Source organism: Pseudomonas sp. NFPP28 (assembly GCF_900115535.1).
GTDB classification, from domain to species: Bacteria; Pseudomonadota; Gammaproteobacteria; order Pseudomonadales; family Pseudomonadaceae; genus Aquipseudomonas; species Aquipseudomonas extremorientalis.
Window position 1 is genome coordinate 114139 of sequence record NZ_FOWT01000007.1, and the last position, 57671, is coordinate 171809.

The 57671-nt window shown below is 62.9% G+C and carries 43 protein-coding genes (2 of these 43 only partly in view); 15 read left to right on the top strand and 28 right to left on the bottom strand.

From position 1 onward, the window contains the following. Together BM110_RS18980 and BM110_RS18985 are read right to left on the bottom strand one after the other, a co-directional pair. On the bottom strand, positions 1–38 hold the beginning of the coding sequence (locus BM110_RS18980) for an ATP-binding protein (protein ID WP_093513988.1). Its footprint begins 1285 nt before the window's first position; 38 of the gene's 1323 nt are visible here — the first part of the coding sequence; its start codon is at positions 36–38; its stop codon lies beyond the left edge, outside the window. Then, on the bottom strand, positions 35–715 hold the full coding sequence (locus BM110_RS18985) for a response regulator (RefSeq protein ID WP_028617287.1): 681 nt from the start codon (positions 713–715) through the stop codon (positions 35–37). The genes BM110_RS18980 and BM110_RS18985 overlap by 4 nt, the downstream gene beginning before the upstream one ends. 161 nt (positions 716–876) lie before the next feature. Here BM110_RS18985 and dsbD point away from each other — a divergent pair, with 161 nt between their 5' ends. The 3 genes from dsbD to dsbG are packed head-to-tail and all read left to right on the top strand — an operon-like array spanning position 877 to position 4186. Next, positions 877–2604: a protein-disulfide reductase DsbD gene (gene dsbD / locus BM110_RS18990; protein WP_093513989.1), complete on the top strand. Its 1728-nt coding sequence runs from the start codon at positions 877–879 to the stop codon at positions 2602–2604. Next, positions 2604–3449: a TlpA disulfide reductase family protein gene (locus BM110_RS18995; RefSeq protein ID WP_093513990.1), complete on the top strand. Its 846-nt coding sequence runs from the start codon at positions 2604–2606 to the stop codon at positions 3447–3449. The genes dsbD and BM110_RS18995 overlap by 1 nt, the downstream gene beginning before the upstream one ends. Beyond that, complete coding sequence (gene dsbG, locus BM110_RS19000; protein WP_093513991.1) at positions 3425–4186, top strand: thiol:disulfide interchange protein DsbG; 762 nt, start codon at positions 3425–3427, stop codon at positions 4184–4186. The genes BM110_RS18995 and dsbG overlap by 25 nt, the downstream gene beginning before the upstream one ends. Before the next feature lie 109 nt (positions 4187–4295). On the opposite strand, the gene BM110_RS19005 is transcribed toward dsbG, so the two are convergent. Both BM110_RS19005 and BM110_RS19010 read right to left on the bottom strand, forming a co-directional pair. Then, positions 4296–17174, bottom strand: a complete 12879-nt coding sequence (locus tag BM110_RS19005) for a non-ribosomal peptide synthetase (protein ID WP_093513992.1) — start codon at positions 17172–17174, stop codon at positions 4296–4298. Between the two features lie 53 nt (positions 17175–17227). After that, complete coding sequence (locus BM110_RS19010; protein ID WP_093513993.1) at positions 17228–17980, bottom strand: thioesterase II family protein; 753 nt, start codon at positions 17978–17980, stop codon at positions 17228–17230. A 289-nt stretch (positions 17981–18269) separates the two neighbouring features. Here BM110_RS19010 and BM110_RS19015 point away from each other — a divergent pair, with 289 nt between their 5' ends. Then, complete coding sequence (locus tag BM110_RS19015) at positions 18270–18821, top strand: RNA polymerase factor sigma-70 (RefSeq protein WP_005789991.1); 552 nt, start codon at positions 18270–18272, stop codon at positions 18819–18821. An 18-nt stretch (positions 18822–18839) separates the two neighbouring features. On the opposite strand, the gene BM110_RS19020 is transcribed toward BM110_RS19015, so the two are convergent. Both BM110_RS19020 and BM110_RS19025 read right to left on the bottom strand, forming a co-directional pair. Beyond that, on the bottom strand, positions 18840–19628 hold the full coding sequence (locus tag BM110_RS19020; protein WP_071489789.1) for a substrate-binding periplasmic protein: 789 nt from the start codon (positions 19626–19628) through the stop codon (positions 18840–18842). A gap of 94 nt (positions 19629–19722) precedes the next feature. Further along, positions 19723–20346, bottom strand: a complete 624-nt coding sequence (locus tag BM110_RS19025; RefSeq protein ID WP_071489790.1) for a TetR/AcrR family transcriptional regulator — start codon at positions 20344–20346, stop codon at positions 19723–19725. 153 nt (positions 20347–20499) lie between these two features. On the opposite strand from BM110_RS19025, the gene BM110_RS19030 reads away from it, so the two are divergent. The 8 genes from BM110_RS19030 (at position 20500) to BM110_RS19065 (ending at position 29658) form a co-directional block, all read left to right on the top strand. Next, positions 20500–22278, top strand: a complete 1779-nt coding sequence (locus BM110_RS19030; RefSeq protein ID WP_093513994.1) for an acyclic terpene utilization AtuA family protein — start codon at positions 20500–20502, stop codon at positions 22276–22278. Between the two features lie 13 nt (positions 22279–22291). Further along, entirely contained in the window at positions 22292–23164 is an 873-nt protein-coding gene (locus BM110_RS19035; RefSeq protein ID WP_071489792.1) for an SDR family oxidoreductase, read from the top strand. A 3-nt stretch (positions 23165–23167) separates the two neighbouring features. After that, positions 23168–24784 carry a geranyl-CoA carboxylase subunit beta gene (atuC, locus tag BM110_RS19040; RefSeq protein WP_092243097.1) on the top strand — a complete coding sequence of 539 codons (1617 nt, stop codon included), beginning with the start codon at positions 23168–23170 and terminating at the stop codon, positions 24782–24784. Between the two features lie 17 nt (positions 24785–24801). After that, positions 24802–25959, top strand: a complete 1158-nt coding sequence (atuD, locus tag BM110_RS19045; protein ID WP_092243094.1) for a citronellyl-CoA dehydrogenase — start codon at positions 24802–24804, stop codon at positions 25957–25959. After that, a complete protein-coding gene (locus BM110_RS19050; protein WP_092243091.1) occupies positions 25956–26717 on the top strand; it encodes an enoyl-CoA hydratase/isomerase family protein in 762 nt (253 codons plus the stop codon). The genes atuD and BM110_RS19050 overlap by 4 nt, the downstream gene beginning before the upstream one ends. 93 nt (positions 26718–26810) lie before the next feature. Further along, positions 26811–28694, top strand: a complete 1884-nt coding sequence (locus BM110_RS19055; protein WP_093513995.1) for an acetyl-CoA carboxylase biotin carboxylase subunit — start codon at positions 26811–26813, stop codon at positions 28692–28694. 73 nt (positions 28695–28767) lie between these two features. Continuing rightward, on the top strand, positions 28768–29310 hold the full coding sequence (locus tag BM110_RS19060) for a 3'-5' exonuclease (RefSeq protein ID WP_071492722.1): 543 nt from the start codon (positions 28768–28770) through the stop codon (positions 29308–29310). 63 nt (positions 29311–29373) lie between these two features. Further along, positions 29374–29658, top strand: a complete 285-nt coding sequence (locus tag BM110_RS19065; protein WP_058424671.1) for a pyrimidine/purine nucleoside phosphorylase — start codon at positions 29374–29376, stop codon at positions 29656–29658. 64 nt (positions 29659–29722) lie between these two features. Here the strand turns inward: BM110_RS19065 and BM110_RS19070 are convergent, their stop codons facing one another. Beyond that, positions 29723–30529 (bottom strand): MOSC domain-containing protein, encoded by an 807-nt coding sequence (locus BM110_RS19070; RefSeq protein ID WP_092243085.1) that lies wholly within the window; start codon positions 30527–30529, stop codon positions 29723–29725. A 39-nt stretch (positions 30530–30568) separates the two neighbouring features. Continuing rightward, positions 30569–31504: a chemotaxis protein CheV gene (locus BM110_RS19075; RefSeq protein ID WP_092243082.1), complete on the bottom strand. Its 936-nt coding sequence runs from the start codon at positions 31502–31504 to the stop codon at positions 30569–30571. A 541-nt stretch (positions 31505–32045) separates the two neighbouring features. Between BM110_RS19075 and BM110_RS19080 the strand changes: the two genes are divergently transcribed. The 3 genes from BM110_RS19080 (at position 32046) to BM110_RS19090 (ending at position 34413) form a co-directional block, all read left to right on the top strand. Next, positions 32046–32495 (top strand): hypothetical protein, encoded by a 450-nt coding sequence (locus tag BM110_RS19080; protein WP_175538855.1) that lies wholly within the window; start codon positions 32046–32048, stop codon positions 32493–32495. A gap of 368 nt (positions 32496–32863) precedes the next feature. Next, on the top strand, positions 32864–33757 hold the full coding sequence (locus tag BM110_RS19085) for a sensor histidine kinase (protein ID WP_092243079.1): 894 nt from the start codon (positions 32864–32866) through the stop codon (positions 33755–33757). Next, complete coding sequence (locus BM110_RS19090) at positions 33754–34413, top strand: response regulator transcription factor (protein ID WP_071489801.1); 660 nt, start codon at positions 33754–33756, stop codon at positions 34411–34413. Before BM110_RS19085 ends, BM110_RS19090 begins: the two co-directional genes overlap by 4 nt. Here BM110_RS19090 and yegS read toward each other — a convergent pair. The 20 genes from yegS to flhF all read right to left on the bottom strand — a co-directional run. Further along, positions 34372–35292 (bottom strand): lipid kinase YegS, encoded by a 921-nt coding sequence (gene yegS, locus BM110_RS19095; protein ID WP_071489802.1) that lies wholly within the window; start codon positions 35290–35292, stop codon positions 34372–34374. The two genes, BM110_RS19090 and yegS, sit on opposite strands and share 42 nt — an antisense overlap. A gap of 93 nt (positions 35293–35385) precedes the next feature. Further along, the gene (locus BM110_RS19100; RefSeq protein WP_092243076.1) at positions 35386–35928 is read right to left on the bottom strand and encodes a hypothetical protein; all 543 of its coding nucleotides are present in this window, start codon (positions 35926–35928) and stop codon (positions 35386–35388) included. Positions 35929–35954: 26 nt separating this feature from the next. Further along, positions 35955–36281: a hypothetical protein gene (locus BM110_RS19105; protein ID WP_092243073.1), complete on the bottom strand. Its 327-nt coding sequence runs from the start codon at positions 36279–36281 to the stop codon at positions 35955–35957. A gap of 24 nt (positions 36282–36305) precedes the next feature. Then, a complete protein-coding gene (locus BM110_RS19110) occupies positions 36306–36617 on the bottom strand; it encodes a hypothetical protein (protein WP_092243070.1) in 312 nt (103 codons plus the stop codon). 11 nt (positions 36618–36628) lie between these two features. Then, entirely contained in the window at positions 36629–44404 is a 7776-nt protein-coding gene (locus tag BM110_RS19115) for a hemagglutinin repeat-containing protein (RefSeq protein ID WP_093513996.1), read from the bottom strand. A 24-nt stretch (positions 44405–44428) separates the two neighbouring features. Next, entirely contained in the window at positions 44429–44950 is a 522-nt protein-coding gene (locus BM110_RS19120) for a toxin-activating lysine-acyltransferase (RefSeq protein WP_092243060.1), read from the bottom strand. 11 nt (positions 44951–44961) lie between these two features. After that, positions 44962–46707 carry a ShlB/FhaC/HecB family hemolysin secretion/activation protein gene (locus BM110_RS19125; protein WP_256575443.1) on the bottom strand — a complete coding sequence of 582 codons (1746 nt, stop codon included), beginning with the start codon at positions 46705–46707 and terminating at the stop codon, positions 44962–44964. 254 nt (positions 46708–46961) lie between these two features. Continuing rightward, positions 46962–47354, bottom strand: coding sequence for a DUF2802 domain-containing protein (locus tag BM110_RS19130; RefSeq protein WP_071489809.1), 393 nt, complete (start codon positions 47352–47354; stop codon positions 46962–46964). After that, entirely contained in the window at positions 47355–47837 is a 483-nt protein-coding gene (locus BM110_RS19135; RefSeq protein ID WP_010564003.1) for a chemotaxis protein CheW, read from the bottom strand. Between the two features lie 53 nt (positions 47838–47890). Further along, positions 47891–48667, bottom strand: coding sequence for a CheW domain-containing protein (locus tag BM110_RS19140; RefSeq protein WP_092243057.1), 777 nt, complete (start codon positions 48665–48667; stop codon positions 47891–47893). Beyond that, positions 48667–49455, bottom strand: a complete 789-nt coding sequence (locus BM110_RS19145; RefSeq protein WP_016976611.1) for a ParA family protein — start codon at positions 49453–49455, stop codon at positions 48667–48669. The genes BM110_RS19140 and BM110_RS19145 overlap by 1 nt, the downstream gene beginning before the upstream one ends. A 51-nt stretch (positions 49456–49506) precedes the next feature. Next, positions 49507–50394 (bottom strand): flagellar motor protein MotD, encoded by an 888-nt coding sequence (motD, locus tag BM110_RS19150; protein ID WP_092243055.1) that lies wholly within the window; start codon positions 50392–50394, stop codon positions 49507–49509. A gap of 15 nt (positions 50395–50409) precedes the next feature. Then, on the bottom strand, positions 50410–51150 hold the full coding sequence (locus BM110_RS19155) for a flagellar motor protein (RefSeq protein ID WP_033900785.1): 741 nt from the start codon (positions 51148–51150) through the stop codon (positions 50410–50412). Continuing rightward, positions 51150–52280: a protein-glutamate methylesterase/protein-glutamine glutaminase gene (locus BM110_RS19160; RefSeq protein ID WP_071489813.1), complete on the bottom strand. Its 1131-nt coding sequence runs from the start codon at positions 52278–52280 to the stop codon at positions 51150–51152. The genes BM110_RS19155 and BM110_RS19160 overlap by 1 nt, the downstream gene beginning before the upstream one ends. A 48-nt stretch (positions 52281–52328) precedes the next feature. Next, positions 52329–54530 carry a chemotaxis protein CheA gene (locus BM110_RS19165; protein WP_071489814.1) on the bottom strand — a complete coding sequence of 734 codons (2202 nt, stop codon included), beginning with the start codon at positions 54528–54530 and terminating at the stop codon, positions 52329–52331. Between the two features lie 11 nt (positions 54531–54541). After that, positions 54542–55330 carry a protein phosphatase CheZ gene (locus BM110_RS19170; protein WP_058427225.1) on the bottom strand — a complete coding sequence of 263 codons (789 nt, stop codon included), beginning with the start codon at positions 55328–55330 and terminating at the stop codon, positions 54542–54544. 18 nt (positions 55331–55348) lie between these two features. Continuing rightward, positions 55349–55723 carry a chemotaxis response regulator CheY gene (locus tag BM110_RS19175; protein WP_015885173.1) on the bottom strand — a complete coding sequence of 125 codons (375 nt, stop codon included), beginning with the start codon at positions 55721–55723 and terminating at the stop codon, positions 55349–55351. Positions 55724–55892: 169 nt separating this feature from the next. Continuing rightward, positions 55893–56633: an RNA polymerase sigma factor FliA gene (gene fliA, locus BM110_RS19180; protein ID WP_016976604.1), complete on the bottom strand. Its 741-nt coding sequence runs from the start codon at positions 56631–56633 to the stop codon at positions 55893–55895. Next, on the bottom strand, positions 56630–57463 hold the full coding sequence (gene fleN, locus BM110_RS19185; RefSeq protein ID WP_003192912.1) for a flagellar synthesis regulator FleN: 834 nt from the start codon (positions 57461–57463) through the stop codon (positions 56630–56632). The genes fliA and fleN overlap by 4 nt, the downstream gene beginning before the upstream one ends. A gap of 106 nt (positions 57464–57569) precedes the next feature. Beyond that, positions 57570–57671 carry the 3' portion of a flagellar biosynthesis GTPase FlhF gene (flhF, locus tag BM110_RS19190; protein ID WP_071489815.1) on the bottom strand. The gene runs 1215 nt beyond the window's last position, so only the last 102 of its 1317 coding nucleotides appear in the window; its start codon lies off the right edge, out of view — the gene reads right to left on this strand; the stop codon is at positions 57570–57572.

Sequence of the window (57671 nt, forward strand, 5' to 3'; positions counted from 1 at the left end):
CCGAGCTTGAACGTCAGGCGCAGGCGCAGGCTTTTCACGATGCGTCCTCGCCCCCATCGGCTGGGCCCAGGCGGTAGCCGAGGCCGCGCACGGTCTCGACAATGCCGTTGCCCAACTTGCGCCGCAGGTGGTGGATATGCACGTTGAGCGCGTTGCTTTCCAGTTCGTCGTTGAAGCCGTAGACGCTGTCCTTGAGCTGTTCGCTGGACAGCACCCGGCCTTTGTTGTGCAGCAGGGCTTGCAACAGCGCCTGCTCGCGACGCGACAGGTCAACCGGCTCGCCGCCCAGGAAGGTTTCGCGGCTGCTGGGGTCGTAGGCCAGGCGGCCATGCTCGATCAGGTTGACACTGCGCCCTGCCACCCGTCGCAGCAGGGTTTGCAGGCGCGCGGCGAGTTCGCGCAGGTCGAAGGGTTTGAGCAGGTAGTCATCGGCGCCGGCTTGCAGGCCGTCGACGCGATTGGTCACCGAGTCCCGCGCGGTGAGGATCAGCACCGGAATCTCCAGGCCCTGGCTGCGCTGTTGCTGCAACAACTTGAGCCCGTCTTCGTCCGGCAGGCCCAGGTCGAGCACCATGATGTCGAACGTCGCCGCCTTGAGCATCGCGCGTGCGGCGCCCGCCGTGGCCACGTGTTCAACGGTGAAACCCTGGGCGGTGAGGCCGGCCACAATGCCGCTGGCGATCAGTTTGTCGTCTTCACAGACCAGTACGTGCATGGTGAACCCTTCATGAAAGATGGGGAGATTAAAGGGGCAGCGGATTAAGCGCAGATTATGCCGCTAATCACCCCACACTCAATCTAGAATAGCCGTGGTTAATCATCGGTTAATCAACGCCACACATTGTGTGCCTACTTGCATCGAACTAAGGCTTGACCATGCGGCATCTGTTTACCTTTCTGCTGGTGTTGTTCGCGGGGCTGGCCCAGGCCGCGCCGGGCAACCCGTTTGAGACCAAACCCGATTTCCTCCCGGTGGGCAAGGCCTTCACCTTTACCTCCGAACGTCTTGAAAGTGGCGAGATGCAGCTGTATTGGCAGATTGCCGACGGTTACTACCTGTACAAGCAGCGCATGAAGTTCGACGGCCTGGCCGAAAAACCCGTGCTGCCCAAAGGCGAGGATCACAGCGATGAGTTCTTCGGCGACCAGGAGGTCTATCGCCAAGGCCTGGAAGTGAAGATTCCCGCCGGCGCCACCGGCCAGGTCAAGCTGGGCTGGCAGGGCTGTGCGGATGCGGGTCTGTGCTACCCGCCGCAGTCGATCACCGTGGACCTGGGTGGCAACCCGGCCGTCGCCGCCACCGCACAAGCCCAGGACCAGAGCCTGGCCAGCGGTTTGCAACAACGCAGCCTGGGTTGGAGCCTGTTGATATTCTTTGGCTTGGGACTGCTGTTGGCCTTTGCACCGTGTTCATTGCCGATGCTGCCGATTCTCGCCGGCCTGGTGGTGGGCAGTGGTGCCAGCCCGCGTCGCGGGTTTGCCCTGGCCAGCAGCTATGTGGTGTGCATGGCGCTGGTGTATGCCGCGCTCGGCGTATTGGCTGCCTTGCTTGGCGCCAACCTCGCCGCGCTCCTGCAAACCCCATGGATCCTCGGCAGCTTCGCTGCGCTGTTCGTGATCCTCGCCTTGCCGATGTTCGGCTTCTTTGAACTGCAATTGCCGGCGTTCCTGCGCGACCGCCTGGACAACGTCAGCCGCCAGCAAAGCGGCGGCAGCCTGGTGGGTGCAGGGATTCTCGGTGCGCTGTCCGGCCTGCTGGTGGGCCCGTGCATGACCGCGCCCCTGGCCGGCGCCCTGCTGTACATCGCCCAGAGCGGCAATGCGCTGCACGGCGGCCTGATCCTGTTCGCCATGGGCATCGGCATCGGCATTCCGCTGTTGCTGCTGGTGACCGTGGGCAACCGCTTCCTGCCCAAGCCAGGCACCTGGATGAACGTGCTCAAGGGCGTCTTCGGCTTCCTGTTCCTCGGCACCGCCGTGCTGATGATTCGCCCGGTGGTCGGCGAAAACCTGTGGATCGGCCTGTGGGGCGTACTCGCGCTGGTCATGGCCTACTGTGGCTGGACCCTGGCCCGCGAATACGGCCTGGCCGCCAAGGTATTTGGCGCGGGCTCTCTGGTACTGGGCTTGTGGGGCGCGGTGCTGGTGGTGGGCGCAGCGGGCGGCAGCGACGACCTGTGGCAACCGTTGAAGGTCTACAGCGGCTCACGAGGCGCCGGCGCGGCATCCGCCCACGACGCCTTCATGACCATCAGCGACCCGGCCGTGCTGCAAAGCCAGCTCGACAGCGCCAAGGCCCAAGGCCAATGGGTGTTGGTCGACTATTACGCCGACTGGTGCGTGTCGTGCAAGATCATGGAAAAACAGGTGTTCGGCAAACCCGAAGTCATGCAGGCGCTCAAAGACGTACGCCTGCTGCGCCTGGACGTCACCGCCGACAACGCCGCCAGCCGCGCGCTGCTCGGTCGCTACAAAGTGCCTGGCCCACCGAGCTTCGTGTGGATCGGCCCGGACGGTGAAGAGCGCCGTGCCCAACGCATCACCGGCGAAGTGGATGCCGCCGCTTTCCTGCAACGCTGGACGCAAACCCGAGATGCACTCTGATGCTGACCCTGACCATCGGCACCTTCGCCATCGCCCTGAATCACATCCTGCTGATCAGTGCGCTGATTCTCGCCACCCTGGTGGGCTGGCGCGTGGCCAAGCGTGGTGGTGAAAACCCGGAATCGGTGCTGTTCAGCCTGTTCCTGCTGGGCATGCTCGCTGCCCGCGTCAGCTTTGTGCTGATGTACTGGAGCGACTACCGCAACGACTGGGTGCAGATGGTCGACCTGCGCGACGGCGGCTTCCTCGCCTGGCCCGGCGTGATCGCCCTGGTCCTTGGTGCACTGGCCTATGGCTGGCGGCGCCCGGCCCTGCGCAAGCCGCTGAGTGCCGGGGTGATCACCGGCCTGGTGTTCTGGGGCATGACCAGCCTGTCCCTGAGCCTGTACGACAAGGGCTCGCAACTGCCGCAGATCACTCTGCGCAATGCCAGTGGCGAGGTGGTGCAACTGGCCGACTACAAGGGCGGCCCGCTGGTGATCAACCTGTGGGCCACCTGGTGCCCACCGTGCCGCCGAGAAATGCCGGTGCTGGAACGCGCCCAACACCAACGGCCTGACGTGACCTTCCTGTTCGTCAACCAGGCCGAAAGCATGCAGAGCGTCAGTACCTTTCTCGCGACCCAAGGCCTGACCCTCGACAACGTGCTGTTCGACGCCAGTGGCCGCCTCGGCCAGGCCGTGGGTTCCATGGCCCTGCCCACCACATTGTTCTATAGCGCCGATGGGCGCCTGCTCAACAGCCACCTCGGCGAATTGTCCCAGGCCAGCCTGGCCCGCGCCATGGAACCCTTCGACACCGCCCCTCAAAGGAAACCGACATGCCAAGCCTCCGCCACCTGCTGACCCTGCTGCCGCTGACGCTCGCGGCCACCCTGGCCCAGGCCGAAGACTGGCCGGCACCGGTCAAACAGATTGAAGCCAAGGGCGCCAAAATCCTCGGCAAATTCGACGCCCCCAGCGGCCTCACCGGCTACGCCGCGCAATACCAGAACCGTGGCATGGCCCTGTACCTGACCGCCGACGGCAAAAGCGTGATCGCCGGCAACCTGTACGACGCCCAAGGCAACGACCTGAGCAGCGCGCCCCTGGAGAAATTGGTGTACGCACCAATGGCCAAGGAAGTCTGGGCCAAGATGGAAAAAAGCAGCTGGATCCAGGATGGCGACGTCAAGGCGCCGCGCGTCGTCTACCTGTTCAGCGACCCCAACTGCCCCTACTGCAACATGTTCTGGGAACAGGCGCGGCCATGGGTGAAGGCCGGCAAAGTGCAACTGCGCCACATCATGGTCGGTATTATCCGCGAAGACAGCCCAGGCAAATCGGCCGCGCTGTTTGCCGCCAAAGACCCCCAGAAAGCGTTGGAAGAACATGAGGCCGCCGGTAAAGGCAGCAAGTTGCAGGCGCTGGCCAAGATTCCGGCGGATATCGAGGCCAAGCTTGATGGGAATATGAAGTTGATGGATGAGCTGGAGCTGTCGGCGACGCCGGCGATTTTCTATCTGGATGACAAAGGGGGGTTGCAGCAGCAACAAGGGGCGCCGTCACCGGAGAAGCTGGTGAAGATTCTTGGGCCGAAATAGGCGGCGCCTTGACTGACGCCATCGGGGGCAAGCCCCCTCCCACATTTGAAATGCATTCCAAGTGTGGAGAGAGGCTTGCCCCCGGTGAGGCCCTGACAGACAAAGAAGATTAAAGCCCCTCCAACTCCGCCATCAAATCACTCAACCGATCCACCTTCTCGGCACTGATCTGATTGGCCGCCAGCCCCTCGATATACTCAGCCAACTCCGCCACCGTGCTGCACTCGAACATCGCCCGCAGCGGCACATCCCGCTGCAAGGTCTTCTGCACCCGCGAGGCAATCTGCGTCGCCAGCAACGAATGCCCGCCCAGTTCGAAGAAGTTGTCCTCTACCCCTACCCGCTCGACTTTCAGTACTTCGGCCCAGATATCAGCCAAGGTGGTTTCCAGTTCGTTGCGCGGCGCCAAGTAGTCCTGGCTGTGCAACTGGCCGATCTCCAGGGCCGGCAGGGCCTTGCGGTCGAGTTTGCCGTTGGCGTTGAGCGGCAGGCGGTCAAGCCACAGCCAGTGCAGCGGCACCATGTATTCCGGCAGTTCGGCGCGCAGGCGTTGCTTGATGCGGTCCAGGCGTTCGCCTGGGTTAAGCACTGCATCCGCCGCCACCAGGTAGCCAACCAGGTGCTTGCCGTTGACGCCCTCCTGCACGCCCACCGCCGCGTCGCGCACTTCCGGCTGTTCGTGCAGGCGCGCTTCGATTTCACCCAGTTCGATGCGATAGCCGCGAATCTTCACTTGATGATCGACACGCCCGACATACTCCAGCACGCCGTCACTGCGACGGCGCGCCAGGTCGCCCGTGCGGTACAGGCGCTCGCCCGGCGCACCGAACGGGTTCGGCACAAACACCGGGGCGGTGCGCAGCGGGTCACTGACGTAACCGCGACCTACGCCGGTGCCGGCGACGCACAACTCACCCACAGCACCCTGGGGCACCAGCTCCAGCGCACCATCCAACAGGTACAAACGGTTGTTGTCGGTCGGTGTACCAATCGGCAGGTAAGTGCCACGGGTCGACGCCAGGTCGACACGGTAGAAGGCCACATCGTCCGAACATTCCGCCGGGCCATAGGCGTTCACCAAACCAATCTCTGGATAACGCAGCAACCACTGGTGCGCCAGCTCCGGTGGCATCGCTTCGCCGGTTGGCAGCATCCAGCGTAGGCCGTCCAACCCTATACGGTCCTGAGCCAGCATGCCCTGGATCAGTGATGGCACGCTTTCCAGCACGGTGATTCCTTGGGTCTGAACGTGTTCCAGCAGACCTTGGGGATCATGCGCGATAGTGTTCGGCACGATATCCACCCGTGCGCCAAACAGCGGCGCGGCAAGGAACTGCCACACGGAAATATCGAAGCTCTGCGACGCGGTCTGCGCGATCACATCCGCGTCACTCAAGGCCAGGTACGGCACCTTGCTCAACTGGTTATTGAGCATGCCGCGCTGCTCCACCATCACGCCCTTGGGCAAGCCGGTGGAGCCCGAGGTGTAGATGACGTAGGCGAGGTTGTCCGGGCCACTGCAGATCCCCGGGTTTTCGCCACGTGCCGGTATCTCTTCCCACACCAACAGTTGGCAGTCGAAGCCGTCCAGCAACTCGATGGCCTGCTCGCGGCACACCTCGGTGCACACCAGCAGCGGCGTGCGGCTCAGGTCGATGATGCTGCGCAGACGCTGGCTCGGCAGGCCGGGGTCCAGCGGCAGGTAGCCAGCACCGGCCTTGAAGCTGCCGATGATCATGCCCAGCAGGTCAAGGTTACGTTCGGCCAGCAACGCCACCGGTTGATCGAGGCCCACGCCGGCTGCAATCAGCGCATGACCCAGGCCGTTACTGCGGCGGTTCAGTTCGTCGTAGGTCCATTGTTGATCAAGGCTACTGGCGGCGATGCGCTGCGGATGTGCGGCCACCTGGGTTTCAAACAACTCGATGTAGCTGCGCTCCAGCGGGTAGTCATGCTCGCTCTGGTTGCAGCCATCCACCAGGAACTCACGCTCCTGCTCGCCAATCAGCGGCAAGTCCGCCATGTCGCCATGGAACCCCTGCACCAGCGCCAGCAGCAGGCGCTTGAACTCACCGAGCATACCTTGCACGGTGGTTTCGTCGAAGTAGCGCTGGTCGTAGGACAGGTGCAAGCCCAGGTCATCGCCCGGATAACACACGGCGGTCAGCGGGAAGTTGGTGTGGGTGCGTCCGGAGTCCGAGGTGGCATTCAGGCTTTGCGCACGGTCCAGCACCGAGACTTCCACCGGGGCGTTTTCGAACACGAACAGGCTGTCGAACAGCGGCTGGCCCTTGGGCAGTTCGCTGAGTTCCTGGATCGTCACCAGCGGCAGGTATTCGTACTCGCGCAGTTGCATATTGCTGTCGAGCAAACCGCTCAGCCACTGGCGCACGCTGCAACGCTGGTCGTCCTCGGGCAGCTTCACCCGCAGCGCGATGCTGTTGATGAACAGGCCAACGGTGCGTTGCATCTCGGGCATCTCTACCGGACGCCCAGCCACGGTGACGCCAAACAGCACGTCACGGTCGCCACTTAAACGGCGCAATACCAGCGCCCACGCTGCCTGGGCGAAGGTATTGACCGTCAGTTGGTGAGCCTGGGCCAGCTCACGCAATTGTGCACCGTCGCGAGCGTCGAGGCGGGTGTAACAGTCGCCCACCACCATGCCACCGTGGCCGGCGTGGTCACGCAGGAACGGCCGGTCACTCGGGATTGGTGTGGTGCGCTCGAAGCCTTGCAGGTTCCGCTGCCACCACTGGCGTGCTTCGCTCAGGTTCTGGCGTTGCAGCCAGGCGATGTAATCGCGATAACGCGGCGGCGTGGCCAGTTGCGGGGCGCGGCCTTCGCCCAGGGCCATGTAGATTTCGAAGAAATCATTCATCAGCAACGAACGGCACCACGCATCGATGAGGATGTGGTGGTTGCTCATCATGAACCAGTAGCGCTCGGCGCCGACGCGGATCAGCCGCAGGTGGAAGGGCGCCTGGTTGAGCAGATCGAAACCGGCCTCGCGCTCCTGCTTGAGCAGTGCTTGCAGGCGCGGTTCCTGTTCGCTTTCCGGGTCGTTGCTCCAGTCCAGGTACTCAATCGGCGTGCTGCCCGGTGTGTGGATCACTTGCAGCATGTCTTCGCCGATGTTCCAGCAGAACGACGCACGCAGGGCTTCGTGGCGAGCGATCACCGCCTGCCAGGCCTGGGCGAAACGCTCGGGGTCGAGGGCGCTGTTGATGCGGTAGCGGTCCTGCATGTAGTAGAGGCCGGTGCCCGGCTCCAGCAGGGTATGCAGCAACAGGCCTTCTTGCATCGGCGTCAGCGGGTAGACGTCTTCGATGACGCTGGCGGGCACCGGCAAGCTGTCGAGCTGCGCCTGGGTCAGGTGCGCCAGCGGGAAGTCGGACGGCGTGAGGCCACCGGCGTCGTCCTGCAGGCAATGCGCGACCAGGCTTTGCAGCTCAGCGAGATAGGCATCTGCCAGTTCACGGATGCTCTGTTGATCATGGCGTTCGCGGCTGAAGGTCCAGCGCAGCACCAGTTCACCGCCGTACACCTGGCTGTCGATGCTCAACTCGTTGGCCAGCGGCGCGTCCGGGTCATGGGCCAGGCCGGCGGACTCGTCCAGCGGGTGGAACAGCGCATCGGCGCCGAAGCTCTGGTCGAACTGCCCCAGGTAGTTGAAGGTGATCTGCGCGCTGGGCAAGGCAGCCATGCTGTGTTTGCACAGATCATCGGCCAGGTAGCGCAACACGCCATAACCCAGGCCCTTATGCGGCACGCCGCGCAGTTGTTCCTTGATCGCCTTGATCGAATCGCCCTGCCCGGCGTGCGGGGTCAGGCGCAGCGGGTAGGCACTGGTGAACCAGCCGACGCTGCGGGTCAGGTCGATATCATCGAACAGGGTTTCACGGCCGTGGCCTTCCAGTTGGATCAGTGCCGAAGCATGACCAGTCCAACGACACAGCACACGGGCCAGGGCGGTCAGCAACAGGTCGTTGACCTGGGTGCGGTAGGCACTTGGCGCCTGTTGCAGCAACTGACGGGTGTGTTCGGCATCCAGGCGCACGCTGACGGTGTCGGCATCGCGATTGCGCCGTGAACCGTGCGGGCGAGACACCGGCAACCCCACTTCCGGTCCGGCCAATCGGGCCTGCCAGAGGCTCAATTCTTCGCGCAGGGATTCGTTGCCGGCATACGCCTGCAAACGCGCAGACCAGTCACGCAGCGCGCTGGTCTTGGCCGGCAGGCTGACGGAGCGGCCGTCGCTCAGTTGGCGGTAGACCGTTTGCAGGTCTTCGAGCAGGATGCGCCAGGACACGCCATCCACCACCAGGTGATGGATCGCGATCAGCAGGCGTTGTTGCCCTTGGGGGCCGTCCACCAGCAAGGCGCGCAGCAGCGGGCCGTGTTGCAGGTCGAGGCTGCGCTGGGTGTCGGTGAACAGCGCGGTGCACTGCGCCATATCACGCACTTGCGCCTGCATCAGCACGCCACCTTCCGGCACGGCCAGATGCTCGGCGTGCCACTGTGCATCGCGCTGGGAAAAGCTCAGTCGCAGCGCATCGTGGTGTTCCAGCACCGCCAGCAGTGCTTGCTCCAGGCGATGAGGGTCCAGCAGTTGCAAGGGTTTGAGGACCAGCGCCTGGTTCCAGTGTTGACGGTTCGGGATCTCGGTGTCGAAGAACCAGTGCTGGATCGGGGTAAGGCCCGAGCGGCCGGTGAGCACGCCTTGCTCGGCGCAGATGAGCTCGGAGCGCGTGGCCACGGCGGCCAGGGTTTGCACGGTCTGGTGCTGGAACAGGTCGCGAGGGCTGAAATGAATCCCGGCCTGCCGCGCACGGCTGACCACCTGGATCGACAGGATCGAATCACCGCCCAGTTCAAAGAAGTTATCGTCCAGGCCGACTTGCTGCACATTCAGCACGGCGCACCAGATCGCTGCCAACGTCTGTTCAAGCTCGTTGCGTGGCGCAACATAGGTCTGGCGATTCGCCTCGGGATCCGGCTGCGGTAACGCACGACGGTCGAGTTTGCCGTTGGCGGTCAACGGCATGCTGTCGAGCACGATCAGGTGCGCGGGCACCATGTAGTCCGGCAGTTGCGCCTTGAGGTGCGCCTTGAGCGCATCGCGCAATGCGTGATGCTCGACATCGCTGACCAGGTAAGCCACCAGCTGTTTGCCACTCGGCGAATCCAGCGCCAGCACCACTGCTTCACGCACGGACTCGTGCTCCAGCAGGCGGGTTTCGATTTCGCCCAATTCGATACGGAAACCGCGAACCTTCACCTGGTGGTCGATCCGCCCCAGGTACTCCACCAGGCCATCGGCGCGTTGGCGAACCAGGTCGCCGGTGCGGTAAAGGCGCCCGCCGTTAAGCGCAAAGGGATCGGCCACGAACCGTTCGGCGGTCATGCCCGGACGCTCGTGATAACCCCGCGCCAGGCCCGCACCACCGACATACAACTCGCCGGTCGCCCCTTGCGGCACCAGGGCCAGGTCGGCATCGAGAATGTACGCCACACGGTCGCCGATGATGCTGCCGATCGGCACGCTGGCGGCGCCCTCCTCCAACTGCTCCGGTGCAAGGCTGGCCAGCGGCATCACCACGGTTTCAGTCGGGCCATAGGCGTTGAAGAACACCTGCGGCTGGAACGCCGCGCGAATGCGCTGCAAGTGTTCGCCGGTCAGGGCTTCGCCGCCGGTGATGCACATGCGCACCGGCAAGGTCTGCTGCTGAGTCGCCAACCACTGCGCCAACTGGCTGCCGTAGCTCGGGGTGAAGCCCAGGATGTTGATGCCATGGGTGCGGATCAATCCGCAGATTTCCTCGGCATCCCACTGGCCCTGGGCACGCAACACCACCTGCGCACCGCTGAGCAACGGCACCAGCAGGCGCTCAGTGGCGGCGTCAAAGTTGATCGAATAGAAGTGCAGCTCGCAATCGTCCGGGCGCATGCCAAACCGCTCGATCACCGCCGCGCAATGCATGGCAATTTCACCGTGGGCCACCACCACGCCCTTGGGCTTGCCGGTGGAGCCGGAGGTGTAGATCAAGTACGCCTGGTGTTGCGGCAGGCTGATAAACGGCAGCTCATCGGTCGGGTAGTTGGCGAGTACCGGCAAATCATCTTCCAGGCACCAGCACGCCACGCTCGCCGGCAATTCGCCAAGGGCTTCGAACATCGCCGCATCGCTGAGCAGCAGGCCGATGCCGCTGTCTTCGATCATGTAGTGCAGGCGGTCCAGCGGGTATTCCGGGTCCAGCGGCACGTAGGCGCCGCCGGCCTTGAGGATCGCCAGCAGGCCGATGACCATTTCCAGCGAACGCGGCAACGCCAGGCCGACCCGCACCTGCGGGCCGACGCCACGCTCGCGCAGCATCCAGGCCAGGCGATTGGCGCGGGCGTCCAGTTCGCGGTAGCTGAGGGTAACGCCGGCGAAGGTCAGCGCGGGCGCATCGCCACGGGCTTTCGCCTGCTGGCTGAACAGCGTGTGAATGCACTGATCAAGGCGATGTTCACCGGCTTCGACGCCCAGGCTGTCCTGTAGCGCGCGCTGTTCCGTAGCACTGAGCAACGGCAATTCGCTCAGACGCTGCTCGGGATTGGCGATCAACGCTTCCAACAGGTTGCGCCAATGCTCGGCCATGCGGGCGATGCGTGGCTCATCAAACAAATCGGTGCTGTAGGTCAGGCAGCAACCCAGGCGATGGTCGAGGTCGGTGACTTCCAGGTTGAGGTCGAACTTGGTCGCGCGGGCATCGTTGGCCAGGTACTCGACGGTCATGCCAGCCAGTTGGCGGCTCTGCTGGAATTCCCAGCGCTGCACGTTGCACATCACCTGGAACAGCGGGTTGTAGGCCGCGCTGCGCGGCGGTTGCAGGGCTTCCACCAAGTGGTCGAAGGGCAAGTCCTGATGGGACTGGCCTTCGATCACGGTGTGGCGCACCTGTTCGAACAGCTCAGCCACGTTCATCTGCCCGTTGAGCTGGCAACGCAGCACCTGGGTATTGAGGAACGCGCCGATCAGCCCTTCGCTTTCCGGGCGAATACGGTTGGCCACGGGCGCACCGATGCGCAGGTCGGTCTGGCCGCTGTAGCGGTAGAGCAACACGGCCAGGGTGGCGGTCATGGTCATGAACAGGGTCAGGCCGTGTTCGGCGTTGAAGGCACGCACGCGGGCGGCGAGGTCATCGCTCAAATCGAAGCGGTACAACTCGCCCCGATGGCTTTGCACCGGTGGGCGTGGGCGGTCGCCAGGCAGTTCGAGCAGCGGATGTTCGGTGCCCAGTTGCCGAGTCCAGTAATCCAACTGGCGCTGACGTTCACCCGCTTCCATCCACTGGCGCTGCCACACGCTGTAGTCCAGGTATTGCACCGGCAACGGCGCCAGTGGCGACAGGCGTTCGTCGAGAAAGGCTTCGTACAACGCGCTGAGTTCACGGGCAAAGATGTCCATGGCCCAGCCTTCGGTGACGATATGGTGCAGGGTCAGCACCAGGTAATGCTCACGCTCGGCGGCCTTGACCAGGCAGGCGCGCAGCAACGGCCCGGTTTCCAGGTTGAACGGCGTATGCGCCTCGTGATCGGCCAGTTGCTGCAAGCGTTGCTGGCGTTCGGGTTCGGCCAGCGCGGAGAAGTCCTGCCAGTCCATGCGCAAGCCGGTCTGTGCCGAGACCTTCTGACAGGCCACACCGTCGACGCTCGGGAAGGTGGTGCGCAGGGTTTCGTGACGCATGATCAGCGCTTGCAACGCCGCCTCGAAACGCCCGACATCCAGCACGCCACGCAGGCGCGCCATGCCACCGACGTTGTAGGCCGGGCTGTCCGGTTCCATCTGCCAGAGGAACCACATGCGCTGCTGGGAATAGGACAACGGCACCGGCCGGCTACGGTCGACCTTGGCGATGGCGGTTTGTTGGTTGCGTTGGCCCGAGGCCTGGATCAGCCCGATCTGTTCGGCGAAAGCGCCCAACTCGCTGGCTTCGAACAAGGTGCGCAACGGCAGCTCGACATCACAGGCCTGGCGGGTGCGGGAGATGATTTGCGTAGCCAGCAGGGAGTGACCGCCCAGGGCGAAGAAGTCATCATGCAGGCCGATTGTCGGCAGCCCGAGGACCTCGCGCCAGATTGCAGCGATCTGCTGTTGCAACGGCGTTTCGGGTTCGACGTGCTCACGGGTTTGCCACACCGGCTCCGGCAATGCGCGGCGGTCCAACTTGCCACTGGGGCTCAACGGCATGGCGTCCAGGCGCATCAACAGCGCGGGCACCATGTACTCCGGCAGTTCGGCGGCCAGGGCGGTCCTGACCTGCTGTTCGTCCAGTTCGGCATGGGCGGTGTAGTAACCGAGCAACTGGGCGTCACGCACCAGCACCACGGCCTGGGCGATGCCTTCCAGGGCGAGCAGGCGCGCTTCGATTTCCTCCGGTTCCACGCGGAAGCCGCGCAGCTTGACCTGCTGATCGAGACGGCCAAAGTACTCGAGCACACCGTCGGCGTTCCACCGGGCACGGTCGCCGGTGCGATACAGGCGTGTGCCTTGGTGGTCGGCAACAAAGCGTTCAGCGGTCAACCCAGGGCGACCGAGGTAACCCCGCGCCAGGCCAATCCCGCCGATGCACAGCTCACCCGGCACGCCCAGCGGCACCGGGTTGAGCTGCTCGTCCAGCACGCGGCAGATCACATTGCCCAGCGGACGGCCAATCGGCGAGCGCTCGCCATCCTCGGCGCGGCAGTGCCAGTGGGTCACGTTGATCGCGGTTTCGGTCGGGCCATAGCGGTTGTGCAATTGCACCGCCGGCAACTGCGCCAGCACGCGATTACGCAGCTCGGCAGGCAAGGCTTCGCCACCGGAGAACAGGCGGCGCAGGCTGGTGCATTCGGCCACCTGCGGCTCATCGATAAACAGCTGCAACAGCGGCGGCACAAAGTGCAGCGTGGTCACGCCATGCTCCTGCACCAACTGCGCGATGCGATGCGGATCGCGATGCTCACCGGGGCCGGCCAGCACCAGGCGGCAGCCGCTGATCAGCGGCCAGAAGCATTCCCACACTGACACGTCGAAACTGATCGGCGCCTTTTGCATCAGTACATCGGTGGCGTCGAGTTGATAAGTGGCCTGCATCCACTGCAAGCGCTCGGCGAGCGCCGCATGGGTATTGCCCACACCCTTGGGCTGACCGGTGGAACCGGAGGTGTAGATCACGTAGGCGAGGTTATCGCCGTGCAGGTGCAGGCCGGGCGGCTGGGTGGGCCAGCTGTCGAGGTGCAGGCTGTCCATCGCAATCACGCACACGCCGTCAGCGCTCGGCACCCGCTCCAGCAATGCAGTCTGGGTCAGCAGCAGGTGGACGCCGCTGTCCTTGAGCATGTAGGCCAGGCGTTCGGCGGGGTAGTCCGGGTCCAGGGGGACGTAGGCGCCACCGGCCTTGATGATCGCCAGCAGGCCGATCAGCAGTTGCGGCGAACGCTCGGCGGCGATGGCCACGCACACGTCCGGACCCACGCCTTTATCGCGCAGGTAGTGGGCCAGGCGGTTGGCCTGGGTGTGCAATTGGGCGAAGGTCAGGCTGCCGCCGTCCCAGACCAGCGCGGTGCTGTCCGAGGTCTGCTGGTTGAGCAGATCGGGCAGCCACTGTTGGGCGGGCGCGCAAGGGGCTTCGCTGTATGGCGCCTGTTCGTCGTGCTGCATCAGCATGAGGTCGCCGATGGCTTGCCGGGGCTGTTCGCAGACGGCATGCAGCAGGTTGATGTAGTGCTCGGCCAGGCGCTGGATGGTCGCGTTTTCGAACAGTTCATCGGCGTAGTCGAACGACAGGCTCAGGCGTCCGTTGCGGTCTTCTTCGGTGTGCAATTGCAGGTCGAACTTGGCTTCGCGGCTATGCCACGGCAGCTCGTCGGCGAGTATGCCCGGCAGGCGACGCAAGGCGCTGAGGTCGCGTTGCTGGTGGTTGAACATGACTTGGAACAGGCCCTGTTCGCGGGCTTGCGGGAAAGCTTCCAACAGTTGCTCGAAGGGCAGGTCCTGATGGGCTTGGGCGCCCAATGCCGTTTGGCGTGTCGCGGCCAATAGCTCGTTGAACGGCAGGCGCCCATCTAGCTCGGCACGCAACACGAGGGTGTTGATGAAGAAGCCGACCAGGCCTTGGGTTTCCTGGCGCGGGCGGTTGGCGTTGGGCACGCCGATGCGGATATCGCGCTGGCCGCTGTAGCGATGCAGCAGGCTTTGGAATGCCGCCAACAGCAGCATGAATGGGGTGGACTCGTTGGCCTGGGCGGCGTGGCGAATCGCTTTGCTGAGGCTGGCGCCAAGCCGCACGGTGTGGCGTGAGGCACTGTGACAGTGGTGTACCGAGCGCGGGTGGTCGGTCGCCAGGCTGAGGGTGGGATGCTCTTCACCCAACTGCGCTTTCCAGTACGCCAGTTGGCGCTGGCCTTCACCTTCGGTCAGCCATTGGCGCTGCCAACTGCCGTAGTCGGCGTATTGCAGGACCAGGGGCGGCAGTTCCAGGGTCTGGCCTTGGGCTGCGGCGGCGTAGAGGCGCGAGAATTCGTCGATCAAAATGTTGAGCGACCAGCCGTCGGCGATGATGTGGTGCAGCGTCACCAGCAGTTGGTGATCTTCATCGTCGAGGCGCACCAGGGTCACCCACAGCAGCGGGCCTTTTTCCAGGTCGAACTGGGTGCGCGCTTCGTCTTCGCGGATCTGTTGCGCACGGGCTTCGCGCTCGGCAACGGGCAGGTCGCTGAGGTCGATGACTTGCAGTTCGACATCCGCTTTGGCGTCGACACGCTGGAAAGCCTGGCCGTCGCGCTCATAGAAGCGCGTACGCAGGGCTTCGTGGCGCTGGATCAATTGCTGGAAGCTGGCGCGCACCGCGTCTTCGTCCAACTCGCCGCGCAGGCGCAGGGCACCGGGGATGGTGTAGGCGCTGCTGTGCGGGTCCAGTTGCCAAGTGATCCACAGGCGGTTCTGTGCCAGGGATTGGGGCAGTTCCTCCTGACGGGACAGCTTGTGGATTACACCTTGGGCGACGCCGCCATCCTGCTGCAATTGCGCGACAGTCGCGGCAAAGCCTTGCAGGGTCGGCGCTTCGAACAGCAGGCGCAGGCTCAACTCCAGGCCGAGGGTTTCACGCAGGCGCGCGACCACTTGGGTGGCAGTGATGGAGTTGCCGCCGAGCAGGAAGAAGTGGTCATCGGCCGCAACGGTCGCGACCTGCAACTGTTCGCACCAGATCGCGGCGATCTGGTTTTGCAGGTCGGACTCCAGCGCTCCGGTGCTCACCTGCGCTTGCAGATCGGGGAACTGCGCATAGCTGTCGAGGCTGCCGTCCCTGTGACGAAGCGCACACGCCGCGCGTTGCACCTTGCCGCTGGAAGTCTTCGGCAAGGCACCGGGATTGAGTAACACCACCACGCTCGGCGCCTCTTGATAGGCCTCGGCGACGGCCTGGCGGATCGCCTTGATCAGCGCATCGGGCGGCAGGATCTTCTGCACGCTGCGGCTGATTTCGGCGGCAATGCCGATGCCTTCCAGGCCCTGATCATTCACCGCGAACGCGGCGACCCGGCCTTTGCGTACCACTTCCACTTCGCGCTCGACGGTCTGCTCGATGTCCTGCGGGTACAGGTTGTGGCCGCGCACGATCAGCAGGTCCTTGAGGCGGCCGGTGATGTACACCTCGCCGTCACGGATAAAACCCAGGTCGCCGGTGCGCAGCCAGGTACGGCCGGCATGTTGCACGAAGGTCTTGGCGGTGGCCTCGGGGTTGCGCCAGTAGCCGTGGGCGATACTCGGCCCGCTGGCCCAGAGTTCGCCGACGTGGTTATCGGGCAGTTCGGTGAGGCTGTGCGGATCGGCGATCAGCACCGCGTGTTCGGGTTGGCTGATGCCGCAACTCATGATCGCACTGCCCTGCCCTGGCTCGGCACGGTTGGCGGCCAGGGCCTGTTCGTCGACGCGCAGCGCGGGAATGCCATGGCCACGGCTACCGCCGGCGACGAACAGGGTCGCCTCGGCCAGGCCGTAGGAGGCGAAGAAATTGTTCGGGGTGAAACCACAGGTGGCGAACTTTTCGGCGAAGCGTTCCAGCGTGTCGAGGCGGATCGGTTCGGACCCGGAATAGGCCACGCGCCATTTGCTCAGGTCCAGGCGGTCCAGGGCCGATTCACTGACCCGCTCACTGCACAGGCGATAGGCGAAATCCGGCCCGCCACTGATGGTTCCGCCGTATTCGCTGATCGCTTCCAGCCAGCGTAACGGCCGGCCGAGAAAGTAGGCCGGCGACATCAGCACGCACGGTACGCCACTGAAGATCGGTTGCAACAGGCCGCCGATCAGGCCCATGTCGTGGTACAGCGGCAGCCAGCTGACGATCACGTCGTCGGGGTTGAGGTCGATGCCGAAACCGCGCCGGATCAGCACTTCGTTGGCCACCAGGTTGCCGTGGCTGACTTGCACGCCCTTGGGCAGCGCAGTGGAGCCGGAGGTGTATTGAAGGAAGGCGATATCGTCCGGGTGCAGGTCAGGGCCGACCCAATTGCCGACACCTTCCAGGCTATCGACGCTTAATACCGGCGGTGCATTTTCGATCTGCGCCAGGCCATCGGCGAGACTGGCGATGGTCAGCAACAGGCGCGGCTCGGCATCGCCGATGATCGACAGCAGACGCTCTTGATGATGGCGCCGGGTGGACTCCGGCGGATAAGCCGGCACCGCGATCACCCCCGCGTACAGGCAACCAAAGAACGCCGCGACGTAGTCCGGGCCGCTGGGGAACAACAGCACCGCACGATCGCCCAGCTCGGCATTGGCCTGCAAGGCAGCGGCGATGGTGCGGGCGCGCTGGTCGAGGTCGCGATAACTGAGCACAACGCTGTGCTCGGCGGATTCGGCGAGGAAGCGCAAGGCGACCTGGTCCGGGGTCTGCGCGGCGCGACGTTGAAGGGACTGGACCAGGGTGCGGGGAAGTTCGAAGGCGTCCATCATGGGGTTCCTGCCTGAAATCGGCTTACGGGAAATTCAAGAATTCGGGGGTTTGTTCAGCCGACGGCGAGTGGCCGCGCCGCGCCATTGCGCCAGCGGGCCAGGTGTTCGTCGGCGTAGCGCCGCACGCAACGCAGCAACGCGCTTTCGTGTTGCACGAGGAAGAAGTGGTGACCGTCGAACATGTCCAGGGAAAAGCCGCTGGCGGCGTCGAGTTGCCAGTCGAGCAACTGGTCGGCGCGCACACTGTCCTGCTTGCCGCCGAACACATGGATCGGCATGCCCAGCGGTGCACGTTCGCCGTAGGTGAAACTGCCGCACAGCAGGAAATCGGCGCGCAGGATCGGCAGCATCAACTGCATCAATTCGGGGTTGGCCAGGGCTTCTTCGGTGGTGCCTTGCAGTTCGCGCAGGCGGGCGATCAGTTGTTCGTCGGTCTTTTCGATGGCGTATTCGCTGACATCACGCCGGGCTGGCCCGGCTGTGCCGGAGGCGAACAAGGCGAGCGGCGCGGGCACACCGCGAGCGTTCAAGGCGTGCGCCAGCTCAAAGGCGAGCAGACCGCCAAGGCTGTGGCCGAACAGGGCATAGGGGCCGTTCAAGTCGCGGCTGATTTCATCGGCGAGCTGCGCAGCCAAGGCCTTGATATCGCGTTGCAACGGCTCGTCCATGCGCATGCCACGGCCGGGCAATTCCAGCGGGCAGACCTGCAACCACTCTGGCAGGGCCCGGCGCCAACGCGCATAAACCATGGCACTGGCGCCCGAATAGGGCAGGCAGAACAGGCGCAGTCGAGTCGGCGTACTCATCAGGCGACGACTCCAGACCGATACACGCCGCTTGCACGATAGAAACCCATGTCGTCCTCCTCCTTGGTCGTTTTACTAACGGACCTGTCACCCAGAAGAACGGACGGCACCGGCAAATAATTAGTCGCCAGGGACGCGCGAGACGTGGTTCACACCAAACGAGAAAGCATAAGATTAGTTCGCCTTCTCATTTGACAATCATTATCATTCAGCATAATTTGTTGCCCGATGTGTAGGAGGCCCCGGCACGGACGCCCTCCCCTAACCTATTGGCAGTAAGGTGATTTCCATGACGGAACAAGTATCCACAGGCAGGTGCGACTCACCGCTTCTCCAGGCATTCGTCGATAATCGGCTGATTCTGGTGAAGATCGCGGCACGCATTACCGGCTGCCGCTCCCGCGCCGAGGACGTGGTGCAGGACGCCTACTTCCGGCTGCAATCGGCGCCGACAATCACGTCTTCGTTCAAGGCGCAATTGAGTTATCTGTTCCAGATCGTGCGCAACCTGGCGATCGATCACTACCGCAAGCAGGCCCTGGAGCTCAAATACTCCGGGACGGAAGAGGAAGGCTTGAATGTGGTTATTCACGGCGCTTCACCGGAAACCTCGCACATCAACTTCAACACCCTGGAAAACATCGCCGACGCCCTGACCGAGCTGCCCCAGCGCACCCGCTATGCGTTCGAGATGTACCGCCTGCACGGCGTGCCGCAAAAGGACATCGCCAAGGAGCTGGGCGTGTCGCCGACCCTGGTGAACTTCATGATCCGTGATGCGCTGGTGCACTGCCGCAAGGTGTCGGGCAGCCATAGCGATACGTTTGCGCGCAGGGTGTGATGCCGCACCGGTGGTGCCTCAGGGCACCGCCATCACATCAATGCGATACGGCTCGAAAATCTTCAGCATCTCGCCATCGTCGCGCAAGCGCTTGAGCAACGCGGCAAACGCGTCCCCCGTGATCGGCGCCTTCGGGCGCAGCAATGCGAAGTGGTGATAGACCTGGTCAATGCGCTCCGAGACCAGGAACTGCCCCGCCATTTGCGCATTGCGCACCATGAAATCACTCAGGTACGAGCGCGTCACCAAGGCAATATCGGCACGCCCGCGCGCGACCATCAGCAGGTTGCTGTCATGGGAGTAAGTCAACGTGGCGTTGAAGTGCTCGGCCATGTACTTGGGGTCGGGGTTGAAGTTGGCGAAGGCGTAGTGATAACCGCTGAACACGGCCAGGCGTTTGCCGTTGAGGTCGGCGAAATAACTTTGGTCACGACCGGGCTCACGCTGGGCGACGAAGATTTCCGCATCTTCCAGGCCCATGTCGACGCTGGTGTGGGGAATGTTCTGCCAGCCCCAATCGGGATTTTCGAAGATCGCCATATCCACACGGCCCTGCTCGAAATCACGAAAGCGTCGGGGGATGGAGGTGGGCACCAACACAAACTGGTAATCGGTTTGCGCGGCGTTCAGGGCTTCGACCAGTTGCGGCAGCAAACCGGTGTCGGCGCCCTGCTCCGGCCGTACGGTGTAGGGTGGGAAATGCGCCGCGCCGATGCGTACCAACTGCGCAGCCGAAGCTGGCATCCACCACGCGGTGCCCAGTGCCCAAAAGGTAAGTCCTGCAGCCAGCCGCCATGGCGAAAACATCAAGGCACACACCGTTCAAAAACGCTCATGGCGATAAGCTAGGCGTTTTTGTCTGGAGAGACAACTTTCCAGCGGTAAATTAATAGCTTGCGCCTCAGTCGGCCTTCAAAACCATCAACAGGGCCTCTTCGGCCAACTGCTCAAGTGTCAGGCTGCCCTCGGCGCGAAACCAGGTGGTGGTCCAGGACAGCGCGCCGGTGAGGAAACGCCGCGTGATGAATACATCACCACGAATGTAGCCCGCGTCCTTGGCCTCCCCCAGCACTTGCAGCCAGAGCGCCTCGTACACGTCGCGCAGTGCCAGCACCTGGGCCTGGCCTTCGGCCGACAACGAACGCCACTCGTACACCAGCACCGCCATGGCCTCGCCGCTGCCGCCCATGATCGACTGCAATTCGCAGCGGATCAGCGCCAGCACGCGTTCGCGCACGTTGCTCGCCTCTTCCAGCGAAGCGCGCATCATCGCCGTGTTGTAGTGGATGGTTTCTTCCATCACTGCCCGCAGGATCTCGTCCTTGCTCTTGAAGTGATGAAAGATGCTGCCGGACTGGATGCCCACGGCGCTGGCCAGGTCGCGCACGGTGGTACGTTCGAAGCCCTTGTTGCGAAACAGATGGGCCGCGGTTTGCAGCAGCTTGCCCCGGGCGCTGTCGGGGTCGGTCAATTGGCCGCCATCGACCATGGTGCGCATGACCCGCAGGGCTTTGTGCTCATCCATGCCTCTCTCCTCTACTTCCACGGACGTCTTGGCCCGCAATTTAGGCCGTGGCGGCCACCCAAGCAAGCGCTTGGCTGAAACTTGTATCCGCAGTTTACAAACCAAGCGCTTGCTTGGTAGTCTCGACCCCAGCCATTCGAGGAAGGATTTCTCATGAGCAAGACGGTTCGTATCGGCTGTGCCAGCGCCTTCTGGGGCGACACCTGCACCGCCGCCGCCCAACTGGTGCAAGGCGGCAAGCTGGATTACCTGGTGTTCGACTACCTGGCGGAAGTCACGATGTCGATCCTGGCCGGTGCGCGGATGAAAGATCCCCAGGCCGGCTACGCCACGGATTTCGTCGACGTGCTCACGCCGCTGCTGGCGGATATCCAGCACCAGGGCATTCGCGTGATCAGCAACGCCGGTGGCATCAACCCCCAGGCCTGCGCCGCCGCCCTGCAAGCCGCCTGCGACAAGGCCGGTATCTCCCTTAAAATCGCCGTGCTGCTGGGCGACGACCTGCAACCCCAGCTCAAACACCTGCACGGCATCACCGACATGTTCAACGGTGCGCCGTTGCCGCCGCTGTGCGTGTCCGCCAACGCCTACCTGGGCGCGCCGGGCATCACCCAGGCGCTGAAGCTGGGCGCGGATATCGTCATCACCGGCCGCGTGGTGGACAGCGCAGTAGTCAGCGCGGCGCTGGTGCATGAATTCGACTGGTCCTGGCAGGATTACGACCGCCTCGCCCAGGCCGCACTGGCCGGGCATATCATCGAATGCGGCGCGCAGTGCACCGGCGGTAACTTCACCGATTGGCGCGACGTGCCGGACTACGAGCACATCGGCTTTCCCATCGTCGACGTCAGCGCCGACGGCCAATTCACCGTCAACAAGGTCGACGGTACAGGCGGGCTGATCAGCGAACTCAGCGTCGCCGAGCAACTGCTGTATGAAATCGGCGACCCGCATGCCTACCTGTTGCCCGATGTGATCTGCGACTTCAGCCAGGTCAAATTGCAGCAGCAAGGCAAACACCAGGTACGCCTGCACGGCGCCAAGGGCTTGCCGCCCACCGATCAATACAAGGTCAGCGCCACTTACCCGGACGGTTTCCGCTGCACCGCCAGTTGCCTGATCGCCGGCATCGATGCGGTCGCCAAGGCCGAGCGGGTCAGCCAGGCGATCATCAACAAGACCTCGGAGCTGTTCAGCCAGCGCGGCTGGGCGCCTTACACCGAAGTGAATATCGAACTGCTCGGCAGCGAAGCCACCTACGGCGCCCACGCCAGGCGCCAGGACTGTCGCGAAGTGGTGGTGAAACTGGCGGTGCGCCACCCCAACAAACAAGCACTGGTGCTGTTCGCCCGCGAGATTGCCCAGGCCGCGACCGGCATGGCACCGGGCCTGACCGGCATCGTCGGCGGACGGCCGACGGTGTACCCGTTGATCCGACTGTTTTCGTTCCTGATCGATAAAACGGCCTGTGACGGGGTGATCGACTTCCAGGGTGCACGCCACCCCTGCGCACTGCCACCTGCCGACGCCCCGCGCCTGCCCGATGCGTCCATCGATCCGCCCAAGCCCCAAGGCCGCGCCGACGCCAGCGTGCCGTTGGTGAAACTGGCCGTGGCGCGCTCCGGCGACAAGGGCAACCACAGCAATATTGGCGTGATCGCCCGCCACCCCGATTACCTGCCATGGATCGCCGAAGCACTCACCCCGCAGGTGATCGTCGACTGGATGAACCACGTCCTCGACCCCGTGCACGGCCGTGTCGAGCGCTGGTATCTGCCCGGCAGCCACAGCCTCAACTTCCTGCTGGAAAACGCCCTGGGCGGCGGTGGCATCGCCAGCCTGCGCATCGACCCGCAGGGCAAAGCCTTCGCCCAGCAACTGCTGGAGATCCCGATTGCCGTGCCGCAACACATTGCTGATCAACTCGCCTAACAGGAGCATTGCCGTGGCCTTCGACTCGATCTTCAAAGCCGACCTGTTCCAGGGGCAAACCGTGATGGTCACCGGCGGCGGCAGTGGCATTGGCCGCTGCACCGCCCATGAATTGGCGGCGCTGGGTGCCCAGGTGATCCTGGTGGGACGCAAGCCGGACAAGCTGCAGAACGTCGCGGCGGAAATCGCTGAAGACGGTGGCCTCGCCCATTGGCAGGCCTGCGATATTCGCGATGAAGAGGCGGTGAAGGCACTGGTCGGCCAGGTCCTGAATGACCACGGTGCTATCCATGGCCTGGTCAACAATGCAGGCGGCCAGTACCCCTCGCCACTGGCCGCAATCAACCAGAAAGGTTTCGAAACCGTACTGCGCACCAACCTGGTCGGCGGTTTCCTGATGGCGCGGGAAGTGTTCAACCAATCCATGAGCAAGCACGGCGGCGCCATCGTCAACATGCTCGCCGACATGTGGGGCGGCATGCCCGGCATGGGTCACTCGGGTGCAGCACGTTCGGGCATGGACAACTTCACCAAGACTGCCGCCTTCGAGTGGGGCTATGCCGGCGTACGGGTCAACGCCGTGGCGCCGGGCTGGATCGCCTCCAGCGGCATGGACACCTACGAAGGCGCGTTCAAGGCGGTGATTCCCACGCTGCGCGAACATGTGCCGCTCAAGCGTATCGGCACCGAATCGGAAGTCAGCGCGGCCATCGTGTTCCTGCTCAGCCCGGCCGCTGCCTTTATCAGCGGCAGCACACTGCGTATCGACGGTGCCGCCAGCCTGGGCAGTCGCGCGTGGCCGTTGCACAAGGCGCAGGCGCCGAGCGAACCCTTCAATGGCTTCCACCGCGCCTACCTGCCCGATGTGCTCAAGGCGGGGCAATAGACCATGCCGGTGATTGAATCCCTGATCGACGCCCACAGCGCCCCATTCGCGCAAAACCGCGAGGCCATGTTGGCCGCCATCGCCCAGCTGCGGCAGTTGGAAGACACCCTGTTGAGCAAGGCACAGGACGCCAAGCCCAAGTTCGACAAGCGCGGCCAACTGCTGCCCCGCGAGCGCCTCAACCTGTTGCTGGACCCCGGCGCGCCGTTCCTGGAACTGGCCAGCCTGGCCGGCTACAAGCTGCACGACGACAAGGACGGCAGCGCCGCCGGAGGCGGGTTGATCGCCGGCATCGGCTACGTCAGCGGCGTGCGCGTGCTGGTGGTGGCCAATAACAGCGCGATCAAGGGCGGCACCATTTCCCCCACCGGCCTGAAGAAATCCCTGCGCCTGCAACAGATCGCCCTGGAGAACAAACTGCCGGTGGTGACCCTCGCCGAAAGTGGCGGCGCCAACCTCAACTATGCCGCCGAGATTTTCGTCGAAGGTGCGCGCAGCTTCGCCAACCAGGCGCGCATGTCGGCCATGGGCCTGCCGCAGATCACCGTGGTGCATGGCTCGGCCACGGCCGGCGGCGCCTATCAGCCGGGGCTGTCGGATTACGTGGTGGTGGTGCGCGGTCGGGCCAAACTGTTCCTCGCCGGCCCGCCGCTGCTTAAAGCCGCGACCGGCGAAGTGGCGACCGATGAAGAACTGGGCGGTGCCCAGATGCACGCACAAACCGCCGGCACCGCCGAATACCTGGCGGAAAACGATGCGGACGGCGTGCGCATCGCCCGCGAAATCGTCAGCCTGTTGCCGTGGAATGATCGCCTTCCACAGGCGCCGAAACGTGCCTACGCAGAACCGCTGTACCCCATCGAAGAGCTGCTGGGCCTGATCCCGGACGACCCGAAAAAGCCCTACGACGTCCGTGAAATCCTCGCGCGACTGGCCGACGGCTCGCGCTTTCTCGACTTCAAGGGCGAATTCGACGCCCACACCGTCTGCGGCCACGTGCACATCCAGGGCCGCGCCGTGGGCGTGATCGGCAACAACGGTCCTATTACACCGAAGGGCGCGAGCAAGGCCGCGCAATTTATCCAACTGTGCGACCAGAGCCGCACACCGCTGCTGTTCCTGCACAACACCACCGGTTTCATGGTGGGCACCGAGTCGGAACAACAAGGCGTGATCAAGCACGGCGCGAAGATGATCCAGGCCGTGGCCAACGCGCGGGTGCCTAAACTGACCATTGTGGTCGGCGGCTCCTACGGCGCGGGCAACTACGCGATGTGCGGCCGTGGCCTGGACCCGCGCTTTATCTTCGCCTGGCCCAACAGCCGCACGGCAGTGATGGGCGGTGCCCAGGCGGGCAAAGTCCTGCGGATTGTCACTGAGGCCAAGCAATTGAAGGATGGCCTGGTGCCGGATCCCAAGGTGCTGGACATGCTGGAACAGGTCACCGCACAGAAGCTCGACAGCCAGTCCACCGCGCTCTACGGCAGCGCGAACCTGTGGGATGACGGGCTGATTGACCCTCGGGATACACGGACCTTGCTCGGTTTTCTGCTGGATATCTGTCATGAGGCTGAGGTGCGGCCATTGCAGCCCAACACCTTTGGTGTGGCGCGTTTCTAATCAGGAGAACAATAAAAATGATCTTCACCCAGGAACACCAGGAACTGCGCCGCACCGTCCGCGCCTTCGTCGACCGCGAGATCAACCCCCATGTGGACGAATGGGAAAAGGCCGGGCGCTTTCCCATCCACGACATTTTCCGCAAGGCCGGCGACCTCGGCCTGCTGGGCATTTCCAAGCCGGAGAAATTCGGCGGCATGGGCCTGGACTATAGCTATTCCATTGTCGCCGCCGAGGAGTTCGGCACCATCCGTTGCGGCGGTATCCCCATGTCTATCGGCGTGCAGACCGATATGTGCACCCCCGCCCTTGCCCGCTTCGGCAGCGATGAACTGCGCGACGAATTCCTGCGCCCGGCCATCAGCGGCGAGCAGGTCGGCTGCATCGGCGTCTCGGAAACCGGCGCCGGCTCCGATGTGGCCGGGTTGAAGACCCATGCGCGCAAGGACGGCGACGACTATGTGATCAACGGCAGCAAGATGTGGATCACCAACTCACCCAGCGCCGACTTCATCTGCCTGCTGGCCAACACCTCCGACGACAAGCCGCACATCAACAAGTCGCTGATCATGGTGCCGATGAATACTCCCGGCATCAGCGTCAGCCCGCCCCTGGAAAAGCTCGGCATGCACAGCTCCGAGACCGCCCAGGTGTTCTTCGACGGCGTGCGCGTGCCGCAACGCAACCGCATCGGCCACGAAGGTGCGGGGTTCATGATGCAGATGCTGCAGTTCCAGGAAGAACGCCTGTTTGGCGCGGCCAATATGATCAAGGGCCTGGAGCATTGCATCGACAGCACCATCGAGTACTGCAAGCAGCGCCAGACCTTCGGCAAGGCGCTGATCGACAACCAGGTCATCCACTTTCGTCTCGCTGAGCTCTCCACCGAAATCGAATGCCTGCGCGCGCTGGTCTACCAGGCCACCGAGCAATACATCAAAGGCCAGGACGTGACCCGCCTGGCGTCCATGGCCAAGCTCAAGGCCGGGCGCCTGGGCCGCGAAGTCAGCGACAGTTGCCTGCAATACTGGGGCGGCATGGGCTTTATGTGGGACAACCCCGTGGCCCGCGCCTATCGCGATGTGCGGCTGGTGTCGATCGGCGGCGGCGCCGACGAAATCATGCTGGGCATCATCTGCAAGTTGATGGGCACCTTACCGGGGAAAAAACCATGAACACCTTGTTGCTCGAACCCCACAACGGTGTGCTGCACATCACCCTCAACCGGCCCGACTGCCGCAATGCGATGAGCCTGGAGATGGTCAATGAATTGCGCACGGTGCTATCGCAGTTGGACATCCAGACGCGCGCGGTAGTGATCAGCGGCGCGGGCGGACATTTCTGCGCCGGGGCGGATGTGAAGGACCTGGTCACCGCAGGCCATCAACTGCAGGCGCTGAACCGCGCGTTTGGCACCTTGCTGCAGGAAGTGCAAGCGCTGTCGCAAGTGGTGATCGTGGTGCTGCAAGGCGCGGTGCTGGGCGGTGGATTTGGGTTGGCGTGCGTGAGCGATATCGCCATCGCCGATCACCGGGCGCAATTCGGCTTGCCGGAGACCAGCCTGGGCTTGCTGCCCGCGCAGATTGCGCCGTTCGTGGTCAAGCGCATCGGGCTGACCCAGGCGCGGCGGCTGGCGCTGACAGCGGCACGGTTTGACGGGCTTGAGGCTGAGCGGCTGGGGGTGGTGCACTTTACCGAGCGCGACCCGCAGGCGTTGGCGCAGCGGTTGGATGAGGTGCTGGGGCAGGTGCTCACGTGCGCGCCGATGGCGAATGGACGGACTAAAGCGCTGTTGCTGGCCAGTGTGGATGAGCCGCTGGAGGCGGTGCTGGATCGGGGCGCGCAGTGGTTTGCCGAAGCGGTGCGCAGTGAGGAAGGGATTGAAGGAACGCAGGCGTTTGTGCAGAAAAGAAAGCCTCGGTGGTGCAAATAACGCCATCGGGGGCGTGCCCTCTCCCACAGTGTGGGAGGGGGCTTGCCCCCGATGAGGCCCGATCAAACACCCCATCAGCCAAGGGATAAACCCATGCCCGCCTTCAACAAAATCCTGATCGCCAACCGCGGCGAAATCGCCTGCCGCATCCAGCGCACCGCCCAAGCCCTGGGCTACCGCACCGTCGCCGTCTACAGCGATGCCGACGCCCAGGCCCTGCATGTGCAGATGGCCGACGAAGCCGTCAATATCGGCCCCGCCCCGGTACAACAGTCGTACCTCAATATCGAGGCGATCCTCGCCGCCGCCAGACTCACCGGCACCGATGCGATTCACCCCGGCTACGGCTTCCTCTCGGAAAACCCCGACTTCGCCCGCGCCTGCCAACACGCCGGCCTGACCTTCATCGGGCCCAGCGTCGAGGCCATCGAACTGATGGGCAGCAAACGCCTGTCCAAACTCGCCATGCTCGACGCCGGCGTGCCGTGCATTGCCGGCTATCAGGGCAGTGCCCAGGACGACAACACGCTGCAACAGGAAGCTGAACGCATCGGCTACCCATTGATGATCAAGGCCAGCGCCGGCGGCGGCGGTCGCGGCATGCGCCTGGTGCACCAACCCGAAGCCCTGCTGGACAACCTGCACACCGCCCGCTCGGAAGCCAAAAATGCCTTTGGCAGCGATGAACTGATTCTTGAGCAAGCGCTGATCGAGCCGCGCCACGTCGAGATCCAGTTGTTCGGCGACAGCCACGGCCACTTGATCTACCTCGGCGAACGCGACTGCTCGGTCCAGCGCCGCCACCAGAAAGTCATCGAGGAAGCCCCCTGCCCCATCATGACGCCCGAGTTGCGCCAGGCCATGGGCGAAGCCGCATTGAAGGCCGGGCGTGCGGTGAATTACGTGGGCGCCGGTACCGTGGAGTTCCTGCTCGACCGCAATGGCCGGTTCTACTTCCTGGAAATGAACACCCGCCTGCAGGTGGAACACCCGGTCACCGAGCTGATCACCGGCCTCGACCTGGTGGATTGGCAGCTGCAGATCGCCGCCGGGCAAGCGCTGCCGCTGACCCAGGCGGACGTGACCCTGAGCGGCCATGCCATGGAAGTGCGCCTGTACGCCGAAGACCCGGCCCAGGGTTTCCTGCCGCAAACCGGCGAGGTGCTGCGCTGGGAACCGGCGACCGGCGTGCGCATCGACCATGGCGTGATACAAGGTCAACGTATCAGCCCGTTCTACGACCCAATGCTGGGCAAGCTCATCGCCCACGGCGCCACCCGCGAAGAGGCGCGGCGCAAACTGTTGCGGGCGGTGGAAGACACGCTGTTGCTGGGCGTCGCCACCAATCAGCAACTGTTGGCTGATTTGCTCAAGCATCCGGCGTTTATCAACGGCGATTTCAGCACAGGGTTTATCGCCGAGCACTTCAGCGAGATCCCACGCCAGCCTGTACCGAGCGAACAGCTAGCCCTGGCCGCTGCGCTGTTCTACACCCACGGTGCCGAGCAACATCCCCACGGTTTGTCGGGCTGGCGCAACACCGCGAGTAGCCCTTGCACCTATCGGCTTGAGGTCAATGGCGAAATCCACACCGTCAGCACCGCCCCCCTGCTGCTCAGCGCCGACGGCCGCCACGCCACCCTGGTGCTCAACGGCATCCGCCGGCGCATGGCCTATCACCTCGACGGCGACCAACTATGGATGCCCGGCCTGTGCGTGACCAACCGCACGCAGCAAGTGGCCAGCCGCCAGGCCGATGCCAGCAGCGGCACGGTGAAGGCGCCGATGGACGGTGCCATCGTCGATATGCGGGTCAGCACCGGTGACAGCGTCACCAAGGGCCAACTGCTGCTGGTGCTCGAAGCCATGAAAATGGAGCATCCGCTGACCGCCGGCATCGACGGTGTGATCAAAGGCGTGCAGGTGAGCGCCGGTGACCAGGTGCACAATCGTCAGGTGTTACTCGAGATCGTCTAGCCCCTAGGCGGAACTACAGGGCCGGGCTACGCTCTATCCCCAACAGAAAGGGAAGAGTACGGGAACCTGCGCGATGCCCCATTGGCTGATTATTGACCTTGAAGCCACAACGGATGAAGGCGGCTGGCCCGTGACGGAGATGGAAGTCATCGAGATCGGCGCAAGCCTGGTCAACCGCCAGGGCCGCGAGCTGGATCACTTCCAGCGTTTTGTGCGGCCGCTGCGCCGTCCCTTGCTGACGCCTTTTTGCCGTCAGTTGACCCACATCACCCAGGCGAACATCGACGGCGCGGTGCCGATCACCGAGGTGTGGCCGCTGTTCGAGCGCTGGCTGGGCCAACACCAGGCGCGCCTGGAAGGCTGGGCCAGTTGGGGCGATTACGATCGCAGGCAGCTGGAGCTGGAATGGCAGCGCCATGGCCTGGCCAGCGCACTCGCCACCACGCCCCATGTGAACCTCAAGCAGCGCTTCGCCAAGGCACGGCGCCTGGACAAGCCCCTGGGGCTCAACGGTGCCCTGCAATTGGCGGGGATGCAGTTCCATGGCCAGCAGCATCGGGCGCTGGAAGATGCACGCAATACCGCGCGCCTGCTGCCACTGATTCTGCCGGTCTAGGCAGCTTCCCTGCCCTTGGGCATACTGGCCGACCTTTCCAGACCCTTTTCCGAGGAATCGCCCATGTTCAAAGTCAACGAGTACTTCGACGGCACCGTCAAGTCGATCGCCTTCGGCACCGCAGAAGGTCCGGCGACCATCGGCGTCATGGCCCCGGGCGAATACGAATTCGGCACCGCCCAGCGTGAAATCATGCACGTGGTGTCCGGCGCCCTGACCGTCAAGCTGCCTGACGCCAGCGACTGGGAAACCTTCGCCGCCGGCAGCCAGTTCAACGTGCCGGCCAACAGCAAGTTCCAACTCAAGGTCGCCGTGGACACCGCTTACCTGTGCGAATACCGCGGCTAAGGGTTTCCCGGAAACAAAAAATGCCCGTTTCCTGAGAGACGGGCATTTTCATTCGCGTCGAATACTATTCGAGAATGGTCACCGGCATCCCGACTTCCAGGCGGCCAATGCCATCGTTGACCAGGTTCTGGCCGAAAATCGCGCCATTTTCAGTCTTGCGATAGGTCTCCAGCGTCGCGAAGGGTTCACGGTCGGCACTGCGCTCGCCGGTCTGCGGGTCGATAGTGGTGAGGATGCAGCGCGAGCAGGGCTTGACCGCGCGGAACTCCACATCGCCGATGCGCAGGCGCTTCCAGCCATCCTCGGCGAAGGCGGCACTGCCTTCGATCACCAGATTGGGGCGAAACCGCAGCATCTCCATAGGCCGGCCGATGCGTTGCGAAAGGTCGTCCAGCGAAGCCTGGCCGATCACCAGCAGCGGGTAGCCATCGGCAAATGCGACCTGGTCATCGTCCCTGCCATAACCGGCTTCGGTGGTGCGGGCGCGTTCGAGGGGGATCTGCACCAGCCGCGTCGGCTTGCCGATAAAGTCACTGACCCAGGCCGCTGCCGCGTCGCCCGCGTCCGGCACCCGCAGGGTGTCGCGCCAGATGGTCACACCGCGCAACTCGGCATTACCGCCCGGCAGTGCGACATCCAGCGGCGGGTAACCGGGCGAACTCAAGGTGAGCCCGCCTTTGCTGTTCCACAAGGCCGACAATTGGCTCATCCTGGCCACGGCGCGTTGCGTGAGGAAGCGTCCACTGGCTTCATCCACCAGCATCCAGCGCCGATCCCCGTCCACCCCGAGCTTATCCAGGCCGACCTGCTGCAATATCTCGGCCTTGCCGGACTTCAAAGGGTAACGGTACAACGCGCTGAGACGAAGCATGGGCCTGCATTCCTGAGGGGCAAAGCCATCACCCTAAGGTCAAGCAGGCACTTCGTCCAGCATCAGACGCTGACGGACCACGTCCACCAGCTTGTCGGGCTGGAACTTGGACAGGAAATTGTCGCAGCCGACCTTCTTCACCATCGACTCGTTGAAGCTGCCCGACAGCGAGGTGTGCAATACCACGTAAAGACTGCGCAGGCGCGGGTCATTGCGGATCTCGGTGGTGAGACGATAACCGTCCATCTCGGGCATTTCGGCGTCGGTAAAGATCATCAGCAACTTGTCGGTCATCACATGGCCGGCGTCGGCCCAGGCCTTGAGCATGTTCAAGGCCTTGAGGCCGTCACTGGCGATGTGCATCTTCACGCCCAGTTGGCCGAGGGTGTCGCGCAGTTGAGACAGGGCTACGTTGGAGTCATCCACCAGCAGCACTTCGCGGCCACGGGCACGCTCCAGCACCGGGTCTTCGAGTTTCTCGCGGGAAACCTTGGCGTTGTACGGCACGATCTCGGCCAGGACTTTTTCCACATCGATGATTTCCACCAACTGGTCGTCGACCTTGCTGATGGCGGTGAGGTAATGCTGGCGCCCGGCACTGGTTGGTGGCGGCAGGATGGCCTCCCAGTTCATATTGACGATGCGGTCCACACCGCCCACCAGGAAGGCCTGCACCGAGCGGTTGTACTCAGTGACGATGATGGTGCTGTTGGGGCCCGGCACCAGCGGGCGCATGCCGATGGCCTGGGACAGGTCGATCACCGGCAGGGTCTGGCCACGCAGGTTGACCACGCCGCATACAAACGGGTGGCGCTGGGGCATCAGGGTCAACTTGGGCAGTTGCAGCACTTCCTGCACCTTGAACACGTTGATCGCGAACAGTTGGCGCCCCGCCAGGCGAAACATGAGGATCTCCAGGCGATTCTCACCCACCAGTTGAGTGCGTTGATCTACCGTGTCGAGAATGCCGGCCATTAAAAGCTCCTGATGCGCTAAGGAATTTGTGCGGTTCACATAACGTGGGTTATCGGCGGCGAGTGCCAGACCTTGACCCTTGTAAAATGCCACGTAAATCCATTGATGTCACACTGACATCATGCTTTACTGCGCTGGCCTCTCCGTATGGCAATAAAGCGACGTTGCGCGACATTCAATTCGACGCAAGGTTCCGCTATGTAAGGGATTCCCCTACGCGCAATCAGGCCCAACCTGATATTCGCAATATCTAATAGCCATTAATGTGACGCCATTCTCAATGCATGAATGGAGTCAGGCTTTTGTTTGCCATCCCAAGCCCTCGGCCCACGGGCCTTCCAGACATACAGATGTCGGCAATCGAAGGTACGCAATTGACCCCGCTCATGAGGGCAGCGCACAGCCGTTGCCGTCACTCTAATAAACGTCCTACTAAAAACTCAGAAGCCACCTACAGGTCCCAGTCATATTTCGGCGCTATTTTTAAGCCATTCACCCGGTGCGACATCTCATCACCCGACCTCATGTTGTGGAGACTTGTATGATGAACAGCGCAAATGAATGGCAGACCACACTTCCCGAGTTCCTGCTTGAAGCAGAAACGCTGCTGGCCAAGTCGCAAGAGTGCCTAAACCATCTGCATCTGATTCGTGACGACAGCGATGCCATCGACTGCATGAAGGCCAGCCTGGCCAAACTCGCCGAAAAGGCCGACAGCCTGGCCCTGCAGGTGATCAGCGAATTCTCCCGGCATATCCAGTACGTGATCGCCAATGCGGCAAGCCCGATGCAACTGCATGACCAGGCGTTGGATGCACTGCACGCGTGCTTGACGCTACTCGCTTGGCAACTGGAACTGATCGATGTGCGCACCGGCGAACTGAGTATGGACGAGAGTGAGCAGGCGACATTGATTGCAACCGTCACGCTTCAGATCCCGCAGAAGGATTTCACTTATAAACCGCAGCAGCGTGTACACCACGCCTCTTGAATGGATACCAAGTCGTATTCGAACCTGAAGTTATCCAAAAACGACACGGCTATTAATTGGCTGGAACTGAACCGCGCACACAAAGATATCAATTAGCCATTAACGGTAATAACGATACAACCAAGCAGAAATAATATAACTCCTCACTTCATGAACTCTGGGAATACCGCCCGGAGTATTTGCGCGGTCAATAATCCGGTGAGGCACGGCACCAGGCGACCAACGGTAATAGTGGTGGTACTATGCCCCGCTCGAAGTGACTCAACTTCATCATGCATAAAAACGATTCGATAACGCATCCCAAACAGAGCCCCGTCAGCCCCAGTGACCGGGCTTCCCGCAGCGCACCCTCATTGGCTCCATCCGCTATGTACGCCAGCCTCAAGACACTCATCGCAAGGTCCGCGTCCCGCAGCAATGCACGCCGCTTGATCCTCGCCCTGTGCCTTGGCTCGCTGCTGCTGAGCCTGTGGACCTATGCCAGTTCAGAACCGCTGCCGTTGCTGGTGATTGTGCTTAACCTGGCCACTCTCGTAGTGGTCGGCCTGCAACAATGGCGTTCACGCAAGTCCATCAAGTTCCAGCCCCAGGAACTGGCCGATCGCCTGTTGCAGGTACAGGAAAACGAACGCCATCGTCTCAGCCGTGAACTGCACGACGATATCGGCCAACTGCTCACCGCGGCCAAGCTGCAAAGCGAATGGCTCAAGCGTCGCCTGCCCGACGACCTGCAAAGCCAATGCACGGTGCTGTGCAACACCCTGAATGAAACCCTGGCCAAGGTGCGTGACGTTTCCGCCATCCTCAACCCTCGTCAGCTGGCCAGCCTGGGGCTGGAAGCCAGCCTGCGCGCGCACCTGCTCAAGACCCTGGAAAACACGCCGATTCACTGGAGCCTGGAATGCCAGCAACGGCTGACCGGAATCCCGGAAGAAATGGCGGTGGCGGCCTTCCGCATCACCCAGGAAGCGGTGACCAACATGCTGCGCCACGCCCAGGCGCACAACCTGCTGGTACGCCTGCAACGTTTGCCCGAAGGCCTGTCGCTGACTATCCGCGATGACGGCCAGGGTTTTTCACCGGCCGTCAATCCCGGCCTGGAAGGCCAACGGGGCATGGCCGGCATGTCCGAGCGGATAGATCAGCTTGGCGGTACGTTGTCCGTCAGCAGCCAGCCAGGCAAAGGGACACGGATCGAAGCGCTTTTCCCCTGGGCGCCCCGCGCCCTCGAACGGGCCAGTTCCCCTAAGGTTCTCGAGTGAGCTGCAAATTACTCCTGGTGGATGACCATGCACTGATCCGGGCCGGCGTACGCGCGCTGGTCCAGGACATTCCCGGCTACACGGTGATCGGCGAAGCCAGCGATGGCGAGCAGTTGCTGGAGCAGTTCAGCGCCCTGTTGCCGGATATCGTGCTGCTGGACCTGTCGATGAAGCACACCGGCGGCCTGGACGCCTTGCAGCAGCTCAAGCGCGCCTACCCCAAGAGCAAAGTGCTGATCCTGTCGATGCACACCGACCCGGAACTGATCATGTGCGCGCTGGAGTCCGGCGCCCATGGCTACCTGCTCAAGGACACCACCGCCAACGAGTTGGAACACGCGCTGCTGGCCTTGCGCAACAACGAGCGCTACCTGAGCCCGGCGATCGCCCACACCGTGATCAACCAGGCGCTGGTGCGCAGCCAGGGGCCCACTACTCCCGCCGGCCACAGCCACAACCTCACGGCGCGGCAGTTGGAGATCCTGCGCCTGATCGTGCGCGGCAAGTCCACCCGGGAAATCGCCCACGGCCTGGGCCTGAGCATCAAGACCGTGGAAGCCCACCGCTCGCAAATCATGAAGCGCCTGCAGATTTTCGACGTGGCCGGCCTGGTGCTATTCGCGGTGCGCGAGCAGATCATCAGCCTGGACGACTAGCGGCGACCCCACCGGCAAGTGCACGCGCAAGGCCTTGGGCAAGGCCTGGAAGTGCAGGTCATCGCCCTGCAGCGGCTCGCCATCCAGGTTGATATACAGGCCCTGTGCGACCTTGATGTTCACCCACGGCAGGCGCGCCCGGACGAACATGGTGTCCAGGCCCCAGCCGTTGTTCATCAACTCTCGCAAGGTGCCAACCACTTCCTGGGGCGCCGGCAGGATGCTGACGTCCAGCAGGCCATCGTCGGCCATGGCGCCTGGGCATAGCTCATGCCCACCGCCTGCCTGGCGACCGTTGCCAATGCCCAGCGCGAGCAACTCGCCTTTCCAATGAAAATCAGGGCCATCCAGCTCGGCGTAGGCAGCCTTCAACTCGCTGAACCGCGTCAAACCGGTGAACAGGTAGGCGGCGCCGCCCAGGACTTTTTTCAAATCTTCGGAGGTGTTGGCGGTGACCTGGCTGCCGAAACCGCCGGTGGCCATATTGAGGAAGATCTGCCCACCGACCTGGCCCAGGTCGATGGCCCTGGGTGGCACGTCCAGCAGCGCCAGGGCCTGGTCAGGCTCCAACGGCACGCCGGCAGCCTTGGCGAAATCGTTGGCGGTGCCCAGGGGCATCAGCACCAGGCTGGCGTCGGTCTTGGCCTGGGCCATGGCTTCGGCTACATCGCGCAGGGTGCCATCGCCGCCACCGGCGATGATGTGGGTGTAGCCGTCAGCCAGGGCTTCGTTGACCAGGCGCTGGGCGTCGCCGCCTTCCCAGGTGACCCGTACTGCCAACTCCCCACCCTGCTCGCGCCGGGCCTTCACGGCAGCGCGCACGTCCTCGTTGAGGGCTTGCTTGCCGTGGAGGATCAACAGTGCCTTGGGGCTGGTCATAGCGGGCTTACTCCTGGATTCAAAGGTGCATGAAGGATGTGGACCTTTGGCAGCCGAAAAAAAGCCATGGGTAACGTAAATTAATTGGCCGCCCTAGAAATTGTCCATCGCGTTGCACATCGAGACTTTGCCCACCGGCGTCGGCTCGATCCGCACCCATTGCCTGCCGTCCGCCGGCAACTCGTCGAGCAGGAACGAACAATCCGCCGACATCGACGCCTGCACCATGTAGTCGCGCCCGGGCTTGGGCACAAAAGTCATGGTCTTGGCGCACTGGCGGGAGTATTGCAACCGCCCCAGGTAATGGAACGCGATCGGTTTACCCGCCGGCACCACCAATTCGGACGTGACCGCGCCGGCCCACGAGTAGATCGGCCCGGGGATGCCGAGATTTTCGCCGTTGTGATCGGGGAAACCGGCTTTCACCGAGGCCATCACCCCGGCGCCCGGCACGTTCCAGTCCAGGCAGTCACGCCCCGGCACCGCACGTACCAGGCCGTCGGTGACGACACGCACCCGGGCGGTCTCACCGCTTTGCGGCGGCACGTAGCCGGTGGACAGCGAACGGATGTTCGCCACCTGGCCGCAACCGCCCAGGGCCAGCAACACAACAGGTATCACCATTAACCTTTTCATCAGCCATCCTTTCGCATCGGGGGTGTTTACGGCTGGCGGCAATTCTGCTTGACCGACAGGTGCGGCGCCGGCTCGTAGCTCACGCGCTGCAAGCCGTCAGCGTCCTGGAACAGGAAGTACTTGACGCGGCAGTCCTTGAACATCGCCGAATAACCCTCGGCGCGAAAGCCCTGGCCATCGACCTGCTTGGTCACAGTGTTGTTGCGGCTGACCACGGCGAGCACCTGCTGGTAGCTGTCGCCCATATTCACCCCCGGCTCGCCAGTGACGGCGGCCGACGAGGCGCAACCGCCCAGGGTGGTTGCCGCCAGCACCCATGCGGCGCCGTACAGTCCTTTGCGTAGATCGATCATTCCTTGGTTCCTTTTAGTGATGGATTAGCGGCGGCCTTCGCACACCGGCGATTCGCCGATGCGGCCTTCCTTACACAGGTCCAGGTTGCCCTTGTGGGTAAATCCCGAGTCCTTCATGCAGTAGAAGCGCGTCAACACCTCATCAATCGGCGAGTCGTCGCCCGTCCCCACCAGGTTGGTATAACCGCAGGCGCGCATGGCGCTCTTGACGCCTTCGACGGATACCCCGCTTTTCTGCCATTGGGTAAAAGCCGGTGGCGGTGGTTGAAAGCCCCTGCCCGTACAGCCGATCAGTGAAACAGCGCAAACACTCAACAACAGGCTTCTCGTGAACATGGCGGTCGTCCTCATTGTTTGACTCTCTTAAACACGGCCGCGCCGTCTTTTGTATCGCTCCAGAACGGCTTGCAGAGTTCCCCGCCCTTGCCATAGCAGTTGTGCGCGGTCTTATCGCCACCGAACACTTTCAACCACTCCCATAACCGATTGCTGCCTTCCGGGATCGTACCGCCGGTACCGGCGTTAAACCCTACCAGCGGTGCTCGGGCGACGGGGTCGAAATTATGATTCTGGTACTGCAGCGCCATCGCATCACGCTGCTCCACGGAACTGAATACGGAACGGTTCTGCAATACCCCCAACAGCGAATCGGCCTTTTGCACCGAGTAGGCCGCACCGAAGAAGTTCATCGAGGTTTGGCCCAGCATGCCTGCGTTTGCCCGGTCACGAGCCAACGATTCCATGGCACTGCCCGTGGTCAATGTGCCGCGGCTGTGGCCGTCGATGTGCAATCCGCTTTGGCCGAACTGGACCATATATTCCTTGGTCTGCACAGCAGCGTTGGACAAGCCCCAGAAATCATTTTCGAGATTCTTCTGATACGCCGCGATCATCAACTCGGACGTGAAGTTGTTGGCTTTCTCGAAATGGATCAAATACTGCGGCCCGGTATCGGCAGAGCTGTGTTGATCGGCATATTTGGCCGCGCCATCGATGTCGTTGAAGATACCGTTGTTGGCAATGTGTACCTTACCATCCGGCCCGGGCTTGAGATTGCGCTTTTCTTCGTCGCTCAACTCGCGGCGCTGAACATTGCCTTTGTCGTCCAGCAGCGCCTTGCCATTCTCATCCTTCAACACCTCATACACCCGCGCCTTCTCAAGGAAGATCTTGCGATACGCCTCATCCGCCAACAGCGACACCTGGTTATAGAACTCACGCTTGATCTCCTGCTCTGCCTCGACCTTGCGCCCCATCTCCGCCACGTCCAGACGCTCCACGGCAACATGGGCAGCCTCGGTATTGCGGTTGAGGTTGGCAATCGTCTGGTCGACGCTCATGCCGGCGACCACGCGCTGGCGCTCGGCATTGGTGATGACCAGGGTGCCGGCGCTGATCGCGCTGCGGGTATCGCTGGCGGCGGAGTCGGAGTCCGAGCCGTTGGCGAGGCTGTTGGCGAGCAGCGCCTTGGCCGTGCCGAGCTTGCCGTCGAGCATGTCCGAATTGAGTTCCACCCCGGAAGTCTTGACGCTGGCTTCGGACACGTTATGGATGTCGGCCACGGTCAATGTGCCGGTGGTCAGGTTGTTCTTGCCGTCGGTAATGGCCTTGTCGGAACTGGCGATCACGCCGCCCTTGAGGTCGGTGTTGCCACGCACGTTGAGGTCGAATCCACCGTCGCCGGCGCGGATGCCCGATTGCTCGATGACGCTGGCGAAGTTGGACTTCTGCTGGGTATTGCTGGAGCTGAAGCTGGCCGTCGCCGCACCCGCGCACACCGGCGGGATGCAGATGCTGATGCCGGCACTCATGCTCTTCTGTTTGGAGGCAAATGTGCTGGTGTCTTGCAGGCTCTCGATGTTCAGGTCGCCGCCGACATCGGCCTTGACCTTGTCGGCCGAGACCACCGCACCGCGCAGGGTGGTGTCCTTGCCGGAGATCAGGCTGGCCTGGTTGCCTGCTGTCACGTGGGTGTTGCTCCACACCAGGTCGTTGCCATCGGCATTGCCGCGGCTCTGGGAGGCTGAAGCGTTGAAACTCAGGCCGTTTTTCTCGCTGCCGAAAGAGATACCAATCCCCAGGCTGCCGTTCACGCTCTTATTGGTGCTGTGCTGCTCGATGGTGTTCTGCGCACCCGCCAGCAGGATATTGCCGTCGGCCTTGAGCAACGCATCGTTGCCGGCAGTGATCTGGCTGCCCTGCACGGTCAGGTCGTTGTTGCGCGTGCCGCCGGTGGCCACAATCGACACATCGTGCCCCGCCGCCACCGTCGAGCCGGCCGCTGTGTTGGAAGTCTGCTCGCTTTTGTTCTCGCTCTTGTTCATGCCCAAGGCGATGCTCAAGTTGATCCCGCCCGCCGCGGCCGGGTCGGCCATCACTTGGGTGTGGGCTTCACTGGCGGCCCACGCGGTGTTCAGCGCGGCGAGGGTTTTCATGCGCTTGTCGTCGGTACGCTCAGCGGCCTTGTTCATGCGCTGGCCGGTTTGCACGGCGTTCACGATCGGGTTGGTCAGGGTCAGGCTCACGCCGGTCTGCTTGAAGCGCTGCTCCTGTTGCTGCGCAGCCAGATTGCGCGCTTCGAGGATATTGACCTCGGATGCGTCAATCGACACATCGCCCTTGGGCGCACTCACATTGCTGCCAACCTGGCGGTATTCGCCGCCCGCGCTGATCAGCACATTGCCGTCGGTGGACCCGACGCTGCTGGCGGCGGCCGTGGTCTGCTGGCTGCTGTCCTTGTTGGTCTGCTGCTGCGAGCCGATGGTGACGGCAATCGCGCCGCCGCTGAACATGCCGCTGGTCTTCACGTCCTTGGTGTGTTTCTCGTCGAGCGTCTCGGTACCCGCCAATACCTTGATGTCATTGCCCGCCACCAGCGCCGTGCCCGAGGTCGAGACCACGTTGCTGCCGGTGAGGGTGATGTTGTTGCCCGCCTGCACCACCGCTTGCTCGCCGCTGAAGGTCGAGCCTTGCGCGGTGGTCTGGGCGACCGTATCGCGGGTGGTGGTGGTCTTGCTGGAGAACAGGCCGTTGCTGCCCTTGACCTTGTGCGCCTCGTCCGCACTGTTGAAGCGCTCGCCGGCCTCGACGTTGATGTCGCGCACCGCGCTGACCGACACCGCGCCCGCGTCACTGTTGACCAGCGCACCGCGTGCCTGCACGTCACGCCCGGCGCCCAGGCGGATATCGCCGTTGGCCTGCACCGAACTGCCGACCTCATTGCGCCCGGCTTCCTTGCGCCAGTTGTCGCCGTCCCATTGGTTGGCCTGGGTGTAGGACTCTTTCACGGTGCTCAAGGTGACGTCGTTGCCCGCCACCAGCGCGGTCTTGCCGCCCACACCGGTGTTGCTGACCTGAGCCGCTTGCAGGTTGATGTCATTGCCCGCCGTGGCAATCAGGTTTGCCGCCGGGGCCGACACGTACAGCCCGGCCACCCGCGACAACGCGGTGCGGGTGCCCTGCTCGCTGGCGCTGTCGGTGGTGATCGAGCGCACGTTGATGTCATTGCCGGCGCTCAACGCCAGGCGACTGTTGGCGCTGATCAGGCCGCCGATGTTGTTCAGGTCCTGGCTGGCATTGAGCGACACATCGTTGCCCTGGATGCGGCCGCCGAGATTGTTGAGATTCTGCACGCTGATGGTCACACCGTCGCGCCCGGCCAGGCTGCCCGAGTTGACCAGGTCACCGCGCACATCCAGATTCAAGGTGCGCCCGGCCATCAACGCGCCCGAGCCGTCCACATCGCCTTCGCGAACCCGCACATACACTTGCGGCACCAGCACCTGGCGCACTTCGCCGCTGGCCAGGGTGACGTCCCTGGACACCAGCCACACGATGTCGCTGGTCAACTGCGCCATTTGCCCGGCGGTCAGCGCCACGCCCGGGATCAGTTTCCACTGCTCGGCCAGGGTGACGGCGCTGTCGATCATGCCGCGATATTGCGCTTCGTCGCTGGCGTAACCATCGACAAACCGGCGCCCGGTGAGTTGCGCGACTTGTTCGCGGATCAGCTTCTGCTCGTAGAAGCCGTCGCCCAACCGTTGCTGGGTGGCGGCCGGATCAAGGTTCAGGCGGTCGAGCATATAGTCCGACGACAACCACCGTCCGTAATTGGTAAAACGCGGATCCGTCTCCACCAGATAGCCAGCCGTACTGTTGGGGTTGGTGCGGAACAGGCTGCTGTCCGGCAGGTCGGGGTTGAACCCGCCGGTACGGATCTGCTCCACCGCGCCTGCACCGTTCTGTTGGGTCAATGCCTGCACCTGGCTGATCGGGCTGACGGTGTGGGTTCTGCCCGCACCGGCAAGCTCACCGGTACCGCGGGTGGTATCGCCGACGCTGGCCATTACCCGCGCACCCAACTGTGTGCCGCTGCCATTGATGGTCGCGTATTCGGTAAATACCGTCGGTTTGAGGGCAATCTGCTCGATCGAGGGCGCAGGCTTATAAGCCGTGACGCTGGTCCCCTGGCGATCACGCCCCTTGCGTTGGATGCGATAGAAGTTGGTCAGGGTGCCACTGTCGGTGGTAATCCGTTCGCCGGTCACTTCGGTGTTGTCCACACGGCCCACACTGGCCGTCAGGGCCTGGCCGGCGATGATCCGGCTTTTGTCGTTGAGCAGGTGGTCGGCAGTCAGGTTGATGGCGCCACCTGCGAGCATTTGCCCAGGGTCGGAACTGACGATCCGGGTCTCGGTCACCGTGCGGTCGTAGTTATAGAGGTTCCAACGATCCTTGCGCCCTTCCGGGGTCACCAGGTACCGCACCTCATCCTTGTAGGTCGAGATCTGCGAAGGCGTGTAGCGGTTGGTCGAGCCCGACAGTTGGTATTCCTGCAGTGCCTCATTGGAGACGAGTACCCGCTCGGTGGCGAAATGTTCATTGGTGTTGCTGATGAGCCGGGCATTGGCACTCAGGCTGCCCAGCGCTTCAATCGTGGCGCTGGCATTGCTCAGCGCCTGGGCCTGGCCGGTGGCGTGGTCATCGACATCCAGTGTGCTACCGATCACCAGGTCGCCGGCACTGAAGATCAAGCCGTGCTCACGGTTATCGAGAGTCTGGCTGGCGATATCCAGGCGGTTGCGCGCGGCGATGGTGGCTGCCGTCGAACCTTCCACGCTGTTCGTGACGTTGGTGGCGGCAATCGACAAGTGATCACCGTATATACGCCCCGTGCCGAGGTTGTTCAGGGTCGCGGCGCTCAGGCGCGTGGCCTCGCCGTCGATCAGGCCGCGGTTGTCGAGTTGATTGAGCGCATTGACCCGGACCCGGCGGGCACTGATCGAACCGCTGGCGGTGTTGTCGAGTGCGCTGGCGTTGAGCTGCAACCCATCGCCCGCCTGGAAACTACCCTGGTTGGTCAAAAGCCCAGCCGTTTCTACAGACAGGTTGCCATTGGCCTGGAAAAGGCCGGTGTTGACGAAATCATGGCTCAGCTTGAACGCCAGGTCTCTCAGGCTCAGGGCTTTACCGCTGCCACTGTAGCTGGCGCTGTCGACCTGCAGCGACTGGCCCGCAATCAGCGTGCCCGTGCCGTTATTCAAGGCCTGGCGCTTCTGCGCAAGGTCGCGGTCAGTCACGCTCAGCACGCTGCCGGCCGAGATAATGCCCTGGTCGTTATCCAGCGCACCGCTGCCCGTGATGCTCAACGCCGCATCGGCAACCAGCGAGCCGCCGCGGTTATCGAGGGTATCGACGTTCATCTCGACGCCCAGGCCCTTGATGCCTTGGTTGGCGCCCTGGGTCGAACGGTTATCCGCACTGGCGGCAGTCAGCAACAGATGACCATCGGCACGCAACAGACCCGACTGGTTGCTCACCTGTCCGGCGCCAACAGCCAGACTGCCGGCGCTACCGATAAACCCTTGGTCATTGATCAACTGGCCGGTACGCACCGTGACGTCACGCTGCCCAAGAATGCCGCCGGTGCTGCCGGAATTACGGTTGCTGAGTTGCTGGCCATGGGTATCCACCCACAGGTTCGACTTGGCTTGCACGATGCCGCCGTCGTTGTTCAGTACACCACTATCGAGTGTCAGCGTATCGCTGGCGTCGAGGGTGCCCTGGGCGTTGTCCAGTCGCTGGCCTTGCGTATCCAGCAGCAGTTGGGCCCCCGTGATGACGCCGCCTGTGTTGTTCAAACCTTGTGCGTTGAGGGTCAAGGCTTTGGCGGCCTCAAGGCGGCCGCCACGGTTATCGAGCACGGCAGCATCGCTGTCGAGGATCAGGTCGCCCGCCACCGAGCCCAGGGTGCCGCCCTGGTTCAACAGGCTGTTGGCCCTGACTGTCAGGGTTTGGGCGGCGGCGACGGTGCCCTTGGCGTTGTTCAATTGCGCGGCGTTGATATCCAGCACACCGCCCGCGGTGACCTGCCCGCGCTGGTTATCGAGGTTGCCGCCGTTGAGGGATAGATTCGCGGCGGTCACCAGCTTGCCGTTGCTGTTATCCAGCGCATCCTGTGCCGTTATGTACAGGTCACCGCCATCACCGGACTGCACCAGGCCATCCGCGTTGCCCAGGGTCTTGGCGCTCACATCAAGGCGACCACCGCTGGACAGGATGCCGCCATGGTTGTCCAGATTGCGCGCGAGGGTCACCCGCATGCCCGCCTTGCCGGTCTGCACCCACTTACCGGCGACGTTGGACATATCCATGGCGACGATGCCGATATGCGCCGCGCCCACCTGTGCAACATCGCTGAACAAGGTTTGACTGGCATTGGCCGTCAGCGATTGAGCGGCGGTGACGTGGCTGCGGCGCAGGTCCAGATGGCCAGCGGTGCTGTTCAGTTCGACCGTGCCAGCCGATGTCTGACTGTCACTCAGGTCGACCTGGGCGGCAGTGGCCTTCATGGTTTGCGCCGCCAGGTTCTGGCCCTTGGCCGTGAGGGTGCCGGCCGACGTCAGGGTCAGCGAACCGCTGCTGCCCAATTTACCCGTGCTGTCTACACCTGCGGCGAGTGCAGAGCCGGCATCGCTGCGAATCGCCGAATTCGCGCCTTTGGCGCTCAGGCGGGTATCGCCCTGGGCAGACACGATGCCCTTGTTGTCGATATTGCCCGCCGTCTCCAAGGCCAGGTTACCCTGGGCGAACAGCGTGCCGTTGTTATCGATGCCTTTGTCGGCCTGAGCGGTCAGGTGCGTGGCGCTGCTGATCTGGCCCTGGTTCTCGATACGCCCATCGCTGCCGATGACCACTTCACCGGCACTGGAACCGATCTGTCCGGCATTGCGTACACCGACACCAGCGCCGGTGCCTACCAGGGTGATCTTGCCGGCGTACATGCCTCCCAACTGTGCCACGTCGATGGCCACGGCGGGGGCGTCGGCCGGGTTCTGGCCTGCTGCGCCGGTCTTGATAGTCAAGTCTTTGGACCAGATGCCCGCGTTCACTTCGACCGTGCGCGCGATGATCTCGGTGTAGTCGGCGCGAGTGGCGTCAAGGCCCGCGCCGCCGATGCTGACCTTGCCCCCAGAGACTTGATAGCCGGTAATCAAACCGTTCTCGAACTGCGCCCGCCCGGTAGTCAGCGTCGCGCGGTCAGCGTTGATAAAACCGCAGCCATCGCAGGCGATGCCGGAGGGGTTGGCAATCACTACCTGGGCCTTGGAACCCGCCACTTCGACAAAACCGCGCAACTGGCTGGGGTTGCTCGAATTGACCTCGTTGAGAATCACCCGTGCGCTGCCGTTGGCCAGCGCGCGGTTGCCTTCGACCCAGCCGCCCAGTTGGGTCTGGCTGTTGGTGACGGCGTTATTGAGGATCACGCCGCGCTTGTCGACGTCGAACTGCTGGTAAGTGTTGCGCGATACGCCTGCCCCGCTTGGCGTGGTGATGTTGACCACAGGCGCCCCGTTGCCCGCCGCGCCGATGCTCGGGCGCTGGCCTGCAGGGGCCGAACCGTCAGCCACAACCTGGGCCTGGGCCGGCATGACCAGCGCAACCCAGCCCATGCCCACCATCAGCGCAAAGCGCAAGGGCGTGAGTGTGGCCACGGCACCGCCGGCCCGGCCAACGCTACCCGTGGTGCCGGGTGCCTTGCTGGCACTCTTGACGTTTTCCGCCACGACCATCAACAGGCCGCGAGCCTTGTTAAACACAATTCGATATAGCTGCTTATTCATGCAAATCCCTTGCGCGGTGGCTGGTCAGAGCGCGTGAAGAGGTAACGGGTGGCTGGCAAACCAGGCTTGCGCCTCCAGGTCGAGCACGGCGATGCCCTGGAAATCGATGACGCGCAAACCGCGTTCTTCGCCCTTGTGGTACAGCGCGCGGAAGATCCTTCCAGGCCACAGGCGACGGCGCAGCAAACTGCTGATGCGCCGGGTGTGACCAAACGGCGCGACCCAGTCGTTGATCCACAGGCGGTCGCCACTGTCCCAGTCCGCCGCCGGCAGGCACACCGCAGGTTCGCGCAGATAGCGCGCCTCGGCCTCGGCACTGAGGTTCAACCACGACATGAAAAACACCGGCTGCCCGGCTTCACTGATCAAGATGAACTGGCGCCGCTTGATCGCCGGCAGCAACAAGGTCGACAGGCTGTGCAACGGCGCATCGCGATGGGCCGCCGAGTGCATCCACAGCCACACCGCCGAGCCCAGCACCTGGGCTTCGTCGATGGCGCTATCGGCGCGCTCGGGAGCAAGCACCTCCAAGGTGTCGTGATGCATGCTGGGCTCCTTCAAAACGACCAGTTGGCGCTGAAGCCACTGGTCACGTCGGCGGTCTGGAAGCCCTTGGGTTTTTCCAGGGGTTTGCCGGTGTAAATGTCATAGGAAAATTGCTTGTAGCCCCCGCGCAGGCCCACCACCGCACCAGCCAGGCGCCGGCCCGAAAGGTACTGGGTGGAATGCCCGCCGACTTCGCCGTAATCCACGCCCAGGTACAGTTCCTGGCCGGTGTTGGCCAGGCTCAGGCCCAGGTCGTTGCTGAACGTCCAGCCGCGTTCGGCCGACAGGATCTGCTCGCCGTCGAAGCCGCGCACGGTGTAGCGCCCGCCAATTGAAAAGCGGTCCTGGGGGATCAACGGTGTACGGTTCCACTGCCCGCGCCAGCCAGCGACGTAACGCAGACGTTGATCCGACAGGGTGAACGGCACCTGCAATTGCGCGTTGGCGGTGATGATCTGCGAACGCGAGGTGCCTTCGCCGTTTTCCTCTTCAGGCGCACGCAGCGCATCACGGGCACCGGTGCCACGGCGATAACCGACACCGAGGTCGAGGGTGTTGGCGCCGATGAATTCACGGTGATTGATCCCGGCCTGCCAACCGGCCATGCGGCGACGTTGCAGTTCGATTTCGGTGTCTTCGATGTAGTTGCTGGACGTACGACTCCAGCCACCGACCGACACAGTGGTCTTGCGCACCGCGTCGCGGTAGATCACCCGTGACAGCTGCACCTCGTTGGTCCGGCTGCGGCCACTGTAGGAATAGGCCTGGTTCACCCCGGCAATCGTCTGGTGGTAGTCATACTCGCTGGACGTCAGGCTCAGTTGCCAGTAGTCGTAGGGCACCGAGTAGTGCACGGTGTGGCCTTTCGAACCACGGTCACCGCTCTGACCGCCGCCCAGGTCGTGGTTGAAACTGATGTAGAACAGGTCATTGAGGGTCGCCAGGTTATCCAGCGACAGAGCGACGTTGCCCTGATACTTGCCGGTCTGCTTGCTGCCGGAGTCATCCACCGACAGGCTTACGCGTACTGGAATCGCCTGCTTCCAGGCAATCACGACATCACTCTCCCCCGGCTGCGCATCCGCGCCCTCGGCTGGCGTGATCTGCACATCGGCTTCGGCGGTGGGCACGCGTTTGAAGTTTTCCAGCGCCTGTTCGATGTCGCGCAGGTTGAGCACATCGCCAGGCGACGCGGGCATGGCGTTCCAATAGTTGGCGCGCGTGGAGGTGCCCGGTGCAAAACGGATGTGCTTGATGCGTCCGGGCACCAGCACCAGCGCCAGCGTGCCCTGGTTCAAGTCCTGGGGCTGGGCGAGGACGCGAGTGGTGATGAAGCCCTTGGCGATGATCGCGTTCTGGATGCGCTTCATCGTCAGGTTGATCCCGGCGGAGCCGACGCATTGCCCCTGCACCGGATCGTCGCTCGGGTTGGCGGCACGCAAGGCCCACTGGAAATCTTCGGACTGGTCGCCGCCAAGGACCACACGGTCGATCTTGAAGCACGGCGTTTCATTGCGCGGCAGACGCAGAGTGCCGGAGCTGTCTTGCGGAGTTTCGAGACGGACGTCGGGGGACGGTTCCAACTGCTCGCGCTGGGCACGTTCACGTTGTTGTTGCAGGAGCAGTTGCTGGGCGGGCGCTTGAGGCTCAGCGGCCAGTGTCGCTGCACTGGCAAGCAAACCGACAAGGGAGCAGGTGGCGACGCAAGACTGCAGCAAAACAGAGGGTTTTGTTCTAGGTGAAGCGTCGAAAGACATTTCGCATCCTTGTGAGTGAAACTTCCTACATGCGCAGGTTGGTCACCACAAAGACATAAAAGTGCCATCAGGGTGTATGGCCCTGTGACACATTTCGCAAAAAAAGGCCGCCTTGGACACCTTCATTTTTTTCTTGAAGGCTCTACTTCAAGGCTTTTAGGGTATCTCAGCGAATTTGCCAACAATTCGTTTTTGTACTGTTTTGTTGTAGAAGGGCTCAGCCCCCTGCAAGTTGATGGCGGTACTAACAGACATCAGCTCTTGTGCAGCTTGCTCATCAACTGCGCCTCAGCCTGGGTCAAGCCGCAAGACTGCGTCAATTCATCCACCGTAGCCCCCATGCCCACCAGCTTCGCCGCCTGGGCAAACGAAAGGCTCGAAGGGTCGCGTTGCTCGATCTGCGCCAGCTTGTCCGGCAACGGCGCAAGAATGGCGCGCAATTCGTGCACCTCATCCCCCACCCTCACCGCACTCTGCTGGTAATGATCGACCCGCTTGACCAACTCCAGGATGCGCCGGTCACGCACCGCATCACGCTCGGCCTGTTGCAACAACAGTTCGCGCTGCTGGCTCACATGGCGCAGCAGAAATGCCAACGTCCCGGCCCACAACAGGGCCAGGACAATCACCGCAGCCTCAAGGAACAATCAGATACTCTCCAGTTCCGACCACTCTTCTTCGCTCATCATCTTGTCCAGCTCAACCAGAATCAGCAGTTCGCCGTTCTTGTTGCACACGCCCTGGATGAACTTGGCGGACTCTTCGTTACCCACGTTCGGCGCGGTTTCCACTTCCGATTGGCGCAGGTAGACCACTTCGGCCACGCTGTCGACCATGATCCCGACCACTTGCTTGTCGGCCTCGATGATGACGATACGCGTGTTGTCGTTGACCTCGGTCGGTACCAGGCCGAAACGCTGGCGGGTGTCGATCACCGTCACCACGTTGCCGCGCAGGTTGATGATGCCCAGCACGTAGCTCGGCGCACCCGGTACCGGGGCGATTTCGGTGTAGCGCAGCACTTCCTGCACGCGCATCACGTTAATGCCGTAGGACTCGTTGTCCAGTTTGAAGGTTACCCATTGCAGGATCGGATCATCCAAACCTTGTGCGGACGCTGACTTGTTCATACCCCTGACCCCTTCAAGATTGGCCACGCACCAGCGTGGACCTTATTGTTCAATCAACTGCGTTTAGTAACCGGCATCGTTTTGACGGCACCACTGGCGATCAACTCGGCCAGTTCGGCGACGTCGAGCAACGCGCACATGTGTTCGATCACGGTGCCCGCCAGCCAAGGCCGTTGGCCCCGGTGGCTGCGCCATTTGATTTCGTTCGGGTCCAGGCGCAACGAGCGGCTGACTTGATGCACCGCCAGCCCCCACTCGTAGCCCTGCACCGAGATCACGTATTGCAAGCCCTGGCGGAAGTCGTCGCGGTAGCGGTCGGGCATGACCCAGCGCGCGGTATCCAGCACCTTCAGGTTGCCGGCCTGGCTCGGCAGGATGCCGAGGAACCACTCCGGCTGCCCGAACAGCGGCGTCAGTTCCTGACCTTCCAGGGAATAGATCGAGCCCAGGCACACCAGCGGCACCGCCAGCGTCAAACCGGCGACGTCGAACAACAGGCATTCGAACGGCTCGGCGGCCCAGCTCGGGCGATCATCACCGGTGACCGGCGGCGGTGTGATGCTCGGCGGCAGGTGCACTTCCACCACCGGCTCGACCACTGCCGGGATCGCCACCGCCGGCATAATCGGCACCACGACCTGCGCATCCCGGGCTTGTTCTTCCAACACCGCCAACTGGAATTCATCCAGCGCGGCTTCTGGCTCGACAGCAGGCTCCAGTACCAGGATCGGTTCCGGCAGGGCTTCCTCGGTCGCGTCCTGCAGCAGGGCATCCAGATAGGATTCCAGTGCCAGTTGCGGCCGGGTCTTGAGTTCGACGGGACGGTTCATCACGCCACCTGCGCCACAAGCTGCTGGGACAGCAGGTGTTTGAGCAACGCGCGGTAGGCCAGTACGCCACGGCTTTTCGGGTCGAACTGCGACGGCGCCAGGCCGGCGCGGCTGGCGTCACGCAGGCGCGTGTCCACCGGGATATAGCCGTTCCAGATGGTGTCAGGGTAGGCATCGCGCAATACGCGCAGGGTGCCGAGGGACGCCTGGGTGCGGCGGTCGAACAGGGTCGGCACGATACTGAACGGCAGCGCCTGTTTGCGCGAACGGTTGATCATCGCCAGGGTGCTGACCATGCGCTCCAGGCCTTTGACGGCCAAATGCTCGGTCTGCACCGGGATCACCAGTTGCTGGCTGGCCGCCAGGGCGTTGACCATCAGCACGCCGAGCAATGGCGGGCTGTCGATGATCGCGTAGTCGAAGTCCTGCCACAGTTGCGCCAGGGTCTTGGCGATCACCAGGCCTAGGCCGCTCTGCCCCGGCGACTGGCGCTCCAGGGTGGCCAGCGCGGTGCTGGACGGCAGCAGCGAAATGCTCTCGTTACTGGTGGGCAACAGCAGTTGCCCGGGCAGATCGGCCGGCACACTGCCCTTGTGCAGGAACAGGTCGTAGTTGCTGTGTTCCAGCGCATCCGGGTCGTAGCCGAAATAGCTGGTCATGGAGCCGTGAGGGTCCAGGTCCACCACGACCACACGCTTGCCCGCCTCGGCCAGCAAGCCGGCTAAGGCGATGGAGGTGGTGGTCTTGCCGACTCCACCTTTTTGATTGGCAACTGCCCAGACTCTCATTCGGTTGGTTCCTCCCGGCAGGCACAGGCGCGACCGAGACATTGCATGGGGTTATTGAGCCGGCGACGGAGAATTGACGGCACTCTGTCGAACCGGCGGTTTTACCGGGGCCGGTGCAGTTTGTGTGCCAGCCCGCTTCAAGGCCGCATCCGGTGTTGCATTGGCGGTGCCGGTGCCGGTCAGGCTGCGGCGCACATCCAGGTTGCGCGACACCACCAGCACCACCCGACGGTTACGCGCGCGGCCTTGCGCCGTGGCGTTGTTGGCCACCGGCTGGAACTCACCGTAGCCCACCGACGCCAGGCGTCCAGGGTTGACGCCCTGCATCGCCAGCATCCTGACGATGCTCGCCGCTCGTGCCGACGACAGCTCCCAGTTGGTCGGGTACTGCGCGGTGCTGATCGGAACGTTGTCAGTGAAGCCTTCGACGTGGATCGGGTTCTCGAACGGTTTGAGGATCGCCGCCACTTTGTCGATGATGGTGAATGCCTGGTCGCTGGGCATCGCATCGGCGCTGGCGAACAGCAGGCTGGAGTTCAACTCGATCTCCACCCACAACTCGTTGCCGCGCACGGTCATCTGGTTGGAGCTGATCAAGTCGCCAAACGCGGCACTGATGTCGTCGGCGATGCTTTTCAGCGGGTCGCTGGTGCCGCCCACGCCGGCGGCGGTTTCATCGCTGTCGTTGACCAGCGGCTTGGCCGGGGTCACGGTCTTGGGCCGTTCTTCACCAATAGGGATCGGCTTGAGCGCACGGTCGGCATCGTTGAACACGCCGATCAGCGCCTGGGAAATGACTTTGTACTTGCCTTCGTTGATCGACGAGATGGAGTACATCACCACGAAAAACGCGAACAGCAGGGTGATGAAGTCCGCATAGGACACCAGCCACCGCTCGTGGTTGACGTGTTCTTCAGGCTCGCGACGGCGACGGCTCACAATGCATACCTCCCATCAATCCATGAAGCCCTGGAGCTTCAATTCGATGGAACGCGGGTTCTCGCCCTCGGCGATCGACAGGATGCCTTCGAGCAGCATCTCGCGATAACGCGACTGGCGCATGGCAATCGACTTGAGTTTGCTGGCCACCGGCAACAGCACCAGGTTGGCACTGGCCACGCCGTAGATGGTGGCGACAAACGCCACGGCAATGCCGCTGCCCAGTTGCGAGGGGTCGGCCAGGTTGCCCATCACGTGGATCAGGCCCATCACCGCACCGATGATGCCGATGGTCGGCGCGTAGCCGCCCATGCTTTCGTAGACTTTGGCGGCGTTGATGTCGCGGCTTTCCTGGGTGTAGAAATCCACTTCCAGAATGCTGCGGATCGCTTCCGGCTCGGCACCGTCCACCAGCAGTTGCAGGCCTTTGCGCGCGTAGCTGTCGGGCTCGGCATCGGCCACGCCTTCCAGGCCCAGCAGACCTTCCTTGCGCGCGGTGAGGCTCCAGTTGACCACGCGGTCGATGCCACCGGGCAGGTCCACGCGTGGCGGGAAAATGATCCATATCAGAATCTGCATGGCGCGCTTGAACGAGCTCATGGGCGATTGCAACAACGCCGCGCCCACGGTGCCGCCGATCACGATCAGCGCCGCCGGGCCGTTGGCCAGGGCGCCGAGGTGCCCGCCCTCGAGGTAGTTGCCGCCGATGATCGCGACAAACGCCATGATGATGCCGATCAGGCTCAGTACATCCATCAGAGGCAGGCCTCCACCAGATGCTTGCCGATGTCGTCCAGGCTGTAGACGGCGTCGGCCAGGTCCGCCTTGACGATGGCCATGGGCATGCCATAGATCACGCAGCTGGCTTCGTCCTGGGCCCAGATGGCACTGCCGCCCTGCTTGAGCAGGCGCGCACCTTCACGGCCGTCGGCGCCCATGCCGGTGAGCACCACCGCCAGAACTTTGTCACCGTAGGACTTGGCTGCCGAACCGAAGGTGATGTCCACGCACGGCTTGTAATTCAGGCGTTCGTCGCCCGGCAGGATTTTGATCGCGCCACGGCCGTCGACCATCATCTGCTTGCCACCGGGGGCCAGCAGCGCCAGGCCAGGGCGCAGGATGTCGCCATCCTCGGCTTCCTTGACGCTGATGCGGCACAGCTTGTCCAGGCGCTCGGCGAAAGCCTTGGTGAACGCCGCCGGCATATGCTGGATCAATACGATCGGCGCCGGGAAGTTGGCCGGCAATTGGGTCAATACGCGTTGCAGCGCAACCGGGCCGCCGGTGGAGGTGCCGATGGCGACCAGCTTGTAGGCCTTGCGCTTGGGTGCGGGCGAATGCGAAGACGCAGGCGCCGCCGTGCGAGCGGGTGCCACCGCAGGCCGTGCCACCGGCGCAGGCGCAGGGCGCGCAAACGACGATGTCGGTGCCGCTGGAGCCGGTGCTGGCGCAGCGGTTGGCGCAGGCGCGCTGAACAGGCTGCGACGATTACTGCGCGAAATGCTGTGCACTTTCTCGCAGAGCATCTGCTTGACCTTCTCGGGGTTGCGCGAGATGTCTTCGAAATTCTTCGGCAGGAAGTCCACCGCGCCGGCGTCCAGCGCATCCAGGGTGACCCGGGCGCCTTCGTGCGTCAGCGAGGAAAACATCAGGACCGGGGTCGGGCAGCGTTGCATGATGTGCCGGACTGCCGTGATGCCATCCATCATCGGCATCTCGTAGTCCATGGTGATCACGTCCGGTTTCAACGCAATGGCTTGATCAATCGCCTCTTTGCCGTTGGTGGCCGTGCCGACCACCTGGATCGTTGGATCGGCGGAAAGAATTTCCGAGACGCGGCGGCGGAAGAAACCCGAATCGTCCACCACCAGGACCTTGACTGCCATAAACACTCCGTTAGGCGGGGCGGGCACTACCGCCCTGCCCCACCAGAATCAAATACGCCGAGCGGCGTAACGCTTGAGCATGCTCGGAACATCGAGAATCAGCGCGATCCGACCGTCACCGGTGATGGTCGCACCCGACATGCCCGGGGTTCCCTGCAGCATTTTGCCCAAAGGCTTGATGACCACTTCTTCCTGGCCAACCAGTTGATCGACGACAAAGCCGATGCGCTGGGTGCCCACGGAGAGAATCACCACATGGCCTTCGCGCTGCTCTTCATGCTTGGCCGATGCCACCAGCCAGCGCTTGAGGTAGAACAGGGGCAATGCCTTGTCGCGCACGATCACCACTTCCTGGCCGTCCACCACGTTGGTGCGCGACAGGTCGAGGTGGAAGATTTCGTTGACGTTGACCAGCGGGAAGGCGAACGCCTGGTTGCCCAGCATCACCATCAGGGTCGGCATGATCGCCAGGGTCAACGGCACCTTGATGACGATCTTGGAGCCCTGGCCCTTGGTCGAGTAGATGTTGATCGAGCCGTTGAGCTGGCTGATCTTGGTCTTCACCACGTCCATGCCGACGCCACGGCCGGACACGTCGGAAATCTCGGTCTTGGTCGAGAAGCCCGGGGCGAAGATCAGGTTGTAGCACTCGGTGTCGGTCAGGCGGTCGGCGGCGTCCTTGTCCATCACGCCGCGCTTGACCGCGATGTTGCGCAATATGGTCGGGTCCATGCCTTTGCCGTCGTCAGTGATCGACAGCAGGATGTGGTCGCCCTCTTGCTCGGCAGCCAGGATCACCTTGCCGTTGCGCGACTTGCCCGAGGCTTCGCGCTCTTCCGGGGTTTCCACGCCGTGGTCCACGGCGTTGCGCACCAAGTGGACCAGCGGGTCGGCGAGGGCCTCGACCAGGTTCTTGTCGAGGTCGGTTTCTTCGCCCACCAGTTCCAGGTTGATTTCTTTCTTCAGCTGACGCGCGAGGTCGCGAACCAGGCGCGGGAAGCGCCCGAAGACTTTCTTGATCGGCTGCATCCGCGTTTTCATCACGGCGGTCTGCAGGTCGGCGGTCACCACGTCGAGGTTCGACACGGCCTTCTGCATGGCTTCATCGCCGCTGCTCAGGCCCAGGCGCACCAGGCGGTTACGCACCAGTACCAGTTCGCCGACCATGTTCATGATGTCGTCCAGGCGCGCGGTATCCACCCGCACGGTGGTCTCGGCTTCACTGGCAGGCTTCTCGGCTGCCGGTGCCGGGGCGGCGCGCGCCGGAGCAGGTGCGGCGGCCGGGGCCGGTGCTGGCTTGGCGGCTGGAGCAGGCGCAGCGGCCTTGGCGGCGGCCGGTGCAGCTGTCGCAACCGCAGCGGCCGGGGCCACTTCACTGAACTTGCCCTTGCCGTGCAATTCGTCCAGCAGGGATTCGAACTCGTGATCGGAGATCAGCCCATCGCCCGCAGGAGCGGCACTGGCAGCAGCCGGTGCCGCAGCCGTGGCGGCGACTTCCGGCAAGGCGTCGGCCGCGAAGGTGCCCTTGCCATGCAGTTGGTCGAGCAATGCCTCGAATTCATCGTCGGTAATATCGGTGCTGGCGCTGGCCGCCGGTGCATCCGCAGCCGCAGCGGCGGGTGCCACGGCGTCGGCCGCGAACTGGCCTTTGCCATGCAACTGGTCGAGCAGCGATTCGAACTCAGCGTCGGTGATGTCTTCGCTGGTCGGTGCGGCGACCGGCGCGGCCGGTGCTTGCGCCTCGGCCTTGACGGCACTGAGGGAGTTGAGCAGCTGTTCGAATTCGCTGTCGGTCACATCCGGTTCGGCCTCAACCACAGGCTCCGGCGCGGCTTCAACCACCGGTGCGGCCGACGTGTCGGCAGGCTCCGCATAGCGCGCCAGGGCGGCCAGCAGTTCCGGGGTCGCCGCCGTGATCGGGGCACGCTCACGCACCTCGCTGAACATGCCGTTGACCGCATCCAGTGCTTCGAGAATCACGTCCATCAACTCCGAATCAACGTGACGCTCACCCTTGCGCAGGATGTCGAACACGTTCTCGGCGATGTGGCAGCACTCCACCAGCTCATGGAGCTGGAGGAAGCCGGCGCCCCCTTTTACAGTGTGAAAACCGCGAAAAATTGCATTGAGCAGGTTCGCATCATCCGGTCGGCTTTCCAGCTCGACCAGTTGCTCGGACAACTGCTCTAAAATTTCGCCGGCCTCTACAAGGAAATCCTGAAGGATTTCTTCATCGGCGCCGAAGCTCATGTGGGTGCTCCTTAGAAGCCTAAACTGGATAACAGGTCATCGACATCATCTTGACCCGATACAACGTCTTCACGTTTATCGGCATGAATCTGCGGACCTTCACCCTTGGCGAGATGTTTTTGTGGATCTTTTTCCGAGAGGATCGCTTCGCGGTCATGTTCGATGCCAGCGAAACGGTCAACCTGGCCTGCCATAAGCACCAATTTGAGCAAGTTGCTTTCCACTTCGGTGACCAACTGGGTCACACGCTTGATCACCTGACCGGTGAGGTCCTGGTAATCCTGGGCCAGCAGAATGTCGTTGAGGTTGCTGGAAACCGTACGGTTTTCCTGCTCGCTGCGTGACAGGAAACCGTCGACCCGACGCGCCAACTCGCGAAACTCCTCGGCCCCCACTTCCCGGCGCATGAAGCGGCCCCAGTCGTGGCTCAGGGCCTGGGCTTCAGTGGCCATGCCGTTGACCAGGGGCGTGGCGTTTTCCACCAGGTCCATGGTGCGGTTGGCCGCCGCCTCAGTCAGCCTGACCACATAGGACAGGCGTTCGGTGGCATCGGTGATTTGCGAGATTTCTTCGGCCTGGGGCATGTGCGGGTCAATCTGGAAATTGACGATCGCACTGTGCAGCTCGCGTGTGAGCTTGCCCACTTCCTGGTACAGGCCGCGGTCACGGGTCTGGTTGAGCTCATGGATTAACTGCACCGCGTCGCCGAACTGGCCTCTTTCAAGGCTGTCGACCAACTGGTGAGCATGCTTTTTCAGGGTCGACTCGAAGTCTCCCTGTGACGTTTCTTTATGCTCCATAGCTCCCCCGCGATGGCATTAGCCGTGGATGCGTTCGAAGATTTTTTCGATCTTCTCTTTCAAGGCCAATGCCGTGAATGGCTTGACCACGTAACCGTTGACCCCGGCCTGGGCGGCTTCGATGATCTGCTCACGCTTGGCTTCGGCGGTGACCATCAGCACAGGCAGGCTGCGCAGCTTTTCGTCAGCGCGCACGTGGCGCAGCAAGTCGATACCGGTCATGCCCGGCATGTTCCAGTCTGTTACCAGAAAGTCGATGCTCCCGCTGTTGAGGATCGGAATGGCCGTAATGCCGTCATCCGCCTCGACCGTGTTTGTGAACCCAAGGTCACGCAACAGGTTTTTTATGATCCGCCGCATCGTTGAGAAGTCATCAACGATGAGGATTTTCATGTTCTTGTCCAATTCGACCTCCAAGCAGTCTTAAACGCGCCCAGCACCTGGACGCGCCATTTCAATCAACAGGCATTACACAAAAAGGACTGCCGGGGGCACCACGGGTCGAACCCGCGAAGGCCGGTTGCCCTCGCGGTATCGTCTGCAGTGTCCCCACACTGCCTGTTCAGCGCGCTCGCCACTCTCCCAAACGCCCCCGCAAGCGGGCTGCGCACTGGCTGTGCAACTGGCTGACCCGCGATTCGCTGACACCCAGGACCTCACCGATTTCCTTGAGGTTCAGCTCTTCGTCGTAGTACAGCGCCAACACCAGCCGCTCACGCTCCGGCAAATTGGCAATCGCGTCCGCCAACGCTCCCTGGAAACGCTCATCTTCCAGGTCACGCGATGGCTCCATATGAGCACTCGCGCCGTCCTCGTGCAGCCCTTCATGTTCGCCGTCCTGCAACAGGTCGTCGAAACTGAACAGGCGGCTGCCCAAGGTATCGTTCAAAATCCCGTAGTAATCGTCGAGACTCAATTGGAGTTCGGCCGCAACTTCGTGATCTTTAGCGTCGCGACCGGTTTTTGCTTCAATTGCGCGAATTGCGTCACTGACCATGCGTGTGTTGCGGTGTACCGAACGCGGCGCCCAGTCACCTTTGCGCACTTCATCGAGCATCGCGCCACGGATGCGGATGCCCGCATACGTCTCGAAACTCGCCCCCTTGCTCGCGTCGTATTTGGTCGACACTTCGAGCAGGCCGATCATGCCCGCCTGGATCAGGTCTTCGACCTGCACGCTGGCGGGCAGGCGTGCCAGCAGGTGATAGGCAATGCGCTTGACCAGGGGCGCGTAGCGCTCGATCAACTCGCCCTGGCTGTCACGGGCAGACTTCTTGTAAGCGTTGTAGCCGGTCGCTGTCATAGCACGGGTCCTGCGCTCGTCTGATGCACCAATCGCTCGACGAAAAACTCCAGATGCCCCCGGGGGTTGGCGGGCAACGGCCAGGTATCGACCTTCTGGGCAATAGCCTTGAACGCCAGAGCACACTTGGAACGAGGGAATGCTTCGTAGACTGCACGCTGCTTTTGCACAGCCTTGCGCACACACTCGTCGTAGGGAACTGCGCCGACGTATTGTAAGGCGACATCGAGGAAACGATCCGTGACCTTGGTCAACTTGGCGAACAGGTTGCGCCCTTCCTGCGGACTCTGGGCCATGTTGGCCAGGACGCGGAAGCGGTTCATGCCGTAATCACGGTTAAGCAGTTTGATCAGGGCGTAGGCGTCGGTGATCGAGGTGGGTTCATCGCAGACCACCAGCAACACTTCCTGCGCGGCGCGCACGAAGCTGACCACGGATTCGCCGATCCCGGCGGCGGTGTCGATTACCAGCACGTCGAGGTTGTCGCCGATGTCACTGAAGGCCTGGATCAGGCCGGCATGCTGCGCCGGGCTCAGGTGCACCATGCTCTGGGTGCCGGAGGCGGCCGGGACGATGCGGATGCCACCGGGCCCTTGCAGCAGCACATCGCGCAGCTCACAACGGCCCTCGATCACATCGGCAAGGGTGTGCTTGGGCGTCAGCCCCAGCAGAACGTCGACGTTCGCCAACCCCAGGTCAGCATCCAGCAGCATGACGCGACGGCCAAGCTCTGCCAGGGCCAGGGACAAATTCACTGACACGTTAGTTTTTCCGACGCCACCTTTGCCGCCGGTCACCGCGATCACCTGTACGGGATGCATGCTGCCCATTTTATTTCTTTACCTTGTCTTGCTTAGACGCAGGCTACATGGCTTGGCCGCGTGAATCGCTTGCAGACCATCGATGTAGATACTTTTCACGGTGTTCATACCGTCCTCAACCTACCCGCTTCGCCGGGTTGTGGTAGAGGTCGGCGAACATATCGGCCATCGCTTCCTCGCTAGGCTCGTCTTGCATTTGCACGCTGACTGCACGGCT

What these genes read in the sequence shown, in the direction of transcription:
- fleN (WP_003192912.1), bottom strand. Translation starts at nt 57,463, where the DNA reads ATGGGCAGCATGCATCCCGTACAGGTGATCGCGGTGACCGGCGGCAAA.
- fliA (WP_016976604.1), bottom strand. Translation starts at nt 56,633, where the DNA reads ATGACAGCGACCGGCTACAACGCTTACAAGAAGTCTGCCCGTGACAGC.
- BM110_RS19145 (WP_016976611.1), bottom strand. Translation starts at nt 49,455, where the DNA reads ATGAGAGTCTGGGCAGTTGCCAATCAAAAAGGTGGAGTCGGCAAGACC.
- dsbD (WP_093513989.1), top strand. Translation starts at nt 877, where the DNA reads ATGCGGCATCTGTTTACCTTTCTGCTGGTGTTGTTCGCGGGGCTGGCC.
- yegS (WP_071489802.1), bottom strand. Translation starts at nt 35,292, where the DNA reads ATGACCAGCCCCAAGGCACTGTTGATCCTCCACGGCAAGCAAGCCCTC.
- BM110_RS19070 (WP_092243085.1), bottom strand. Translation starts at nt 30,529, where the DNA reads ATGCTTCGTCTCAGCGCGTTGTACCGTTACCCTTTGAAGTCCGGCAAG.
- BM110_RS19115 (WP_093513996.1), bottom strand. Translation starts at nt 44,404, where the DNA reads ATGAATAAGCAGCTATATCGAATTGTGTTTAACAAGGCTCGCGGCCTG.
- BM110_RS19110 (WP_092243070.1), bottom strand. Translation starts at nt 36,617, where the DNA reads ATGTTCACGAGAAGCCTGTTGTTGAGTGTTTGCGCTGTTTCACTGATC.
- BM110_RS19010 (WP_093513993.1), bottom strand. Translation starts at nt 17,980, where the DNA reads ATGAGTACGCCGACTCGACTGCGCCTGTTCTGCCTGCCCTATTCGGGC.
- BM110_RS19175 (WP_015885173.1), bottom strand. Translation starts at nt 55,723, where the DNA reads ATGAAAATCCTCATCGTTGATGACTTCTCAACGATGCGGCGGATCATA.
- atuD (WP_092243094.1), top strand. Translation starts at nt 24,802, where the DNA reads ATGATCTTCACCCAGGAACACCAGGAACTGCGCCGCACCGTCCGCGCC.
- BM110_RS19100 (WP_092243076.1), bottom strand. Translation starts at nt 35,928, where the DNA reads ATGAAAAGGTTAATGGTGATACCTGTTGTGTTGCTGGCCCTGGGCGGT.
- BM110_RS19165 (WP_071489814.1), bottom strand. Translation starts at nt 54,530, where the DNA reads ATGAGCTTCGGCGCCGATGAAGAAATCCTTCAGGATTTCCTTGTAGAG.
- BM110_RS19085 (WP_092243079.1), top strand. Translation starts at nt 32,864, where the DNA reads ATGTACGCCAGCCTCAAGACACTCATCGCAAGGTCCGCGTCCCGCAGC.
- BM110_RS19020 (WP_071489789.1), bottom strand. Translation starts at nt 19,628, where the DNA reads ATGTTTTCGCCATGGCGGCTGGCTGCAGGACTTACCTTTTGGGCACTG.
- BM110_RS19055 (WP_093513995.1), top strand. Translation starts at nt 26,811, where the DNA reads ATGCCCGCCTTCAACAAAATCCTGATCGCCAACCGCGGCGAAATCGCC.
- BM110_RS19030 (WP_093513994.1), top strand. Translation starts at nt 20,500, where the DNA reads ATGAGCAAGACGGTTCGTATCGGCTGTGCCAGCGCCTTCTGGGGCGAC.
- BM110_RS19005 (WP_093513992.1), bottom strand. Translation starts at nt 17,174, where the DNA reads ATGATGGACGCCTTCGAACTTCCCCGCACCCTGGTCCAGTCCCTTCAA.
- BM110_RS19075 (WP_092243082.1), bottom strand. Translation starts at nt 31,504, where the DNA reads ATGGCCGGCATTCTCGACACGGTAGATCAACGCACTCAACTGGTGGGT.
- BM110_RS19065 (WP_058424671.1), top strand. Translation starts at nt 29,374, where the DNA reads ATGTTCAAAGTCAACGAGTACTTCGACGGCACCGTCAAGTCGATCGCC.
- BM110_RS19025 (WP_071489790.1), bottom strand. Translation starts at nt 20,346, where the DNA reads ATGGATGAGCACAAAGCCCTGCGGGTCATGCGCACCATGGTCGATGGC.
- dsbG (WP_093513991.1), top strand. Translation starts at nt 3,425, where the DNA reads ATGCCAAGCCTCCGCCACCTGCTGACCCTGCTGCCGCTGACGCTCGCG.
- BM110_RS18995 (WP_093513990.1), top strand. Translation starts at nt 2,604, where the DNA reads ATGCTGACCCTGACCATCGGCACCTTCGCCATCGCCCTGAATCACATC.
- BM110_RS19060 (WP_071492722.1), top strand. Translation starts at nt 28,768, where the DNA reads ATGCCCCATTGGCTGATTATTGACCTTGAAGCCACAACGGATGAAGGC.
- BM110_RS19050 (WP_092243091.1), top strand. Translation starts at nt 25,956, where the DNA reads ATGAACACCTTGTTGCTCGAACCCCACAACGGTGTGCTGCACATCACC.
- BM110_RS19170 (WP_058427225.1), bottom strand. Translation starts at nt 55,330, where the DNA reads ATGGAGCATAAAGAAACGTCACAGGGAGACTTCGAGTCGACCCTGAAA.
- BM110_RS18985 (WP_028617287.1), bottom strand. Translation starts at nt 715, where the DNA reads ATGCACGTACTGGTCTGTGAAGACGACAAACTGATCGCCAGCGGCATT.
- BM110_RS19135 (WP_010564003.1), bottom strand. Translation starts at nt 47,837, where the DNA reads ATGAACAAGTCAGCGTCCGCACAAGGTTTGGATGATCCGATCCTGCAA.
- BM110_RS19140 (WP_092243057.1), bottom strand. Translation starts at nt 48,667, where the DNA reads ATGAACCGTCCCGTCGAACTCAAGACCCGGCCGCAACTGGCACTGGAA.
- BM110_RS19015 (WP_005789991.1), top strand. Translation starts at nt 18,270, where the DNA reads ATGACGGAACAAGTATCCACAGGCAGGTGCGACTCACCGCTTCTCCAG.
- BM110_RS19080 (WP_175538855.1), top strand. Translation starts at nt 32,046, where the DNA reads ATGATGAACAGCGCAAATGAATGGCAGACCACACTTCCCGAGTTCCTG.
- BM110_RS19120 (WP_092243060.1), bottom strand. Translation starts at nt 44,950, where the DNA reads ATGCATCACGACACCTTGGAGGTGCTTGCTCCCGAGCGCGCCGATAGC.
- BM110_RS19155 (WP_033900785.1), bottom strand. Translation starts at nt 51,150, where the DNA reads ATGGATGTACTGAGCCTGATCGGCATCATCATGGCGTTTGTCGCGATC.
- atuC (WP_092243097.1), top strand. Translation starts at nt 23,168, where the DNA reads ATGCCGGTGATTGAATCCCTGATCGACGCCCACAGCGCCCCATTCGCG.
- BM110_RS19125 (WP_256575443.1), bottom strand. Translation starts at nt 46,707, where the DNA reads ATGTCTTTCGACGCTTCACCTAGAACAAAACCCTCTGTTTTGCTGCAG.
- BM110_RS19160 (WP_071489813.1), bottom strand. Translation starts at nt 52,280, where the DNA reads ATGGCAGTCAAGGTCCTGGTGGTGGACGATTCGGGTTTCTTCCGCCGC.
- BM110_RS19105 (WP_092243073.1), bottom strand. Translation starts at nt 36,281, where the DNA reads ATGATCGATCTACGCAAAGGACTGTACGGCGCCGCATGGGTGCTGGCG.